The organism is Pseudomonas putida, assembly GCF_028682175.1.
GTDB classification, from domain to species: Bacteria; Pseudomonadota; Gammaproteobacteria; order Pseudomonadales; family Pseudomonadaceae; genus Aquipseudomonas; species Aquipseudomonas putida_AD.
The window spans coordinates 1-57,671 of the sequence record NZ_JANHKS010000001.1 but is presented as its reverse complement, the minus strand read 5'-3'; the positions used below and the strand labels follow the sequence as shown (position 1 = coordinate 57,671).

Here is a 57,671-nt window from a genome sequence, read left to right as displayed (position 1 = left end):
CGTCGCTGCTTGGCCCGCCTCGCGCCGCCGCCTGGAACAGGCGCATGTCGAGCTTGAGGATGTCCGGCTGCAAGGCCAGCACCCGGTCCAGTTGGGAGTAGCCTGCACCGAAATCGTCGATGGCGATGCGCGCCCCGGCTTGTCGATAACGCGCCACCACGTCGGAGAGCCGCTGGCTGTCGCCGCCCAGCTCGGTGATTTCGAAGACGATCCGCTGCGCCGCGATCCCGTGGCGTTGCAGCTGCTTGAGGCTGGGCAGCGGCTGGTCGGGACGCAGGCGGCTGATCCAGCGCGGCGAAATGTTCAGGCTCAGGAACCAGTCGGCGGGGGCCTCGTGCAGGCGTTGCAGGGCGTTGTCGCGGATCAGCCGGTCCAGGCGGCGCAGCTCGGCGGCAGGCCTTCTGGAGTCGGCGAACAGCGGCCCCACCGAGGCAAGGCGACCGTCGTCCTGACGCAGGCGCCCCAGCGCTTCCACGCCTGCGATCCGGCCTGTCGCGGTATCGATGAACGGCTGAAAACAGGCTAGCGGTTGCCCATCGATCACATGGCCTCCTTATGGGTCATTGGCATTATTGTCGACACAAACGGCTACGCCCTGGCCCGACATGCATCGTCGAGCGAGGGCGTAGGCCTGGGTGTGTTGCAAGAATGCAGCCAAAAGGCCATCTCAAGGACGGCGCGAGGTGCCTTGCAGGATGAGTTTGATGATCGGCATCAGGCTGGCGCTCAGCTTGATCAGCCGGGTCACGCTGCCTGTGCGCTGGCTGCGCGTACCCTTGCCGGTGAGAAAGCCGAGCAGGGACACGATGCCGACTCCCCACAGCGGCGCGTGCTTGATGCCCAGCGAGCCGGGCAGGTCGTGGGCCATGCCGCGCATGCGATGCAGGGGCCGCATCAGTTGCGCCGACTCGTGCCGAATCTCCTGACGGTGCATCTCCATGCGCAGGCGGATCAACGCCTTGCGCAACTCGCGGCGGTTATGGGTCTGGGGCAGTTGGGGCAGGCTCATGGCATCAGTCGCTCGCGGTCGTTGGCCAGTTCTTCCAGAGTGGAATGGAAAGGGGAAGACTCATCGAACACTGCTGCCTTGAGGCGCATCGCGCAAAACAGCGCCGCCAGGGAATAGAACACGCAGAGCCCGATGATGCCGGTGAGGCGATAACTGTCCCAGACCAGAATCAGCAGCAGCGCCGACAAGCCGATCAGCAGCAGCAAGGCAAACACCAGCGCCAGCCCTGCGAACAGCAACAGGCTGACGGTGCGGGCTTTCTGTTCCTGCAGCTCGATGCCGAACAACTCGACATGGCTATGCAGCAGACCCAGAAATGCAGCGCCTAACCGGCGTGGCGAGGAGGTGTGGTCGGTCCCGGATGGACCCGTTTCAGACGTCATGCCGATCAGCGCCGAGTGGCCAGAAGGCCCAGCAGGAAGCCGACGCCGGCGGCGATGCCCACTGATTGCCATGGGTTGGTCTGCACGTAATCTTCGGTCGCTGCCAGTGCATCCTTGCCGCGTTCGCGCAGGGTCTGCTCGGCCAGGGCCAGGGTTTCACGGGCGCGCAGCAGGCTGTCGTTGATCTGGTCGCGCAGCTCGTCAGCCTGATCGCCGGCCAGGGAGGCCGTGTGCGCCAGCAGCTTTTCCGTGTCGGCAACCAGTGTCTGGAAATCTGCCATCAATATGTCCTGGGCTTTCTCTGCTGTTGGGCGAGCCATGATGTTCTCCGTTGGGGTGGCAATATTGGGTTTCGAGTATGGCTCATTACTGAAGGTTCATTCCAATTCCCCGCAGATGAGTGCCGGTTGGCTGGTACAGGTTTTGCTTTGCGATGGTGCGCCAGGGAGGCGGCGCGCTCCAATGCAGAGCGCGCATGTCGGTCAAGCCGGCAAAACCTAGAACCTGAATCATAAAACCTGGAAAAACGCCCCAGCGTTCAACATTTCTGTCTTTCTGCGTGCGCCAAAGCGGGTCGCAGAGGTCTCAGGGTGCGCCTATTTGGTGCTTTTCCTGGCGCGGGATAGAAGGGTTGTGCTGCTTTGGTGCTTTTCGTTAATTGCAGGCCTGCCTCTCGATGGAAAACATGCAAAGCGCAGTGGACACCCTGGTCCACAGCTCCAATACCCTGTTCATTCTGATCGGCGCGGTCATGGTTCTGGCCATGCACGCCGGGTTCGCCTTTCTGGAAGTCGGCACTGTGCGCCAGAAGAATCAGGTCAATGCGCTGTCGAAAATCCTCAGTGACTTCGCCGTATCGACCCTGGCCTACTTCTTTATTGGCTACTGGATTTCCTATGGGGTGAGTTTTCTCCAGCCCGCCGCTGTGCTGGCGACGGATCACGGCTACGGCCTGGTGAAATTCTTCTTCCTGCTGACCTTTGCCGCCGCGATCCCGGCGATCATCTCCGGCGGCATCGCCGAGCGGGCGAAATTCGAGCCGCAGCTGTGCGCCACGGTGCTGATCGTCGCGTTTGTGTATCCGTTCTTCGAAGGCATGGTGTGGAACGGCAACTTCGGATTGCAGGCCTGGTTGCTCAAGACCTTCGGCGCAAGCTTCCATGACTTCGCAGGTTCCGTGGTGGTGCACGCCATGGGTGGCTGGCTGGCGCTGGCGGCCGTGACCTTGCTCGGTGCGCGCAACGGCCGCTATCGCGACGGCAAGCTGGTGGCGTATCCGCCTTCGAGCATTCCATTCCTGGCGCTGGGATCGTGGATTCTCATCGTCGGCTGGTTCGGCTTCAACGTCATGAGTGCGCAGACGCTCGACGGCGTCAGTGGGCTGGTGGCGGTCAATTCGCTGATGGCGATGGTCGGCGGCACGGTCGCAGCGCTGATCGTCGGTCGCAACGACCCAGGCTTCCTGCACAACGGTCCGCTTGCCGGGCTGGTGGCAGTCTGTGCCGGTTCCGATCTGATGCACCCGGTGGGCGCACTGCTCACGGGGATGATCGCAGGTGCCGTGTTCGTCTGGTGTTTCACGGCCGCGCAAGTGCGCTGGAAGATCGACGACGTGCTGGGCGTCTGGCCGCTGCACGGTGTGTGCGGCGTCTGGGGCGGGATTGCCTGCGGCATCTTTGGCCAGGTCAGCCTGGGCGGGATGGGCGGCGTCAGCCTGCTGAGCCAGTTGATCGGCACCGCGCTGGGTGTGGTCGTTGCACTGGCCGGGGGCTTTGCGGTGTACGGGCTGATCAGGCGCTGCCTGGGTCTGCGCCTGAATCAGGAGCAGGAGTATTACGGCGCGGATCTGTCGATCCACAAGATCGGGGCGGTCAGCCACGACTGATCGCCTGGGCTGCGGTGCGGCGCCGGTTGAGGCTCGACGTCATTTCGGGGCGGGCCTAAACTGGCGCTCTATGCTGCCGCTCGTGACCAGAGGATCACTCCATGCCGCCGGAATGCCAACTGTTCGGAACCCTGGGCTGTCATTTGTGCGAAGTCGCCGAGGCCGAGCTGATGCCGTTGGTGGAGCATGGCTTGCTGGTGGAGTTGGTGGATATAGCCGAGAGTCAGGCAATGAATGAAGCCTACGGCTTGCGGATTCCGGTGCTGCGGCGCACCGACACCGGTGCCGAACTGGACTGGCCGTTCGACACCGATCAGGTGGTGGTGTTTCTGCGCTAGCTTTGTTGCCAGCGGCACCCACGCTTGCGGGATTACAGGTACTGAGTGTCTACGACCATTGCCTTGGCAACGGCTTCTTTCTGCGCTTCGGTCATGCCGTCCCAGACGTGCACCTTGGCGAAATAGCCAAGACCGGCCACCACGTACAGGCTCAAGGTGAAGATGATGGCGACCGACATGAAGGTCCAGCGGCCCATGTCATGCTCGTCATCCGAGAAGGACTGCGAGTAGTTCTCTTCGTTTTCCACCGAAGTACCGGTGGAAAGGCGTTTGATCCATTGAAACAGTTGGCCGAGCATGGTGTTTCCTCAAAGTTTTAAAATGAAATCTGTAGGGCAGTTGCGCCTGACGGGCGTTTGCAAAAGCTGAAAACGAAAAAAGCCCGTCGAGGACGGGCTTTCTTTTTATGAGGTCAGGTCTGGCAGGCGTTTTCGGTGTCGAGCATCCATGAAGGGATGTGCGTTCGGGTTCGCGCCTGCTTGCCGATTTCGAAACATTTTAGAACAAATCAAATTGAGAGGCTACCGGCGTCATCTAGTTGTCAGACAACTGGTCGTGTTTCGGCGTGCGACATAAGGTCGCGCTCGCCGGCTGGCTCGCACAAGCGCCGAGGGTAGGGGATAATCCAGGCTTTCCCGATCCAGAGTCATTCATGTCGCAGTCCGTTTTCGCCCCCGCCGACACTCAGGCCAGCACCCTCTATCTGCCGCCAGGCCCGTGGCTGACGGTGCTCGACTGTCTTTGCGATCACTTCCGCGCCATCGGCCGCGAGCAATGGCTCGACCGCATCGCCCGTGGTCGGGTGCTTGACGGGGAAGGGCAGCCCATCGCCCTGGATTTGCCCTATCGCGAAGGGCTGCGCATTCACTATTTCCGCGAAGTGCCCAATGAAGTGCCGATTCCGGTGCAGGAAACCATCCTGTATGCGGATGAGCATCTGGTGGTGGCGGACAAGCCGCATTTCCTGCCGGTGACGCCTGCTGGCGAGTATGTCGAGCAGACGTTGCTGCGGCGCCTGATTCGCACGCTGGATAACCCCAATCTGGTGCCGCTGCACCGCATCGACCGGCACACGGCGGGGCTGGTGCTGTTTTCGGCGAACAAGCAGAGCCGCTCGGCGTACCAGGCGTTGTTTCCGACACGGCAGATCGACAAATCCTACGAAGCCATTGCCAAGGCGCTGCCGGAGGTGGAGTTTCCACGGGTGCACAAAAGCCGGCTGGTCGATGGCGAGCCGTTTTTCCGGATGCAGGAAGGCCCGGGGCAGAGCAACACCGAAACCCGCATCGAGGTGCGCGAGCGTCAGGGTGAATTGTGGCGTTACGGCCTGTACCCGGTGACCGGCAAGAAGCACCAGTTGCGGGTGCACATGGCGGCGCTAGGGGCGGCTATCTGCAATGACCCGTTTTACCCGGATGTGCTCAAGGATGTGCTGGACGATTATGACAGACCGTTGAAGTTGCTGGCGCAAGGGCTGCGCTTTGTCGATCCGGTGACAGGGCAGGAGCGAGTCTTCGAGAGCCGCATCAAACTGGCGTGGTGACGCCCGGCGCCCGTTATCCCCATCCTGCCGCCTTCGCGGGCAAGCCCGCTCCCACAAGGGGTAGGGTCGTTTGCAAGTCATTTCACAACGCATGACCTAGGGGAGTGTGCTTGCGCCCGTTATCCCCATCCTGCCGCCTTCGCGGGCAAGCCCGCTCCCACAGGGGGTAGGGTGGTTTGCAAGTCATTTCACAACGCATGACCTGTGGGAGTGGGCTTGCCCACGAAGGCGTCTTTGAGATCGCCGACGCCGGCAAGCCGGACTGCAACAGGTCTTCTGTGGCGAAGCGCAATGTCAACGGGCGAATCGGCGGGCGCCGGCGACGCACAGGATCACGGCAAGCGTCACCCCGAGCATGCCAAGGCTCACCTGTTCGTGCAGCAGCGTCGCCGCCAGCGCCAGGCCGAAGAAGGGTTGCAGCAACTGCAACTGGCCAACCGCAGCGATTCCCCCTTGAGCCAGCCCTCGATACCAGAACACAAAGCCGATCAGCATGCTGAACAGCGACACATACCCCAGGCTCAGCCAGGCGGGCAGGGTGATGTGAACGAAGGATGCAGGTGCGGTGATCCAGGTCAGCGCCAGCATTACCGGCAGCGACAGCACCAGCGCCCAACTGATGACCTGCCAGCCACCCAGTGTTTTCGACAGCTTCGCCCCTTCGGCATACCCCAGCCCGCACACCAGCATCGCCAGCAGCATCAGCAAATCGCCCTTGGGTGAAGCAGTCAGCCCTTGAGCCAGCGCGTAGCCCACCACCAGCCCGCTGCCCAGCAGCGAAAACACCCAGAACACCGGGCGCGGGCGCTCGCCACCGCGCAGCACGGCAAACGCGGCAGTGGCCAGCGGCAACAGGCCAACGAAAACGATCGAGTGCGCAGAGGTCACATATTGCAAGGCCAGTGCGGTGAGCAACGGAAAACCGACCACCACCCCGAGCGCAACGATCAACAGCGGCAACCACTGATCCCGAGCAGGGCGCTTTTCCCTGAGCAGCCACAGCATGCCCAGCGCCAGGGCACCGGCAATCGACGCTCGGGCGACCGTGAGGAAGACCGGCGCGAACTCCTGGACGGCAATCCGCGTGGCCGGCAACGACCCGCTGAAAATGGTCACGCCGATCAGACCGTTGAGCCATCCGCTCGAGGCTTTTTGCGTGGGCAGGGGTTCGAGCTGCGATACATGTTCCATGGTGTCGGGCCTCGGTGACGGCGGGGGAGGTGCAGTCGGCAGGCAGTGCCTGTTGCATGCCGGGAATGCTAAGGCGCAGAATCAATACAATCAAAAAATTGTCATGGATACATCACCCATGCCTCGCGCCCGCTACAAGACCGTGGTTGACACTTTCGCCAACGACATTGCCTCCGGAGCCCTGCCGCCCGGCACCCGTTTGCCGACCCACCGTCAGTTGGCCGAGCAACAGGGGCTGGCGTTGGTGACGGCATCGCGGGTCTATGCCGAGCTTGAGGCGATGGGGCTGGTCAGCGGCGAAACCGGGCGCGGTACTTTCGTGCGCGAGATCGCGCTGCCCCTGACACATGGCGTCGATCAGCAGGCCACTGCGGCGGGGATGCTCGACCTCAATTTCAACTACCCGGCGCTGCCGGGCCAGGCGCAGATGCTGCGCACCGGGCTGCGGCAGTTGGCGCTGTCGGGGGATCTGGAAGCCTTGCTGCGCTATCAGCCCCATGCCGGGCGCCTGCATGAGCGCGCCTGCATGGCACGGCACCTGATCGACCGCGGGCTTGCGGTGAGCGCCGAACAGATCCTCATCGTCAGCGGCGCCCAGCATGGCCTGGCGGCAACGGTCATGGCCTTGCTCAAGCCCGGCGATGTGGTGGCGGTGGATGCGCTGACCTACTCGGGCTTCAAGGTGATCGCCCAGGCCCATCGGCTGGAGCTGGTGCCGATCCCGTTGAGCGAAACCGGGCCCGACCTGCAGGCCCTCGAAACCCTCTGCGCGAAGCGCCGGATCAAGGCGGTGTATGCGATGCCGACGCTGCACAATCCCATGGGCTGGGTCTTGGACGCGGCCTGGCGCAGGCGGCTGGCGGACATCGCCCAGGCCCACGATCTGCTGCTGATCGAGGACGCGGCCTATGCATTTCTCGCGCAGAACCCGCCCGCGCCCTTGCAGACGCTGGCGCCCGACCGCACGGTCTATATTTCAGGTTTCTCCAAGAACGTCGCCACCGGCTTGCGGGTTGGTTATATCGCCGCGCCCCTCAAATGGGTGGCGTCGATCGAGCGGGCGATCCGCGCGACCACCTGGAACACCCCGGGTGTGATGACGGCGTTGGTCTGCGGATGGGTCATGGATGGTACCGTCGAGCGTCTAGAAGCCGAGAAACGCAAGGACGCGATGAGTCGCAACCGGCTCGCCAGAAAGGCCCTGGCCGGGCTTGCGGTGATCGGCCATCCGGCGTCGTACTTTCTATGGCTGCCGCTGCCCGAAGAGGTCCGCGCCGATCAGGTGGCGGTGGCACTGCTGGCGCAGGACATTGCCGTGGCCACCGCCGAGCCGTTTGCCGTCGGCAGCCCCGTTCCCCATGCATTGCGCCTGGCGCTGGGCTCGCTCGAACCTGGGGCATTGACTGCTGCGCTGCATAAAGTCCGCCAGGTGATCCTCAACTTCGCAGTGTGAGTTAGTTCGTTTACGCCTATTGGAAAGTTGTTTTATTCGCGAAACCGTAAAGGACTTTCTCAATCCCTCTACCATTCGTGAAATCGATAGTGAACATCAAGAAACGGGAGTTCTTTTTTTCCAGCAAAGGAGCAGGATAGAGCCATACCGAACTGGCTTTAGAAGGACATGCGCGATGAGAATTTCAACCCTGCTGACGCTCGTCGCCGTACTGACTGGCGGGTTCGCCGCCGCGCCTTCCTACGCCGCCGACAACGCTCAAGCCTATACTGCGGCCGAGCAGTCCTGCCATTTCCTGCCGGTTGCCGACAGCGCGCTGAGCCTGAAGAAGTCCCAGTCGGTGGGCGTGCTCTACAGCGAAAACACCGTTGGCACCCTTGAATATCTGGAGCGTTACCACGCCGTCGCGCTCAAAGGCATCCAGAGCGGCAAACTGGACTCACGCATCAGCAACGCCTTCATCAACAGCTCCGATCCGAAACTGGCCATCGACTGGCTCAAGGGTTCGTTGCAGAAGGAATTCGCCTCGGTGACGGTCTACGAAAATCTCGATGCACTGATGAAGGCGCGCCCTGATGTGGTAGTCATGCTCGACACTTACAGCCAGTTGGTGACCCAGCGCAACAGCAAGTTCGAGGCGCGGTTCGTGGCCAAGTTCTACGACGCCAACCTGCAATACATCGGCCAGGCACAAGGCCTGGGCGAGAAGGAACTGAGTTCTATCTGGGTCCGCGACAAGGCCGCTCCGGAAATCGCCGCGCAGATCGATCAGCAGCGTGAGTTGCAGATCAACGCCCTGAAACAGTTCAACTTGTCGCTCAAGGCGCTGGTGACGTCCGGCGAGGTGGCACAGGTGGCGGGCAACTGATCGCCAACACCTGGCGAACTAGCGAACGGCTCTGCCCTCTGGCAGGGCCGTTTGCGTTTTCCGGGAGGGAAACTAGCGGGCGAGGACCTTGGCAACGGTGCCGTCGTTTTTCAGTTGGGCGAAGGCGTTGGTGATGCGCTTGACGGTTTCTTCCGGCGTCTTGAGGCTGATGGCGACGTACAGGCCCTTGGACAGGTCGTCCAGGGTGTAGACCGCTTCCAGGTCTTCGTAGGCAATGTGCAGGTCATCGCACTGTTCCCGCGCCTCGCGTTCGGGCATCGGCACCAGCAGTACCTGGCCGCTCAGCAGTTTGCGCAGGTTGTCCAGGTTGTTGGCCGACACCACCATCTTGCTGAATCCCTTGCCCTCCAGGTATTCCTGGCGCGAGTCGTCGCGCACCACGCCGACGCTGTAGTTCCTGGCGTCCTGCAGGCTCTTGACCACCACGTCGCGGCGTTCGCGCAGCTTGTAGAACGAGGGGGTGACCTGATCCAGCTCGCCGACCCATTTGAACAGCGGGTCGCGTTCGGCGCTGCGGATGATCGGGTAGATCAGCACATTGGGTTCCAGACGCGCCATGTCATAGGCGCGCGCCCAGGGGTAGAGCGTCATGTGGTAATCGGTGATGCCGGCCCGGGCGAGGGTCTGTTCGACGATCTCGCTGGCGACGCCCACCACCTTGCCGTTCTCGAAGGCGCTGTAGGAGGAATCCTCGGTGACCACTTGCAGCGTGTCGGCCCTTGCATTCAGGCACGCGAGAGCCAGCAAGGTGGCACAGAACGCCAGTGAACGCCGTTTGACCGAACGGGGGGTGGTACTCATGAAAGATGCTCCCTTTTCAGATCACGCAGCGATTGCGGCCCTGGCTCTTGGCCCGGTACAAGGCTTTGTCGGCGCTTTGCAACAACTGGTCGAAACGCTCCATGGTCGCCGGATCCAGCTCGGCGACGCCAATGCTCAGCGTGACATAAGGCGATACGTGCGACGCGCCGTGGGGCAGCTGCTGGTTGGCAAGCAGCTCACGCAGGCGCTCGGCCGACGCTGCGGCCTGTTCGCGGACCTGGCCGGGCAGCAGCACGGCGAATTCCTCCCCGCCCAGCCGCGCGACCAGTTCCCCGGAGCGCGAGAACAGTGCGCTCATGGTCAGGGCCACGTCGCGCAGGCATTGGTCGCCCATGGCATGGCCGTAGGTGTCGTTGTAGAGCTTGAAGAAATCGATGTCGCACATCAGCACCGAGAGTGGCTGGTGGTGGCGCAGGGCACGGTTGAATTCCAGCTCCTTGAGCTCGTCGAAGTGGCGACGGTTGGCCAGGCCCGTCAGCGGGTCGAAACGGGTCAGGGCTTCCAGGCGAATGTTCGCCGCCTGCAATTGTGCGGTGCGCTGCTCGACCACTTCGGCCAGGTGGTCGCGGCTGGCGGCCAGGGCGATTTCGTCACGGGCCTGGCGCTCCAGGTGGGTGGCGAGCTTGTCCTGCAGGTCGTTGACCCCGGCTTCGAGCATGTCCAGTTCATCACCGGCCTTGCCACTGCGTTCGAGCATCAGGTGATGTTTCAGGTTCTGTGGCGTGAGCTGTTCCAGGTGCCGGGCGATGCGCCGCACGTGAAGGGTTACCGAGCGGTTGAACATGCCCATGATGAGCCCGGCCAGCGCCAGGGACTGGATGACCTGGGTCAGCATGATGATCCAGACTTCCTTCCACAGCCGCTTCCAGAGCAGGCTCTCGTCGCCTTCGATGGTCAGCTCGCCCACCACTTCGTTGGCGCCGGGGTAGGGGGTGACCGTCAACTGGCGGTGCAGGGCGGGGGCGAGGATCGAGCCGCTGTGGCCGGGATGCTGACGTTGCAGCAGTTCAGCCGCACGGCCCGGGCGCAGGATTTTCAATTCGACCTTGCCCACCGGCGCGGCCAGCGCGACGCTGTCGATCTGCGCCTGCAACGCGTCGTTGTCCATTTCCCAGACCGCCTTGGACAGCGTGCCCTGGAACACCTGGTCGATCAGGCTCAGCTCGGCATTCATGGTCGCCAGGTTGTTGTTCCAGGCAAACCAGGTGCGAACCGTGACCGTGGCCACGGTAAACAACAGGCAGAACGCCAGGGTGGCCAATACCAGCCTGCGCGCCAGCGAACCGCTGCGTGGGGGCACGGCTTCCTCGGGAAGATTCGAATCGGACTCTGCGAGCATGCTCAATTCCATTTCCGCGCAATGGCATCGTAGGTTCCGTTCTCACGGATGGTCTTCAGCCCTTTCTTGAACAGCGCAACAGTAGCATCCGCAGTCCCGGCACTGAAAGCCATGTTGAAGCCCCCCGAATCCTCAAGTTCGGGCACACGCAAGGAGCGCACCAGCGTGCGCTCGGGATCGTCGCCGGCCTGGCGGGCCAGCCAGGTGGCGTTCAGCTCGTCGGAAATCCACAGGTCGACATGGCCGGTGCGCAATTTCTGGTAATTGAGTTCGTAGCGGTTGCTCGGCTGCAACTGCTGGCCGACTGCAAAGCGCTTGCCGATCAGGTATTGCTCCCCGACGTCTTCGTTGACGGTCGCGGTCTGCCAGTCCCGTGCGTCGTCGAGGTCCATGAGGCTGACGGGGTGGGAGGCAGAGGAATAGATGTACCAGCGGGACGTGGCGATGGTGCCCACCCACTTGAACAGGTGTTCGCGCTCGGGGGTGCGGGTAATGGAGTAGATCAGCACGTTGGGATCATGCAGCGCCAGGTCATAGGCCCGGGCCCAGGGCATGGACTGGATGGTGGCATCGACGTTCACTTCCTTGAGCACCGCCTGCACGACTTCGGTGCTCATGCCGGTCAACTGGCCATTGAGGGTCATGTTGTAGGGCGCCAGCTCCTCGGTGACCACCCGGATCGGCTCAGCCTGGCTCGCACAAACGTTCAGGCACGCGAGCACGACGGCGTAAAGCACGTTGCGGGCCTTGAGTTTGTGGTTGGGGGGCGTCATGGATGGCTACCTCATCGATGGCAGTGGTGGCGCTCATCCGGCTGACGGCCCGGGGCGCCTACGTGACAACTGCCTTCACGTTACTGATATCGGCTGCAGTGGCGGGCTCTTGAGGGGATTGGGTGCCGTTTATCATCTAATTGAAGGTTGGCTTGGGATCTTTACTTTGATGCCCTTCGGGCCTGATCGCGAGCAAGCTCACTCCTACATTTTTTGCAACGTGCCGCATTCTGATGGACCGAGTAGGTAGCCTTCTTGACCTGCCAATGATCCCGCGCCATGCACCAAGGCTATCAACGCGGTCCATCAGGCCATGGCACGTTGCAACAAATGTAGGAGTGAGCTTGCTCGCGATGCGCCCGCAGGGCATCCATGTAGCAATCCCCCGCCAAGCCCCTCAAAAACCCACAATCCAATACCAACCACTACAGTCCCCCTGTGGCACTACGCCACACCCCCCATCCCCCCGCCCTTGATCCAGATCAAAAACCTCAGAAAGGTCTGTAGGAAAAATACCTCGTACCCCGACGAGTCCTCAACATGCCTGGCCCTTTCGATTTCCTCAAACACCCGCTGGCGAAAGAAATCGGGCTGATCCTGTTGCTCAAACTCATCCTGCTGATGGGCATCCGGAGCGTCTGGTTCGACGCGCCGGTCGACGTCAGCGATGACGGGGTGCAAGTCGGCCTGCATGTAATGGGTGCCCCTCCCGAACCTGATGAGAAGAACCCACAATGATTTCGGAATCAGTCGTCGACCTGTCTCGACTGCAATTCGCAATGACCGCGCTGTACCACTTTATCTTCGTCCCTCTGACCCTGGGCATGACCTTCCTGCTGGCCATCATGGAGTCGGTGTACGTCATGACCGGCAAGCAGGTCTACAAGGACATGACCCGGTTCTGGGGCAAGCTGTTCGGCATCAACTTCGCCCTGGGCGTGACCACCGGGCTGACCATGGAATTTCAGTTCGGCACCAACTGGGCCTACTACAGCCATTACGTGGGCGACATCTTCGGCGCGCCGCTGGCCATAGAAGGGATGATGGCGTTCTTCCTCGAATCGACCTTCATCGGGCTGTTCTTCTTCGGCTGGGATCGCTTGAGCCGCGTGCAGCATCTGGCCGTGACCTGGCTGGTAGCGATTGGCTCGAACATGTCGGCGCTGTGGATTCTCATCGCCAATGGCTGGATGCAGAACCCGGTTGGCGCCGAGTTCAACTTCACCACCATGCGCATGGAACTCACCAGTTTCAGCGAGTTGGTGTTCAACCCGGTGGCGCAGGTCAAGTTCGTGCACACCGTGGCCGGCGGTTATGTCACCGGCGCCATTTTCGTCCTCGCGATTTCCAGCTGGTACCTGCTCAAGGGCCGGGATACCGGCTTTGCCCGTCGTTCGTTCGCCATCGCTTCGGCGTTCGGCATGGCGTCGATCCTGTCGGTGATCGTGCTGGGCGATGAGTCCGGCTACGAGATCGGCGATGTGCAGAAAACCAAGCTGGCGGCCATCGAGGCTGAATGGGAAACCGAACCGGCCCCAGCGGCCTTCACCTTGTTCGGTCTGCCGAACCAGGCTGAGCAGCGCACCGACTACGCGGTGAAGATCCCCTACGTGATGGGCATCATCGCCACCCGCTCGGTAGACAAGCAGGTCACCGGGATCAAGGACCTGGTCAGCGAGCATCAGGGCCGCATCCGCAACGGCATGATCGCCTACGAGTTGCTGGGCAAGCTGCGCGCCGGCGACAGGAGCGAGCAGACCCTGAACGCCTTCAACGACGTCAAGAAAGACCTGGGCTACGGCCTGCTGCTCAAGAAATACACCGACAAGGTGGTGGACGCCAATGAACAGCAGATCAAACAGGCGGCGCTGGATTCGATTCCCCACGTGGCGTCGATCTTCTGGACCTTCCGCATCATGGTTCTCAGCGGTGTGCTGATGCTGCTGTTGTTCGCCTGCGCCTTCTGGGCCTCGGCGCGCAAGAACGAGACCGGCAAGCGCTGGTTGCTCAAATGGGCGCTGTTCAGCCTGCCGCTGCCGTGGGTTGCCACCCAGACCGGCTGGTGGGTCGCCGAGCATGGTCGCCAGCCCTGATCGATCGGTGAAGTGCTGCCGGTGCACCTGTCGGCTTCGACGCTCTCGGCTGGGGATGTCCTGGGCTCGATCCTGGCGCTGGTGGCGTTCTACACCGTGCTGCTGATTATCGAGATGTACCTCATGATCAAGTTCGCCCGCTTGGGGCCAAGCAGCCTGCACACCGGGCGTTATCACTTCGAACGCGGTGAAAGCGACGTGACCGCAGCCAAACAACCGGCGCTGGCCTGAGGAACAGACGATGTTCGATTACGAGACACTCAAACTGATCTGGTGGGTGCTGGTCGGCGTGCTGCTGATCGGTTTCGCTCTGACTGACGGCTTTGACCTGGGCGCAGCGATGCTGATGCCTATCGTGGGCCGCACCGACACTGAACGGCGGGTGGTCATCAACACCATCGCTCCGCACTGGGACGGCAACCAGGTGTGGCTGATCACCGCCGGTGGCGCGTTGTTCGCCGCCTGGCCGCTGGTCTACTCGGCGGCGTTTTCCGGGTTGTACTGGGCGCTGCTGCTGGTGCTGTTCGCGCTGTTCGTGCGCCCGGTGGGCTTCGACTATCGCAGCAAGCTGGAGAATACCCGCTGGCGCCAGAGCTGGGACTGGGGCCTGTTCGTCGGTGGCCTTGTACCGTCGCTGGTGTTCGGCGTGGCGTTCGGCAACCTGCTGCTGGGCGTGCCGTTCCAGTTCGATGACACCTTGCGTTCCAGCTACCACGGCAACTTCTGGCAACTGCTCAGCCCCTTCGGCCTGCTGGCTGGGGTGGTGAGCCTGTCCATGCTCGGGCTGCACGGCGGCACCTGGCTGATGATGCGCACCGAAGGCGCGATTGCCCGTCGCTCGCGGCGTGCCGCGCAGTGGCTGTCGCTGGTGTTTCTGCTGGCGTTCGTCGGTGCGGGGGTGTGGCTGTTGCTGGGGGGAATTCAGGGCCTGGCGATCACCTCGGCCTTCGATGCCGGCAGCGCGCTGAACCCGCTGTCCAAGACCGTGGCAGCCACCAACCCTGGCTGGATGGCCAATTACCACGCGCATCCTTTGACTGTCATCGCGCCGCTGCTCGGGGTCTTTGGCGCACTGCTGGCCTTGCTCGGTGCCAGCGCGGGGCAGGGCCGGACGGCGTTCGCGGGCAGCAGCCTGGCCATCGTCGGAGCCTTGTGCACGGCGGGTTTCGCGCTGTTCCCGTTCGTCATGCCATCGAGCCTGGACCCGGCCTCGAGCCTGACGGTGTGGGACGCGGTGTCCAGCCACAGAACCCTGGTCATCATGCTGGTCGCCGCCGCCATCTTCGTGCCGCTGATCCTCTGCTACACGCTGTGGTGCTATGCCCGCATGTGGGGCAAGGTCACCGATGCGCACATCGAACAAAACCCTCACGGCCTGTATTAAGGAGCGCTAGACATGTGGTATTTCGCCTGGATTCTCGGTGTGCTGCTGGCCTGCAGCTTCGGCATCATCAACGCCTTGTGGCTTGAGGCTTCGGATACTGACGCGGTGGAGAACGGCCGTGACCGCTAGGGTTGCCCGTTCACCGTTCGGCCATGCCATCAGCCGGGTGCTGTCCCTGCTGATGGCGGTGCCCATGAGCCTGGTCCTGCTGATTCACCCCGCCTCGATGCTCGATGCCAACGGCCACTATTCCCACAGCCTGCTGATGCTGGTGATGTGGGGCGTGGCCGGCGGGTTCGTGCATGGCGTCGGTTTCGAGCCCAGGGCACGGGCCTGGCGGGTGGTGTTTCACCCGCTATTGGCGTGGGGCCTGATGGGCGCAGGCTACGGGATGTGGCTGACGGCCCGTCAGTTGCTCTGAGGTTGAGCCTGCGCCGCCTTGACCACCGGCACGATGGACAACGCAATCAGCGCCGCGATCACGCACAAAAGGCCCGAGATGAAGAACGCGGGCAGGTAGCTGGCGAAGTGAGTGCGTGTCCATCCGGCGCCGAACGCGGCAAAAGCGGCGCCCAACTGGTGACCGGCGAACACCCAGCCAAACACGATGTTGGCTCGCGCCGGGCCGAACTTCTGCACGGTGAGCTTGACCGTCGGCGGTACGGTGGCGATCCAGTCCAGGCCATAGATCAGCGCGAAGAACGACAGGCCGTACACCGTGAAATCCGAGAACGGCAGGATAATCAGCGACAGCCCGCGAAAGCCGTAGTAGCAGAACAGCAGCCAGCGGTTGTCGTAGCGGTCCGACAGCCAGCCTGAACCGATGGTCCCGAAGAAGTCGAAAATCCCCATCACCGCCAGCATGCTCGCGGCGGTGGTGGCGATCAGGCCGTAATCGCCGCACATGCTGATGAAGTGCGTCTGGATCAGGCCGTTGGTGCTGGCGCCGCAGATGAAAAACGTCATGAACAGCACCCAGAACGTCCAGGTCCCGGAGACTTCACGCAGCACCTTGATCGGCGTGACCAGCAATTGGCCCAGGCTCTGTTTGCTGGCAGCGGTGGGCTGGATTTCGGTGTCGCCGTAGGAGGGCAGTTGCAGGTCGGCGGGGTGATTGCGCATCAGCGCCAGCACTGCGACGCCGGCAATGACGATGGCCACGCAGATGCAGGTCAGGGCGGTGCGCCAGCCAAAATGTTCAGTGAGGTTGGCCAGCATTGGCATGAACACCAGTTGCCCGGTGGCGGAACTGGCCGAGAGCAAGCCCATGGCCATGCCGCGACGCTGGGAGAACCAGCGGGTGGCGACGGTGGCGCCCAGCACCATGGCGGTCAGCCCGGTGCCAAAACCCACCACCAGCCCCCAGAGGATGACCAGTTGCCAGAACTGGGTCATGAACAGTGAAAGAATCATGCCGGTGGCGACCAGGGTCAGCGCGGACAGCACGACCTTGCGCACGCCGAAGTGGTTCATGAACGCCGCAGCGAAGGGGCCGGTCAGGCCGAACAGGGCGAAACGCACGGCCAGCGCCGAGGAGATTTCGGCGGTGTCCCAGCCGAATTCCGCCTCCAGCGGTTTGATGAACACCCCAGGCGCGCCAACGGCACCGGCCATCACCAGCATGGTCAGGAAGGTCACGGCCAGGATGACCCAGCTGTAATGGATGCGACGGCGGGAGAGGGAAGCCGCGAGGACGGACGAAACCATGAGTGTTTCCTGAGGGTGTGTTGAGTAAAGTGGAGTACGGTCGTGCGCTAATATGAACGCTCAGTCGGGTGGTCTTCGTCAAGCGGATATTTCAGGATGTTTCGCCTCGCGCCTCATGTCCCCGTAGGAGCGCGCTTGCCCGCGATGGCGTCCTTGAGACCGCCGACGCCGGCAAGCCGGACTGCTACGGGTATGCTCACCTCAACCCTGTAGGAGTGAGCTCGCTCGCGATGGCGTCCTTGAGATCGCCGACGCCGGCAAGCCGTGCTGCTACGAAGGGATTTCGCCTCGCAACGCCCAGGCAAAGCCCCCGAAACGCTATTACCCTTGCCTCACCGCCCGCTGCACGTGTAAACCATGTCCCCGCCCACCCTCAGATACCGAGCCCCGCCTTGGACAGATTTCAGGAAATGCAGGTTTTCATCGCCGTCTGCGAAGAGCGCAGTTTCGCCACTGCTGCCCGGCGCCTGGAGATGTCGGCGCCCAGTGTCACTCGTGCGGTGGCGGCGCTTGAGAAGCGCATCGGCACGCTGTTGCTGTCACGCACGACCCGCAGCGTACACCTGAGCGAAGCCGGCCAGCGTTACCTGAGCGACTGCCGGCGTATCCTCAGCGAACTCGAAGAAGCCGAAGACTCGGCAGGGGGCAGCATCGCCGAGCCTGTCGGCCAGCTCACCGTCACCGCGTCCATGCTGTTTGGCGAGTTGTTCGTCATGCCGCTGGTGGTCGGCTACCTGCAGCAATACCCGGGCGTGAGCGTCAACGCGCTGTTGCTTGATCGCGTGACGCAGATGGTCGAGGAGGGCATCGATGTTGCCGTGCGCATCGGCCATCTGATGGACAGCAGCCAGCACGGCATAAAGGTCGGCGAAGTGCGCCGCGTGCTCTGTGCATCGCCCGCGTACCTGGATGCCCACGGCCGCCCGCAGCACCCCAATGACCTCAAGCAACACCGGCTGGTGATCTCCGCATCCAGTGTGCTGGTTCGCCGCTGGGACTTCATGGAAGACGGCAAGCCGCTGCAGGTGGATCTGCACTCGCGGCTCACAGTGTCGGCCAACCAGGGGGCGATCTCGGCCGCCGCGATGGGCTGGGGCGTGACGCGGGTGTTGTCCTATCAGGTCGCAAGCCAGGTGGCCAGTGGCGAGCTGGAGCTGATACTGGAGGACTTCGAAGAGCCGCCGGTGCCGGTGCACGTGTGTTATCAGGCCGAGCGCAAGGTGTCGGCCAAGGTGCGGACTTTTGTCGACTATTGCGTCGAACGCATGAACAACGACCCCGCGATCAAGGCCGCCGGGCGCAGCCGCTGATGGATCGTCATCAGCAAATGACCGTGTTCGCCGCCGTGGCCCGCGAGCAGGGGCTGGCGGCGGCCTCGCGCAGGCTCGGGGTTTCCCAGGCGACCATCAGTCGCTCGCTGGCCGCCCTGGAAACCCGCCTCGGCGCGCAGTTGCTGAACCGCAGCACCCGCGGCGTGACCCTGACCGAGGTCGGCCGTGCCTTCGCCAGCGAATGCGAGCGGTTGTTGCGCATGGCCGATGAAGCCGACGCATCGGCCAACGGTCTGCACGTCGAACCCAAGGGCCTGCTGAGCCTGGTAATGCCCTTGCTGTTCGGTGATCGTCTGTTGATGCCGATTGTCCTCGACTACCTCAAGGCCTGGCCGGGCATCGAGATGTCGGTCACCTATCAGGACCGCTTTCCCAACCTGCACGAAGAAGGCATCGATGTGGCGGTGCTCATCGGTCCGTTGCCGGATGCGTTCATGGTCGCCCGTGAAGTAGGCGCCGTGCGTCAGATCGTCTGCGCCAGCCCCGCATACCTCGCGCGCCACACCGAACCTCGAACCCCAGCCGATCTGGCCGCCCACTCGGTCGTGGTGTGCAGCGCCGACAACCGCATGCAGGAGTGGCGCCTGCGCCAGAACGGTGTGATGCGCACGGTGCCCTTGAAGCCGGTGCTGCGCTGCACCACGCCCAGGTCGGCCATCGAGGCATCGGTCAGGGGCGCAGGGCTGGTCTGCTGCCTGCACTATCAGGCTGACGAGCACCTGCGCGCCGGGCAACTTGTCCCCGTGCTCGAAGCCTTCGAGCCCGATCCCGTTCCGGTGCATCTGGTCTATCGTGAAGGGCGGCGGGCATCGGCGCGGGTGCGCAGCTTTGTGGATTTTGCCGTTGAACGCATGCGCCAGCACCCCGTGCTGTCCACCGGAGGATGACCGCGAAACGCCAATAATTTCATGAGATGAAATGCTGGATTGCCTTTCGTGGTGATTCTGTCTTCTGCTGTTGTGGATCAGTATCGCTCCATCAGTACGGATCAGCCCGCACTGACAACCACTCACACAGAACCAGGAGCCAAACCCATGAGCGCAATCAAGCTGTATCACTTCCCGCTGTCCGGCCACGCCCATCGTGCACAGTTGATGCTGTCGCTGCTGGGGCTGGAGCCTGAAATCAGTTTCGTCGACCTCGCCAAGGGCGCGCAGAAAAACGCCGAGTTCCAGGCACTGAACACCTTCGGCCAAGTGCCTGTAATCGACGATAACGGCACGATCATCGCCGACTCCACTGCGATCCTGGTGTATCTGGCGAAGAAATACGACACCACCGGCCAATGGCTGCCCACCGATGCCGAAGGCGCCGCTCAGGTTCAGCGCTGGCTGTCGGTGGCCTCGGGCCAGATCAACAACGGTCCGGCCCGCGCCCGCCTGATTACCGTATTCGGCGCAGGTTTCGACCCGCAAGACACCATCGAACGTGCACACGCGGTGCTGCAGATCATCGAGAAGCACCTCACCGGCCGCCAGTTCCTCGCCGCCGATCACGCCACCATCGCTGACGTCGCCGCCTACACCTACATCGCCCACGCGCCTGAAGGGAACGTGTCGCTGGAACCCTACCCGAACGTGCGCGCCTGGCTGGCCCGTGTCGAAGGGCTCAAGGGCTTCGTGCCGATGCCGAGCACCAAGGCCGGCCTGGTGGTTTGACGTGTTGAGCCAGCCGCACGGTTCGGCTCGGCCACCCATCCTGTAGGAGTGAGCTTGCTCGCGATTGTTTTTCGGTAGCGACATATCCGTGTCTGACATACCGCGATCGCGAGCAAGCTCACTCCTACAACAATCGCTCGGAGGTTTGCGTCATGAACGACATGTCTTCTGAAAAAAACTCACCGTGGCATCCGGGTGAACTGCAGATGCAGGAACACGCCGGTGTCGCCGAGCGGATGAAAGCCCTGGGCAAGCGGGTCGTGCGCGACTTCATGCCCGATCAACATCGAGAATTCTACGAGCATCTGCCGTACCTGTTCATCGGTGCGGTGGATGCACAAGGCAGGCCCTGGGCGAGCCTGATGGACGCCGATGTCGGCTTCATCGCATCGCCCACCGAGCACCGGCTGGACATCGCCCGCTTGCCCGACAGCGATGATCCGATGGGCGAAGCCTTTGCCCCGGGCACCGCAGTGGGCCTGCTGGGGATCGACCTGCACACACGGCGGCGCAACCGCATGAACGGCCATATCCAGGCCATCGACGATCAGGGATTCTCGATCGGCGTCGAGTATTCGTTCGGCAACTGCCCGGCCTATATCCAGTTGCGTGAACTCAAACAGATCCCTCTGGATGTCGCTGATAAAGAGCAGCGTCCGCCGGTGCAGCATATGGACGCGCTGGACGACGCAGCGGTGGCGATGATCAGTGCGGCCGACACGCTGTTCGTCGCCAGCTACGTGGACCTGGACGGTGATGCGCCCCGTCGTTCGGTGGACATGTCCCACCGCGGCGGGCAGGCTGGTTTCGTTCGGGTCGAAGGCAACGTGCTGACGGTGCCGGATTTTGCCGGCAACCTGTTCTTCAACACGCTGGGCAATCTGCTGGTCAACCCGAAAGCCGGCCTGCTGTTCATCGACTTTCCCACCGGTGACGTGCTGCAACTGACCGGGCGCGCCACGGTGATTCTCGAAGGCCCGGAAATCGCGGCATTCCAGGGGGCAGAGCGGCTCTGGCAAGTGGAGGTCGAGGCGGTGGTTCGCCGTCCGCAGGCGCTGCGTTCGCGCTGGGAGTTCGAAGAGTTTTCCCCCATGAGCCTGCTGACCGGCGACTGGGAACAGGCCGCGACCCGGTTGCAGGCCGACGCCCTGCGCGATCAGTGGCGGCCATTGCACGTGACGCGGATCGAAGACGAAAGCGCGGGCATTCGCTCCTTCTACTTCGAGCCCGCCGATGGTGCAGGCATGCCGGCGTTCAAGGCCGGGCAGCACTTGCCGTTGCGCCTGACCCTGCCGGGCCAGGACCGGCCGGTGATCCGCACCTACAGCCTGTCCAGTGCGCCATCGGATGAGTTTTTCCGCATCAGCGTCAAGCGCGACGGGCTGGTCTCGGGGCACCTGCATGACGTGTTCAAGGTCGGTGATGTGATCGAGGCGCGGGCGCCGCAGGGCAGTTTCGTCCTCGACCCGCTTCAGACCCGGCCATTGGTGCTGCTGGGTGCCGGTATCGGCGTTACCCCCATGCTGTCGATGCTGCGGGAGGTGGTTTATCAGGGCAAACGCATGCGCAAGATGCGTCCTACCTGGTACGTCCAGAGTGCACGTCGTCTGGTGGATCTGGCTTTTCGCGAGGAATTGGACACACTGGTTGCCAGCGCCGGAGACAAACTCACGGCCGTCCGCTTGCTGAGCCAGCCCGAAGCCGAGGCTCGCCTGGGCCAGGACTTCCACCTTGCAGGTCGCATTGACCTGAATCTGCTCAAGGCACTGTTGCCGTTCAACGACTTCGATTTCTATGTCTGCGGACCGGCAAGCTTCACACAAGGGCTGTATGACGAGTTGAGGGCGATGCATATCCGTGACGAGCGGATCCACGCCGAAACCTTCGGACCCTCGACCCTCAAGCGTACCGGCGATCAACAGACCGCCGGGATCGAACAGCCGCCTGCGGCCACGACATCGGTGCCGGTGATCTTCGAAAAATCCGCCAAGGAGGCGCGCTGGCAGCCCGATGGCGGAAGCCTGCTGGACCTGGCCGAAAGCCGTGGCCTTACCCCTGAATACAGTTGCCGCGGCGGTTCGTGCGGCACCTGCAAGACCCGGCTCGTCAGCGGCCAGGTGCATTACCCGGTCCCACCCGCCGAAATGCCGGCGGCCGACCACGTGCTGATCTGCTGCGCAGTCCCGGCCCAAGGGCCGTTGGTGCTCGATCTGTAACCATCCATGCGTGTGCAGGAGTGTTGTGATGAGTAACTGGCCCGCTTTCGAGAAAGAAGACGATACCAACCAGTGCCAGACGTCCGAGCAGGAAGTGTCGTGGCTGTTGCCGCAGTCTCTGGCGTCGCTTGCCGGTGAACTGGCCGCCGACCATGAGGAGCAGGACAACCCGGCAACCCTGCGGCTGATTACCTGGGTGCGCTCGGTTTCCACCTTCAGTCGGCATCGGTGATTGCCCGTTGCATCGCTATGTAGTAAATGTCATAGCGATATCACAACGGCAACACTCGAGAGGACGCAATGAACGCAGCAGCGAAGGAAGCGGTTGGGGCGATTTACGACATCCAGGCCATGCGCCATGCCCAGGCCATGACCTGGAAGGCCATCGAGCTGGTGTCCCGACGCATCAAGCCGGGCATGCTGGAGTCCGAGGCGGTGGCCCTGGGCAAGGCGGCGCTGGCCGAGCTCGACACCCAGCGCATCTGGCACCCGATGCTGATCCGTTTCGGCGCCAATACCCTGAAAACCTTCAAGCAGCGCTCCGACGGCGACCCGGTACTGGGCGAGGACGACATCTATTTCATCGACATGGGTGCCGTCTGGCAGGGCCATGAAGGCGACGCCGGGGCAACGTTCACCACCGGCAATGACCCTGAGATGCAGGCCTGCGCCGCTGCCGCCAAAACCCTGTTCGATGTGGTCGAGCAGCGCTGGAAGACTGGCGCCGTGCAAGGCGTCGAGTTGTACCGCTTTGCCGAGGAGCAGGCCACGGCCATGGGCTGGAAGCTGAATCTTGAGATCAAGGGCCATCGCGTCTGCGATTTTCCCCATGCGATCTATCGCGGCGGTAACCTGGGGGATTTTGACGCAGTGCCCAATCCCGGCCTGTGGATTCTGGAAATCCAGATCGCCCACCCGAGCAAGCCGTATGGCGCGTTCTATGAGGATCTGCTTTCCTGACCCTTAAGTCAGAAAAATTGAGCGTTGTAGTTGTAATGACATAACGCTCCCTTCGAAGATGGGCGGCGATTCATTCCCCTCATGACAAGGACACACGACATGAAAGTCAGCGCCCGCAACGTATTCAAAGGCACCGTCAAACAGATTCAGGAAGGCTCGGTGAACGCCGAGGTCGCCCTGACCCTGGCCGGCGGCGAAGAGCTGGTGGCGGTTGTCACCCTGCAAAGCGTCAAGAGCCTGGGGCTGGCGGTGGGCAAGGAAGCGGTCGCGCTGGTCAAGGCGCCGTGGGTCATGGTCATGACCGACGCGAGCGGCTTTCGCCTGTCGGCGCGCAACAGCCTGCAAGGCAAGGTCAGCCGGGTCAGCGATGGTGCGGTAAACGCCGAAGTGATCATTACCCTGGCCGGCGGTACAGAGGTCTACGCTATCGTGACCCGTGAAGCCGTGACCGAGTTGGGCCTCAAGCCTGGCGTCGACGCCACTGCGGTCATCAAGGCATCGCACATCATTCTGGGCGTGCCTGCCTGAGTCGAGCATCAACCTGTAATGGCAGCCTGCGCAGACGGCTGCCTTTGCTGATGGTCGGAGATACTTATCTGCACCAACAAGGACGTGAATCTTGATTTCCCGCAGAAGCCTGATCGGCGGTTCGCTACTGGCGATCCCCGCGTTGTACAGCCTCTCAACGCTTGCGGCCGATGTCGCGAGCCCTGCCAATACTTCCATCGAACAGCAATTGGCCGAGCTTGAGCGTCGCCATGGCGGGCGGCTGGGCGTTGCCATTCTCGACACCGGCAGCCAGCGGCTGATCGCCCAGCGCGGCGATGAGCGGTTCGCCCTGTGCAGCACCTTCAAGGCGTTGCTGGCGGCATTCGTGCTGGTGCGCGTGGACAGAAAGCAGGAAGACCTTTCGCGAATGATCGTCTACGGCAAGGAGCAGTTGGTGCCGTATTCGCCGATCACCGAGAAACATACGGGCGAGGGGGGCTTGAGCGTTGGGTCGATCTGCGAAGCGGCGGTCACGCTGAGCGACAACACCGCTGCGAACCTGCTGCTGGACAGCGTCGGCGGCCCGCAGGCACTGACCGACTGGCTGCGCTCGACGGGGGATGACACCACCCGTCTGGACCGCCACGAACCCGAACTCAACGAAAACCGCCCCGGCGACCTGCAAGACACCACCACGCCGGTGGCGATGCTGAATACCTTGCGCACGCTGGTGTTTGGCAACGTGCTCTCGCCGGCCTCGCGGGATCAGTTGATCGCCTGGCTGGTGAGTAACAAGACCGGCGACCAGAAACTGCGCGCCGGCCTGCCCAAGGGCTGGCGCATCGGCGACAAGACCGGCTCGGGCGCCAACAACGCCAGCAACGACGTCGCCGTGATCTGGCCCGCCAACCGCGCGCCGATGATCGTGACGGTGTACTACACCCACTCCAGGGCCGACGCCGCGCAGGTCAATGCGGTGATGGCCGAGGTAGGGCGGTTGGTTGCGTCGGTTTGATCTGCCGAGTCATCAAATTCCCGTAGCCGCACGGCTTGCCGGCGTCGGCGATCTTGCGGCCGCCATCGCGGGCAAGCGCGCTCCTACAAAATTGGTGTGGATTCGATATCTTTGCCACACCCGAAACCGTAGGAGCGCGCTTGCCCGCGAATGGGCGGAACATTCAACCGAGATGTGTGGGGGCACCACGCCCGTCGCGGGCAACTCTGACCGTAGCAGTCCGGCTTGCCGGCGTCGGCGATCTTGCGGCCGCCATCGCGAGCGAGCTCACTCCTACAGGATTGGGGGGGATTCGATATTCTTTGCCACACCCGAAACCGTAGGAGCGCGCTTGCCCGCGAATGGGCGGAACATTCAATCGAGATGTGTGTGGCACCACGTCCGTCGCGGGCAACTCTGACCGTAGCAGTCCGGCTTGCCGGCGTCGGCGATCTTGAGGACGCCATCGCGGGCAAGCGCGCTCCTACAAGATTGGGGTGGATTCGATATCTTTGCCATACCCACAACCGTAGGAGCGCGCTTGCCCGCGAATGGGCGGAGCATTCAATCGAGATGTGTAAGGGGCACCGCTCCCGCCGGCAAGCCGTGCTGCTAGGCGTATCAACGATCACCCCAGCAGCAACGCCGCCCCATACATCCCGATGGCAAACACCACATGTCCCACCACATTCTGCAACCGCGCCACCGCAGGGTTGGGGGCCTTGTTGCAGGCGATTCCCACGCCCATTCCCGGTTGCAGAATGAACCAGCCTGCGCCCACCGTCACCAGGCCCACCAGCAATGCCGGAAAGAACGTCGGGCTGTGGGCCCATTGCACGCCCCAGATCATCAACAGCACCGCGGCAAAAATCACCCCCACCGTGTAATGCCCGATCCAGCCAATGCGCAATTCATCCGCCACTTCAGGAGAATTCGCGATACCCCGGCGGTGCACGAACTGCCCGTGGCGCATGCCGGCAAACCAGCGGCCCACCAGATGCCAGGGCGGCGTCGGCAAGCCCAGGGTGGCCTTGAGCAACACCGCCCATAGATCAAGCAATGCTGTGCCGCCTATGCCGATCAGCAAGGCCAGAAAAATGAATTCGAACATGGTGCTCCCAGGAGGTAAGACGGAAGGTAGACGGAAGGCAATCGCAAATCCGGCCGCCTCACTCTAGCAGTTTTGCCGATGTTGGCAGCCATTCGCAGAATTAAAAAGAAATTCACTAAACGCACAACGAAAGAGTTGGATCCAATAATCTCAGTGCATCGATAGCAGACAAGCGGTAGCGTGAGGCTATTGATAGGATGATGGCTCAATGACATATTTGCGCCCTCATCAACCAACCTCGTGTGCCAAACATGCGTGCCATCTCGTCATTGGTAGCGGCCTCAGTGCTGCTTGGCGGATGCAATGGAATGCCCACCGCTTTCAATCAGGATCCCGTGTACAACCAGGCTTTCGTCGTCCATTCGGGCGCGCCGCTACCCTACATGCTCATGGGTACGGCCGTGCAATGGAACGAGGACTATGCTGTCACCGTCAAGCACATTCCCTACATCCCGGGGTCGGTCTATCAAGGCCGCAGCGATGTGCAGTTTTTCAAGCACAAGGCCGATGGCGTTCCGCTTTGGCGGGCGTACAAGCCCGGTGAAGCGCTGACGGCGGTGGGGTTCAATTCGCTGTATGTGCCGGTCAAGGGCAGTGGCCATGCGCTTCCCGCGCTGGTGCGCCTGGACACCAACGAAGGCAGCGTCATGTATGGCACCCACGACGGCCCGGTCGCCAAGGGCATGTCTGGCGGCCCGGTGTTCTCGGCCGACGGCAAGGTGGTCGGCATCACCGTGGCGTTCCTGACGTCCAGCGACCTTCAGGCCATCAAGCGGCCGGACCTGGCCAGTCAGCCACGGGTGAGTATCTTCCTGCCGTACGTGGAGATCAGCCGCGAGTGGAGCCGCTATCTGGCCCAGTCGAACCCGGCCGGTCAGACGACCCACGTCGCCAGCCGCTGATCAACGTTCGCGCAAGGCTTCGCGGGCGCGGTTGAGCGGTTTTATCAGGTAATCCAGCACCGTCTTCTCGCCGGTGCGGATATCCACCGTTGCAATCATGCCGGGAACGATGGCAAAGGTCTTCCCGGCCTTGTTGCGCAGCACATCCGAGTCGGTACGGATGAAGACCCGATAGTAGAAGACCTCTGGCTTGACCTCGTCCTGGATGGTGTCCGGGGAGATGGTCACCACCTTGCCGTCCAGACTGCCGTAGATCGAGTAGTCGTAGGCGGTGATCTTCACCTTGGCCTGTTGATCCGGATGGATGAATGCGATGTCCCGAGGCGAGATTCGCGTCTCGATCAGCAGTTGCTCATCCAGTGGCACGATCTGCATCAACTGGCCGTTGGGGGGAACCACGCCGCCAATGGTCGTCACTTCGATGTCCTTGACGATCCCGCGCACCGGCGAGCGCAGGGTCAGGCGCGACAGCGAGTCGTTGCGCCCGCGGATCACCGCCACCAGCATCTGCGCTTCGGCGTTGGCCTTGGCCAGGTCCTCGCGGGCACGCACCATGTAATCGGACTTGGCCTCGGTGGCCTTGAGTTCCAGTTCCGAGCGCTGGCGGTTCAGGCGCAGCACCTCGACCTTGCTGGATGCGCCGATCTTGGCCAGGTTCTCGGTGATTTCCAGCTCGCTGCGCACCAGTTTCAGCGAACTTTGAATGCCGGTCAGGGTGTCTTCCAGACCTTTGCGGCGGGCCTTGTAGAGTTCGCTTTCGGCGCGGATCAGGTTGGGCGAGTCGTTGAGCGAGGCGTCGAATTTCAACGGCTGGTCGCTCACCTCCGCCTGCAGGCGATTGACGCTGGCCAGTGCCGCCTTGTACTTGGCTTCACTCTCGCCGACGTTGGACTCGGTCTTCACCGCATCCAGTTGCGCCAGCACCTGGCCGCGTTCCACCAAGGCGCCTTCGGTGACGTTCATCTGCTTGACGATCCCGCCCTCCATGGACTGGATCACTTGCTCCCGGGAGCTGGGTACCACCTTGCCGGTGCCGGTGGACACCTCGACCACCTCGAACAGTGCCGCCCAGATGAAGAAGCACGCCAGCATCAGCGCGCAGCCCCAGATCACCCTGACGCCGCCGCTGACCTTGCGCTCGTCGCTGCCATCCAGATACGAAACCTGATCGGGCAGGCGTGGGGTGTTGTCAGCCGTCAATGCCTTCATGCCGGTGCTCCTTGCGGTGTACGCAGCCTTGCGAGGGCGGCGTCGCGATGGTCATCGATGACGATGCGTCCGTTGTCCAGCACGATGATGCGTTCCACCAGTTGCAGCACGCTGACCCGGTGGGTGGCGACGATCAGGGTCCGGCCCTGGCACCAGGTGGCGAGTTTTTCCAGCAGGAAACGTTCGGTGATGTCATCCAGCGAGGCGGTGGGTTCGTCCAGCAGCAACACCTGGGGCTGGCGGATCAACAGGCGTGACAGCAACAGGCTCTGCCGCTGCCCGCCGGACAGCCCGAGGCCGCCTTCCAGGACCAGGTGGTCCATGCCCTTGGGCAACTGGCGCACGAAATCCAGCGCGCCGGTCACGGCCAGCGCGGCGATGATTTCCTGATCGCTGGCCTGGCCCGCGCCCAGGGTGATGTTGTCCCGCAGGGTGCCGTGGAACAGCCGGGCCTGCTGCGACATCAGGCCGACGTCGCGGCGCAGGTCGGCGGGGTCCAGGTGGCCGAGTGCGATGCCGTCGAGGGTGGTCTCGCCGCTGCTCAGGTCCATGCCGCCGGCCAGGGCGTGGAGCAGGGTGGATTTGCCCGCGCCGTTGCGCCCGAGAATGGCGATGCGCTCGCCGGGACGGATCTTCAGGTCGATGCCGCTCAGGGCCATGGGCGATTCTTCGCTGTAGCGAAAACCGGCCTGACGCAACTGGTAATCGCCACGAATGGCCGGCAGGTGCACGCGCTGGCTGCCTTCGGGGTGATCCACCGGCATCTGCATGATGCGGTTCAGCCCTTCGAGGGCGACCTTGGCCTGCTGCCAGCGGGTGAGCACGTGGGTGACCTGGGCCATGGGGCCCATCATCCGCGATGACAGGATCGAGGCCGCCACCAGGCTGCCGGTGGTCAGGTCGCCGGAGATCACCATCGGCGCGCCGCAGACGATGACCACGGCGAACACCCCGCCTTGTACGCTCTGGGTCCAGGCCACCAGGCTGTTGGTCAGGTTGCGCAGACGCAGGCTGCTCTCGGCGGAGGCTGCGTTGTAGTGGTTCCATTGTTGCTGGAAGCGCTGCTCGGCCTGCAATGCCTTGATGTCGTCCATGCCTTGCACGCTTTCCACCAGCATCGCGTTGCGCAGCGCGGCTTCACGCATCGATTCGTTGGCAAGCCTGGCGAGCTTTCGCTGGGCCAGAATGCCGGGCAGGATCATCGCCACCAGTGCGATCAAGGGGATCAGCACCAGCGGCCCGCCGATCAGGTAGAACACCAGCAGAAACAGCAGGAAGAACGGCATGTCGGCCAGCGCCGTGGCGGTGCTGGAGGTGATCAGGTCGCGGATCTGTTCAAGCTCGCGCAACTGCGAGATGAAGGAGCCGGTGGACTTGGGCCGCGCCGAATTGCGCAGGCGCAGGGCGTGGCCGAACACCAGGTCCGAGACGCGCAGGTCGGCGCGCTTGCCCAGCACGTCGGTGATGCGCAGGCGCATCAGACGCATCACCAGGTCGAACACCAGCGCCAGCATGACACCGCCGAACAGCACGTACAGGGTCGGCATCGATTCGGCCGGAATCACCCGGTCATAGACCTGCATGGAAAACAGCACCCCGGCCATGCCCAGCAGGTTGGCCACCAGCGAGGCGAGCATGACCTGGGAATAGGGGCGCAGGTCACTGAGCACGATGCGGCGAAACCAGTGTTCGTCGTAGGGCTTGATGTAGTCGTTGGTGCGCACGTCGCTGAGTGGCTGGGTGGGGCGCAGGATCACCGTGCGCAGCGCCTGTTCGGCCAGGGTCGCGGGGTCCATGCGGCTCTGCAGGCCCTGGTCGCCGCTGAAGGCGATACCCAGTTCGCCTTGCTCGCTGACGCTTTCGATCACCCCGACCTGCCCATCGCGCAGTTGCACCACCAGCGGCGTGCGCCAGCGGCTTAAGCTCTTGCGGTCGTAGCTTGCGAATTTGACGCTCAGGCCGGCCTGGCGCGCCATGTGCCGAACCACTTCCTCGACCCGCCCTTCGTTTTGCAGGGAGGCCAGGCGAATGCTTTCCGGGGAGACGTCCAGCCGGTAGTGCCGCGCGACCTTGAGCACGGCGTCCAGCCAGGGCCCGAAGTTCTGCCGGCTGCCGTCTGCGCTGCTGTCGCTTGGAATGACGATGGCATCGGTCATGGCAGGATCTCCACGTGCTGAATGCTGCTGTGATCAATGGCGAATGCCCGGCGCAGGCCGCCGCTGTTGTACAGGCAATCGATTTGCAGGCGGCGCAGGTCGGCCTGGGTGTTGGCCAGGTCGAAGCGCGACTGGTGGATTTCCTGCTCGGCGTTGAGCAGGTCGAGCAGGGGCCGGGTGCCCAGATCCAGGTACTGCTTGCCGTACAGCTCGCGGGCCTCGGTGATGCTGCTCTGGCGCGATTCCAGGGAGTTGAGCCGGCGGGTGAGGCCGGAGGTCTGCGCCTGGGATTCGCTCAAGCCCTGGCGGGCCTGAAGCTTGGCCGCGTCTTCGGCCGAGTCGGCAGCGGTCAGTGCGTAGCCTGCCGCGCGGCTGCGGGCGCTGATGGCGCCGCCTTGGTAGATCGGCACTTCCAGGTTGAGAAAGATTGCCGCCTGGGTGCGGTCCACGGCCGGGTTCTGGTTGTCGTAATTGTTGTCCAGGTACTGATTGAGCGAAGGCTCAAGAGACAGTGTCGGATAGGCCTCGGCCTTGGACTGCGCCAGTTCGGCCTGGGCCTGGGTACGCTGTGCAACTGCCTGCAGCACCGCAGGCAGTGCATCGGTGATGATCGGGGCATTGCAGGACTGGTTCAGCGAAGGGTCGAAGCCGTCGTTGACCTGTGGGGTGGTCTGGCGGCCCAGCAGGTTGGCCAGGGTCATCTCCCAGCGCGCGTATTGCGATTTGTATTCCTGCAGCGTGGCAATCGCGCCATCGACCCGGGATTGCGCCTGCACCACGTCCGAGCGGGTACTGGCGCCCATGTCACTGCGCTGCTTGGCCAGCTCGACGATTTCGCCCACGCCGTGGATCTGCTCGCGGGCGATCTCCAGCAGGTGCTGGTAGCGCTGCACCTCGATGTAGGCGAACGCGGTGTCGCGTCCCACCTGGTCGATGGCCAGCAGGATGCTCGCCTGGCTGCGCGCTGCCTTGGCCCGCGCTGCCTGCACGGCGTTGTCGACCTTGCCGAAGTCGTACAGCATCTGCTTGAGGGAAATGCTCACCGACTGGCTGCCGGCGTCGCTGCCGTAACCACTGCTGTAACCTCCCTTGATCCCGCCGGAAATCTGCGGGTAGTAACCGGCCTCGGCGACGTTGATGCCCTCGGCTTGCTGGTACAGCGTGCCGACGGCTTCGGCGATGCTGGGGTGCCAGTCCACGGCCAGTCGCACGGCCTGCTGCAGGCCCAGGGTTTCCCCTGTTCCGGACCCGGGCACACTGGCGTCGCTGCCCGGAATCTGTGGATAGGCGGGCGTCTTGCCGGGGTTGCCCGGCTGTTTCCTGCGGTCCTTCTCCGGCTGGCTCTGCAGCCGGGAAGGGCTGATGCTGCGCAGAGCCGGATCGATGTAGTCCTCGCCCCACGCCCCGATGATGTTTCCCTGACACAGGCCGATGGTCAGCACGACCATCGACCATTTCCTGCGGCGAACAGACTTCACATGATTCCCTTACTGTCGGTTTGCTGGCTGCCTTGCGTCACACCACGTGTATGCCGTTCTGTACCCACAAATGGTGGTTCGGATCCTCCGTTGGGGTGTATTGGGTATAGCCGATTCCATCGATTTGGTGGGTTCCGGTATCGGCAGTCCAGGTGTCGGTCATGTGCACGCTGTCCTTGCTGTCCCCCTTGATGACCAGCGTGTTGTTGTCCGATGAAGTGATCGCCAGCACGTCGGACAGGTTCAGGGTCAGCGACACCGCGCTTGTGGTGTTCAGGTCCAGGATCTCGATGTTGTGGATGCGGCTTTGCAGATCCCCCAGGTTGATCGCCGCATCGCCGCCGGCCCACAACAGGGTGTCGGTGCCTGTGCCGCCATCGACCGAGGCGAAGTGCTGGTCGGCGATGATCAGCGTGTCGTTGCCCGCGCCACCGTTGAGGGTGACGGCGCCGCCGTGGGAGCCGTCCAGCGTGTCGTTGCCGGCGGTGCCCTGGATCAGCTCGGCGCTGGAGGCAGGTCCGACGGCCACGAGCGCGCTGTGATCTTCCACCGCGCTCAGGCTCGAGAACGTGGTGGCGGTCACGGCACTGGCCTGGTCCAGGGTGACGACCAGGGTGGCGGTGTCGGTGGTGCCGTTGGGGTGCGTCAGTTGATAGGTGAATGTGTCCTGATGCCCGACCACCGCACTGGTCGACCCGGCGTTCAAGGTGTAGATGTAGCTGCCGTCGGCATGCACCAGCAGCGAGCCGTAGGTCCCGGTGAGGGTGGTGCCGTTGTAGCCCGGGGTGACGTAAGTGCCGGCCAGCAACACACTGAGCACGGTGTAGGGCGAGCCCAGTACATCGACGCCGCCGCCTGCGGTGTCGGTCAGCAGGTTGCCCGCAACCGGCGTGTAGCTGCCGACCACGAACTGGTTGCTGTAGGTGGCGGTGTTGGTGACGGTCGTGGTGACGGTGGTCAGGAGGCTGACGCCGCTGACGGCGACTCTGACCTGGTAACTCCCGGCGGCCTGCCCGGTGAAATTGATGCCATAGTCGCCGCCGCCAATGCTGAGCAACGCATTGCCTGCGTAGGATTTGACCAGTTCATACTGGCCGCTGGTGGTGTTGAGCTTGTACAGCCCGACCGTCAGGCCGCCCAGCAGATTGAGCAGGTTGCTCGCATGCAGCACGACGTTCAGGTTGCCGGTGGCGTTGGCGGCGACGGTGGTGTTGTAGGAGCCACTGCCAGCACCCAGAACGATGCCGAAGCTGCCGCCGGTGGTCGAAGTATCCACCTTGTTCGCCAGGGTGATGCTCGAATGGGCGATGTCATCGGTGGCGTCCACCAGCAGTGCCGGGCTTGCCAGGCTGCTGTCGTTCCAGATCTCCGTGGCCTGCGGGCTGTCGATGCGCACGTAGAGGTTGGCGGTGCTGCTCAGGCCGTTAGGGTGCACCAGCTGGTAGCTGAACACATCGACCTTGCCGACACTGCCTACGCTGCCGTTGCTGGTGTAGCTGTAGTGACCGCTGGAGTCGATGGTCAGCGTGCCGTACAGGCCTTGCACCGTGGTGCCTGCGCCTGCCGCGACGTAGCTGCCGCCTTTCATGATCTGCAGCACGGCACCGTTGTCCGGCCCGGTCTGGTCCACCTGGCCATTGGTGCCGACGTCGGTGATGACGTTGCCGGTAGTCGGAGTGCCTGCGGTGCCGTTGAACTGGGTCAGGCTGTGAATATCCAGTTCCAGCTGGGTGTTGACCGTGGTCACCAGGCCCACGCCGGAGCTGGACACCACCAGGCGGTAATCGCCACTGAGCAGGTTGGCCATCTTCACTTGCAGCCCGGTGGTGCCCAGGCCCAGGAGGTCGAGCAGGCCGCCATTGCCGTTGACGTCCAGGGTTACCCAGGTGCCGCTGGCATTCTTCACTTGCAGCGTGTAGTTGATGCCGTTGAGCAGGTTGAGCAGGCTGGACGTGGTCAGTGTCAGCGTCGGGTCGATGGTGGTGCCGCTGGCCACGGTGAAGCTGTAGGTCTTGGTGAAGCCTGCGAGCAGGGTGGAGAACGAGTCGGTGTAGTTCTGCACCACGGTCGCAGGGGTGATGTTGACCGTCGCGACGGCCAGGTTGTCGCTGGCGGTCACCGGCGCATTGGCGTCGATGTCCGGTGCAGTGACGTTGGCGCCCACCGAGACGTTGCCCCGCGGGTCGGTCAGGCTGACCACCAGTTTTTCGCCGTTGATCTGCGCCGCGTTCAAGGTGACGCTGAACACGCCGGTGCCGCCGACAGTGCCGGTGCCCAGCACCACGCCGCTGGCGGATTTGACCGTGACGGTCGCACCGGCTTCACCGTTCCCGCTCAGGCTCAGGCCATCGCCGCTGACCACCAGGGTGGTGGCGGCAACCGGAGGCGTGAGGTCGGGGGCCGTTGCGCTGGCCACCGTCGACACGTTTCCGGCCGCGTCGGCCTGGGTCACGTTCAGCACTTCGTTGTTGATCTGCGGCGTGTTCAATGCCACGGAGAAGGTGCCGTTGGCGGCCACCGTTGCCGTGCCAAGTACCAGCCCTGCGGCGGTGCGCACGCTGACGGTGGAGCCCGCAACGCCGGTACCGGTCAGCAGTGTGCCGGTGGCATTCACTGCCACGCCGGTCGGGGCGCCCGGTGCCGTGGTGTCCGGCGCGGTCAGGGTGCCTGCCGCCGAGACGTTGTTGGCCGCATCCACCAGTCGCACGGTCAGGGCCTGGCCGTCGAGCTGCGCGGTATTGAGTGTCACGTTGAAGGTGCCGGTCACGCCGACCTGGCCAGTCCCCAGCAGCACTCCGGTTGCGCTGTATACGTTCACCGTGGCACCGGCTTCGCCGGCACCGGTGAGGGTCAGGCCGTTGGCAGCGAGCGCCAGAGACGTCGGCACCAGCGGCGCCTGGATATCCGCAGCGGTGAGATGGCCGACAGGGGACAGGTTGCCCGCAGGATCGCTCTGCTGGATGTTCAGCACCTGGCCGTTGAGCTGGGCGCTGTTCAGGGTAATCGCGAAGGTGCCTGATGCGTTGACTACCCCTGTGCCGAGCACCGTGCCTGCCGCGTTGGTGACCCTGACCGTGGCACCGGCCTCGCCCGTACCTGCCACCAGAAGCCCGGCGGCGTTGAGCGAAAGGTTGCTCAGCGCTGCCGGCGGGGTGGTGTCGGGGGCGGTGAAGGCCGTACCGGTGGAGACGTTTCCGGCGACGTCCGCCTGGGTCACGGTCAGGGCCTGGCCATTGAGTTGCGCGGCACTGAGGGTGACCGAGAACGTACCGTTGGCGGCCACCAGGGCAGTGCCGAGCACGCCGCTGGCGCCGCGGACGGTCACGGTGGCACCGGCTTCGCCCAGGCCGCTGAGCACCAGCCCTGCGGCATTGATGCCAAGCGAAGTCGGCGCAACCGGAGCGGTGATGTCCGGAGCCGTGATGTTGAGAGACGTCGATGCGTTGCCCGCGACGTCCGACTGATGGGCGCTGAGAATCTGCCCGTTGGCCTGCGGCGTTGTCAGCAGTGCGCTGAACGTGCCGTTGGCGCCCACCACGGCGGTGCCCAGTACGGCCCCGCCCGGTGCATTGATGGTCACGGTCGCGCCGACTTCACCACGGCCGGTCACCAGGGTGCCGGTGGCGTTGATGGCAAGCTCGGTGAGCGGTGCCGGTGGCGTGGTGTCCGGTGCGATCAACCCGGCCGGCAGGGAGATTTCACCCGTGGTCGCGGTGGCGGTCACCTGCAGGCTCTGGCCGTTGGCCTGCGCCGAAGAGAGCGTCACTGTGAAAGTGCCGCCGGCTCCGGTGGTGCCAGTGCCAAGCACGGCGCCCCCCGCGCCATAGACCGTGATGGTGGTCCCGGCTGCGGCTGCGCCGGTGAGTGTCAGGCCACCGCCCGAGAGCGCCAGTTGCGCCGGCGCATCCGGTGGCAGCAGTGAAGGCACGGTGAAGTTCACGCCCAGCGAGTGGTTGTCGCTGGCGTCCGTCTGCACCACGTTAAGCACTTGGGTGGATGGGATGGTGCTGGTCAGGTTGATGGTAAAGGTGCCGTCGGCTGCGACAACGCCGGTACCGACCGTCAGACCCGCCTGGGTCACGACCACGGTGGCGCCTGCTTCACCCCGGCCGACCAGTTGGGTATGGGCGGCGTTGATGGTCAGGTTCGTCACCAGCGCCGGAGCGGTGGTGTCGGGCGCCGTGACCACCAGGACCGGCGAGTGGTTGTTCGCACCGTCGGTGGCGACCACAGAGAGCAACTGGCCGTTGGTCTGCGCAGAGCTCAGGGTGATCTGGAACTGGCCGCTGGCGTTGGCCTGCCCGGTACCCAACACCACGCCGGCGGCGGAAGTGACGGTAACGGTGCTGTTGGCTTCGGCGGTCCCGGAAAGGATGGTGCCTCCGGCGCTCAGCACGGCACCGGCTGGAATGAGCGGCGGCGTGGTGTCCGGTGCAGTGACCGGGACGGGCGTCGAGTCGTTGTTCGCCGCGTCCACCTGCACCACCGTCAGCACCTGCCCGTTGAGCTGGGCGCTGCTGAGCGAGACGCTGAAGGTGCCGTTGGCGTTAACTGTGCCGGAACCCAGCAGCGTGCCGGTGCTGCTGGTCACGGTGATGTGTGCACCGGCCTCGCCGTTACCGGTGAGCACCAGACCGTTCTGGCTGACAGCCAGGCCGGTCACGGGCAGTGGATCGGTGACATCGGCCACCGTGTAGGTGGCGACGTCCGAGCGGTTGGTCGCGACGTCGGTCTGGGTCAGGCTGAGCACCTGGCCATTGAGTTGCGCGCTCGACAGCGACACGCTGAAGGTGCCGTCCGCGCCCACCGTGGCGGTGCCCAGTACGGCGCCGCTGGCGCTGGTTACCCGCACCAGCGCACCGATTTCGCCGGTGCCGGTCAGGGTCAGGCCGTCCGAGGTCAAGGCAGTGACCGCAGGTGGCGCCGGTGGCGTGTGGTCGATGGCGGTGACCGTCGCGGGCACGGAAGGGTTGCCCGCCCCATCGCGCTGCACCACGCTGAGCACTTCGCCGTTCAGTTGTGCCTGGGTCAGGGTGACGGTAAAGCGCCCGTCGGCGCCGACAGTGCCGGTGCCCAGGGTGGTGCCGGCGGCATTGGTCACCAGCAGTTGCGCACCGGCTTCACCGGTACCGGTGAGGATCAGCCCGGTGTTGTCCACGGCCAGTTGCGCGACTGCGGCAGGCGGCGTGGTATCAGGCGCGATCAGGCTCCCTGCGACCGACGCATTGCCTGCGGCATCGGTCAGCACCACGAACACTTGCTCGCCGTTGTGCTGGGCCTGGGTCAGGTTGATCAGGAAGCTGCCGTTGGCGCCGACGCTGCCGGTGCCGATCACGGTGCCGTTGGCCAGGGTCACGCGGATAATCGCGTCGGGCTCGCCGTTACCGGTCAGGGTGCTGCCGGTGGCGTTGAGCAGCAGGTTGGTGGCCGTTTGTGGCGGGGTCAGGTCAGGCGCGGTGACAGTCACCGGCGCGCTGATGTTGCCCGGTGGGTCGGCCTGCTGAACGCTCAGGACCTGATGATTGAGCTGAGGCGCGTTGAGGGTGACGCTGAACGAGCCGTTGGCCAGAACCACGCTGGTGCCCAGCACATTGCCCGCCGCATCCTTGACGGTGACCGTCGCGCCGGCCTCACCGGTCCCGGTGACCAGCAGCCCCGAAGCGTTGATGGCGACGTTGTTCAGTTGATCGGGTGCGGTGGTGTCAGGTGCCACCAGGCTCGCAACAGGCGACACGTTGCCCGCCGCATCGGTCTGGACCAGGGTCAGGACCTGAGCGTTGGTCAGCGGGTTGGTCAACACCAGCGTGAAGGTGCCGGTGCTGCCCACCAGGACGTTGCCCAGCGCGTTGCCGCTGCTGTCGGTCACGGTCACCCGCGCACCAGCCTCACCGTGGCCGGTCAGGGTCTGGCCGTCGCTGGAGATTGCCAGTTGGGTCAGGGCCAGTGGTGCGGTGGTGTCCACCGTGGTCAGACTGCCGGGCAGAGAGGTGTTGCCCGAGGGGTCGGTCAGGGTGACCGACAGCAGTTGGCCGTTGTTCTGCGGCGTGGTCAGGGTGATCGAGAAGCTGCCGTCGATGCGCACGCTGCCGGTGCCCACCAGGGCACCGGACGGGTTGTAGACATTGACTGTGGCACCCGCTTCGCCGGTCCCGGACAGCACCGTGCCGTCGCTGGTGATCGCAAGGGCCGCGGGTGCGAGAGGCGCCACGAGGTCCGGTGCGATGAGGTTGACGCTGGGTGATTCATTGCCGCTGGGGTCAGTCTGGCTCAGGTGCAGTTGTTGTCCTGCCGTCTGGGCGGCGGTGAGGCTGAGGCTGAAGGTGCCGTTGGCGGCAACCACCGCCGTGCCCAGGGTCACGCCTCCGACGCCGGTCACCGTCACGGTGGCTCCGGCCTCGCCACGCCCGGTCAGTGCCAGGCCATCGGCGGCCAGCACCAGGTTGCTCAGGGCCGAAGGTGCGGTGACGTCCGCCGCGGTGTAGGCGGTGGACAGCGAGTTGATGCCGTCGCTGGAGGTGGCGCTGGCCGAGAGGTGTTCACCATTGAGCTGCGCGGCGCCGAGGGTGACGCTAAAGGTGCCGTCGCTGCCCACCAGTGCCGTGCCCAGGACCGTCCCTGAAGCGCTGCGCACGGTGACCGTGCTGCCGACGTGGGCGGTGCCGGTGAGGGTCAGGCCGTCGGCACTGAGTGACAGTTGCGTCGGTGCCGGTTCGGCCAGCGAGCCTGGCGCGGTGACCGTGGCGCTGGGCGAAGCGTTGCCGGCGGCGTCGGTCTGAATGACGGTGACACTGGTGCCCGCACCGGCTGCCGGGGTCAGGGTCAGGCTGAAGTTGCCGTTGCTGCCGACCGTGCCCGTACCCAGCTGATTGCCGCTGGCATCGCGCACCACGACCGTGGCGCCGACTTCGCCGCTGCCTGCCAGGGTCACGCCGTCGGCGCTGATCGCAAGGTTGGCCACGGCGGCAGGCGGGGTGCTGTCACCGGCCTGGAACGCGGCGGCAGGCGAGACGTTGCCCGCGGCATCGGTGGCAGTGACGCTGAGGTTTTGTCCGTTGAGCTGAGGACTGTTCAGCACCAGCTGGAATGTGCCGTCCGCTGCCGTCGTACCGGTGCCCAGCACATTGCCCGCCGCATCGCGCACGGTCACTGTACTGCCCGCTTCGGCGGTACCGCTCAGTTGCAGGCCGGCCGGGTTCAGGGTCAGCCCCAATGGGCTGTCGGGGGCGGTGTGGTCAACCGAGATCACAGTCACGGCGGTGGAGACGTTGCCGGGTGGATCTTCCTGGGTAACGGTCAGCACCTGGGCGTTGAGCTGCGGTGGGTTGAGCGTCAGGCTGAACGAGCCGTTGCTCGCCACCAGGCCCGTGCCGAGCAGGGTGCCATCGGCGCTGCGCACGGTGACGGTCGCACCGGGTTCACCATGGCCGATCACCGTGGCGCCGTCGGCATTGACCGACACCTGGGTGAGCGCGGCAGGCGGGGTGATGTCCGGGGCATCGACGGTGACCGATGGCGAGACGTTGCCGCTCGGGTCGGTCTGGCTGATGTCCAGGGTCTGGCCATTGTTGGGGGCCGGGTTGAGGGTGACGATGAAGTTGCCGTCACTGCCGACCACCGCGCTGCCCAGCAGAGTGCCGTTGGCGTCGGTCACCTTGACCGTGGCGCCTGCCTCGCCGGTGCCGCTGACGGTGCTGCCGTCGGGGCTGATCACACCCACCTGCACAGCGGCGGGCGGGGTCTTGTCGACGGTATTGAGCGGGGTGTCCGCAGAGGTGTTGCCCGCTGCGTCGGTGAGGGTGACGTGCAGCGGCGCGCCGGTGTTCTGGGCGCTGGGCAGGGTCACCTGGAAATTGCCGCTCTGATCGACTGTGCCGGTCGCCAGCACGTTGCCGGCCGCATCACGCACGGTCACGGTCGCGCCCGCTTCGCCCTGGCCGCTGACCACGGTGCCGACGTTGTTGATGGTCACCCCGGTGGCGGCGGCCGGTGCGGTGAGGTCCGGCGCGTTCACGGTGGCCGGTTGCGAAGGGTTGCCTGCCGGATCGCGCTGGGTGGCGGTCAGCGCCTGGGCATCGATCTGCGCTGCGTTCAAGGTCACGTTGAAGCTGCCGTCGCTGGCCACCACGCCGGTGCCGAGGACGGTGCCCGCGGCATTGGTAATGCTCACCGTTGCGCCAGCCTCACCCCTGCCGGAGACCACGGTGCCGTTGCCATTGATGGTCAGTTGGGTCAGGGCATCGGGCGGCGTGTTGTCGGCGGCGACGATGGTGCCTGGCACCGAGGTGTGGCCATCGGCATCGCTGGCAGTGACGTGCAGGGTCTGCGCGTTGATCTGCGCGAAGGCCATGCGGATGTTGAAGCGGCCCGCGCTGTTGACCACACCGGTCCCCAGCGGGCTGCCGTCGTTGCCGGTGATAGTGATGGTGCTGCCCGGCGTGCCGGCGCCGGTCAGGGTGAAGCCATCGGAGCTCAGGACCAGGCTGCTCGGGGTCGCCACTTGGGTGCCATCGGGGCCTGTGAGTGGCGAAGGTGTCGAGTCATTGCCGGCGGCGTCGGTGCTGATGACTTGCAGGCTGCTGCCATTGGCGGCAGGCGTGGTCAGGGTCACCACAAACACGCCGTTGCTGCCCACGGTGCCGGTGCCCAGGATGGTGCCGGTGCTGGTCTGGACCGTGATGGTGGTGCCAGCCTCGCCGGTGCCGGACACGCTGGTGCCGGTCGGGTTGATCGCCAGGTTGCCGACGGGTGGTGGAGGTGTGGTGTCCGGTGCGTTGACCGGCGCAGGCACCGATGTGTTGGTGCCGTCGGTGGCGACCACCTGCAGCGCTTCACCGTTGGTCAGCGGTGTAGGCAGCGTCAGGGTGAATGTGCCGCTTTGACCTACGACAACGGTGCCCAGTGACTGACCGTTGGCGTCGAACACCTGCACGGTGCTGCCGATTTGAGCCGTACCCGACACGATGGTCCCGGTGTCATCGACGCTCAGGCCGCTCGGCACTGCCGGGGCGGTGACATCGGGAGCTGTGACGTTGGTCACCGGCGAGGGCAGGGTGCTGGCGTCGGTCTGGGTCACGCTCAGGACCTGGCCGTCGAGTTGGGCTGGGGTCAGGGTCACGCTGAAGGTGCCGTTGGCAGCCACCACGGCGGTGCCCAGAACGGTGCCGCTGGCGTCCTTGACGGTCACGGTATCGCCCGCCTGGCCGTTGCCGGTGACGGTCGCGCCGTTGCTGCTGATGCCCACGCCAGTCAGGCCTGGCGGCGGGGTGGTGTCGGGAGCGGTGAGGGAGGCATTGGGCGAGACATGCTGCGCGGCGTCGGTCTGGTTGACCACCAGCACCTGGCCGTCATTGAACACGCCCGAAAGTGAAACCGTGAAGGCGCCTGTGCCATCGACCACGGCAGTGCCAAGCAGTGCACCGTTCGGCCCATACACATGGACCGTGGCGCCCGGTTCGCCAACGCCGGAAAGCTCGTTGCCGGCTGCGTTGAGGGTCAACTGGGTCGGCGCGACCGGCGCCTGCAGATCTGGCGCAATCACCGGCACCGGTGTCGAGGTGCCTGGCGAGCCGTCGGCCTGGGTGACGCTGAGGTTCTGGCCATTGATCTGGGCCGAGGACAGGTTGACCTCGAAACGCCCGTTGGCGCCGACCACCGCCGTGCCCAGGCTGTTGCCCGATGCATCGTTCACCGTGACGGTCGCACCGATCTGGCCATTACCGGTCACCACCTGGCCATTGGCGGAGATCGTCACATTGGTGACGCTGTCAGGCACTGTCAGATCGGGTGCGGTCACAGGCGAAGGCTGCGAAACGTTGCCCGCAGGGTCGGCCTGGGTCACTTGCAGGACTTGCGAATCCACCTGTGCGGTGGTCAGCGTCAGGGTGAAGTGGCCATCGCTGCCCACCGTGCCTGTGCCGATGATCGCCCCGGACGGGCTGCGAACAGTGATGCTCGCGCCTGCTTCACCGTTACCGGTCAATACCCGGCCCTGGCTGTCCAGCGCGAGCCCGGTCAGCGGCGCTGGCGCCTGGGTGTCGGGGGTGATGTAGGGCAGGACTGGCGCTGCGTTGCCTGCGCCGTCGACAGCGCTGATGGACAGGGTCTGGCCGTTGTTCTGCGGGCTGCTCAAGGTCACGTTGAAGTGCCCGTCGGCGGCGACGATCGCAGTGCCGAGCACATTGCCGTTGCTGTCGCGCACCGTGATGCGCGAGCCTGCTTCACCCAGGCCGCTGAGCACGGTGCCGTTACTGCCGATGCTGAGATTGGTCGGTTGCAGCGGACCGTCCAGATCGGCGGCATTGACCGTCGTGGTGGGTGACGCGTTGCCAGCGGCGTCGGTCTGCAGCACGCTCAAGGTCTGGCCGTTGGTCTGGGCGCTCGACAGGGTGGCGCTGAAACTGCCCGTCTGGCCAACCACTGCGGTGCCGAGCACGTTGCCCTGGGCATCTTTGACGGTGACGGTGGCGCCTGGCTCTCCGCGTCCTGTCAGGGTCAGGCCGTTGTTGCTGACCGCAAGGTCGCTGACGATGGCGGGCGGGGTGGCGTCCGGCGTGACCACGGGAACGCTCACGGAGTCCTCGCCGCCGCTGACGGCCACCACGTCCAGCGTGGCGCCGGTGATCTGTGGCGGATTGAAGGTCACGTCGAAGGTGCCGTTGGCCGCCACGGTCGCGCTGGCGATGACCGTACCGTTGGCGTCGCGCACTTCGATCAGGCTGCCAGGGGTGCCGGTACCGGTCAGGTGCGTGCCATCGGGGCTGAGCACCAGATCGCCGGGAGTAGCGGGGCCGACCGCGTCAGGGGCGATGACCGAAACAGGCGGCAGGTGGTTGCCCTGGGCGTCGCTCTGGGTGATCTGCACCACATCGCCCGGATGCACGGCTGGCGAGAGGGTGGTCTGGAACGTGCCGTTGGCCGCCACCACGGTGGTCACCGTGACGCCGCCGCTGGTAATGGTGATCGTCGCCAGCGGTTCGCCTTTGCCGGAGATCTGCGTGCCGTCGGCACTGATCACCACATCGGTGACCTGTCCTGGTGGCACGGTATCGGGTGCGGTGACCTCGACCGGCGCAGAGCTGTTGCCAGCAGCGTCGGTGGTCACGACGTCCAGATGCTCGCCGTTGATCTGCGGCGAACTGAGGGTCACGCTGAAGTGGCCGTTGACGTCGGCCCGGCCGACGCCGATGACGGTACCCGAAGCATTGCGAATCAGGATCCGCACGCCGGGGTGGGCGAGGCCGGTCAGGGTCAGGCCGTCTGCGGAAATAGACAGGTCGCTGGGCGCCACGGGTGGCGTGGTGTCATGGGCCTGGACCGCGACATTGGGCGAGGTGTTGTTGGCGGCGTCAGTGAGGCTGACCTGCAGCACCTCACCGTTGACCTGGGCAGGGGACAGGGTCACCTGGAACGAGCCGTCGGCGCCGACGACAGCGGTGCCCAGCACGTTGCCATTGGCATCGATCACCGTCACCCGGGCGCCCACTTCGCCGTGGCCGGTGAGCAGCGTGCCGCTGTTGCTGATGGCCAGGTCAGTCGGGGCATCGGGTGGCGTCTGGTCAGGGGTGCCGGGATTGTCGAGGTCCGGTGCAAGGGCCTGTGCCGCGCCCGAGACATTGCCTGTCGCATCGGTGGCCGTCACGCTCAGGGTCTGCCCGTCGACTTGCGCGGGGTCGAGCGTGAGGTTGAACGTACCATCGGCCGCAACCACGCCGCTGCCGAGCAGGGTGCCGTCAGCAGCGCGCACCTGGATGGTCGCGCCGGGTTCGCCGGTGCCGGTCAGGTGTGTGCCGGTCGCGTCCACCAGCAAGTTGGCCGGTGCATCCGGTGCGGTGGTATCGCCTGCGGTGGCCGTGCCGGGCGTCGAGGTATTGCCCGCTGCGTCGGTGGCCGTCACGGTCAGGGTCTGGCCGTTGGCTTGCGCGGGGCTCAGGGTGAGGTTGAACGTGCCATCGGCTGCTACTACGCCGCTGCCGAGCAGAGTGCCGTCTGCACTGCGCACCTGGATGGTCGCGCCGGGTTCGCCGGTACCGGTCAGGTGTGTGCCGGTCCCGTCCACCAGCAGGTTGGCCGGTGCATCCGGTGCGGTGGTGTCGCCTGCGGTGGTGGTGCCGGACGCCGAGGTATTGCCAGCAGGGTCGGTGGCGGTGACGCTCAGGGTCTGGCCGTTGGCTTGCGGCGGGTTGAGGGTGAGGTTGAACGTGCCATCTCCTGCCACCACGCCGCTGGCGATCAGGGTGCCGTCTGGTGCGCGCACCTGGATGGTCGCGCCCGGTTCACCGGTACCGGAGAGATGCGTGCCGGTCCCGTCCACCTGCAGGTTGGACGGTGCATCCGGTGCGGTGGTGTCGCCTGCAGTGGCCGTACCCGGCGCCGAAGTATTGCCAGCGGCGTCGGTGAGGGTGACGTTGAGGTTCTGGCCGTTGGTTTGTGGCGCATTCAGGGGGATTTCGAAACGCCCGTCGCTGCCCACGGTGCCGCTGCCCAGAATGTTGCCGGAGGCATCACGTACCGTGACCCGCGCACCGGCCTCGCCGAGCCCGCTCAACATCAGGCCGTTGGCGGAAACCAGCAGGCTGGTCGGGGCATCGGGCGCCGTGGTGTCGCCTGGTGTGCCGCTTCCGCCACCGCCACCACCGCCGCCGCCACCCGACACGGCCGCCGCGCCGCCGGCGCCCAGCAGACCCAGGCCGGCAATGGCCCAGGCCGAGGTGGCACCACTGACCACGCCGGTGCCGGCGATCAGTTCGTCAATCGAGGAAATCTCTTCGAAGGTGAATCCTTCGAACGCTTGCGCGTTGTACTGCGCTTGCCAGAGGGCGCCGTCCTCGCCCTGGAAAACCATGTCGCTGGCGACCCCGTCAGGGCCGGGGGTGAAAAAGTTGGCAACCTTGATGTGCTCGCCATTCTTCAGATTGACGACCAGATCCTGACCGCTGCGGCTCACGGAAGCCACCTTGTCGGGGGATACGGGCATTTGGACTACAGCGGGGTTTTTGAGCTGCAGATCGCCCCAGGCATGGGCATCAATCTGAGAGGTTGCTTTGTCAGCGACAACGACGTTTTCCATTTCCAAAATCCTTTTGCTTCGCTTTCACAAAAAACAACTACGCGACAATTCCTTGGGCGTGGGTGTGCCGTTCATGCCGTCCAGGATCCATACGGAGCGCGAGTCAGACCTGTTCTACTTGTTGGCTGGTTGGCGAGGCGGGACGCATCCGTGACCTCGATATGTGCATGGATCACCAAACGTTAGATTGGATCCACGTGAGTTCAATGCACAGGTTTTGACGTACGGGTGTATCCATTCGGATTGGGGCCGCTAACCCCCTGAATGGAAAAGAAAGCGCGCCGATGTTCGCGTAATCACCAGCGGTCTGATATTTCAGAAATAATTTCGTACCCCTTCAAACGAGGGTGCGTGTGAAGCGGCGTGATGGTCGGACAGCGGCTGGAAAAAACAGAGGCGGGCGGGAATTCGATCAGTTTCGAGTCTGGCAAAAGTCGACCGCCTCCAGGTGGAGGCGATCATGGGGTCAGGATCAGTGCGTTGCAGTGGGTTGAAGCGGCGGGGTAGATACAGGCTTGCGCCGCGCCGGGTCACCCAGCCACAGCATCAGGCAGGTGCCGATCATCAGGATCGACGCCACGGCATAGAAGGGGCCTGAATAGGACTGGGTGGCGTCCTTGATCAGCCCGATCATGAACGGCCCGACAAAGCCGCCCAGATTGCCGATGGACACGATCAGCGCCAGCCCGCCCGCTGCCGCGCGGCCCGTGAGGAAGGTCGAGGGGATGGCCCAGAACGTTGCCTGGAAACACAGGATGCCGGCCACCGCGCAGGCCAGGCTTGCGATCTTCAGCACCGGCGCGTCGATCAGCGCCGCACTCACCAGCGCCAGCGCGGCGAAAGCCAGGGCGCTGACCACGTACGGCAGGCGCTGCTTGCTGCGGTTGGCCAGGCGTGCCCAGAGCGTCATGCTGATGGCGCCCAACACATAGGGCAGCGCGGCGACCAGGCCAACGGTGCTGTTCTGCATTCCCAGGCTCTTGATGATCTGCGGCATCCACAGTCCGATGCCGATGGAGCCGACGATGCAGCAGAAGTTGATCGCCGCCAGCACGAAGACCTTCGGGTTGGTCAGCGCGCCGCGCAAGGTGTTGCCATGGGAGGCACCGATGGCGGCCTGCTCGCTGCTCAGCCGCTCGGACAGCCAGGTTTTTTCCCGCTCACTCATCCAGCGCGCCTTGGCCGGGGAGTCCACCAGCACGAACAGGCAGGCAATCCCCAACAGCACTGCGGGCAGGGCTTCGGCCACCAGCAGGAACTGCCAGTTCTTCAGGCCCAGGATGCCATGCATGTCCAGCAGCCAGCCGGACAGGGGCGATCCGAAGATATTGGCCACGGGAATGCCCAAGAGGAATGTGGCGGTGGCTTTTGCCCGCCACTTGCCGGGAAACCAGTAGGTGAAATACAGGTACACGCCGGGCGTGAAACCGGCCTCGGCCAGACCCAGCAGGAAGCGCATGATGCTGAAGCTCACGGGGCCTGTGGCGAAGGCGGTGCCGATGGAAATCAGGCCCCAGGTGATCATGATCCGGGCAATCCAGATACGTGCGCCGAAACGCTGCATCAACAGGTTGCTGGGGATTTCGAAGATGAAATAGCCGAAGAAGAACAGGCCGGCCGCCCAGCCGAACCTCGTGGCGGTCAGGCCCAGGTCCTTGTTCATGCTGATGGCGGCGAAGCCGACGTTGGTGCGGTCCAGGTAGCTGATGACATAGCAGGCAAAGATGAAAGGCAGGATGCGCAGCATCACGCGGCGCAGCAGCTTTTCACCCTCGGCATCGGACAGACCGGGGAGGGCCGGGTTTTCTCGGGTCATGGCGTCACTTCTTCTTGTCGTTGTTATGGGGGACTGCGGTGCCGGTGGTCAGCTATGGGAATACATGGCCAGGCCCGGCACGGGCGTACGGACTTGCAGGATGGAGCCGGTGTGCGATTCGGTAATGAACAGCGTTTTGCCGTCTGCACCGCCGAAGGCCAGGTTGGTATTGCTGATGCCTTCGCACGACACGATGCGCTGCAGTGGCTCGCCAACCCTGGACAGCCGCCAGACCGAGCCGAAGCCGGTGTGGGCGATGTACAGGTTGCTGTCGGCGTCCAGCGCCAGGCCGTCCGGACCGCCCAGGCCGCCATGCAGTTGGGCGAACACCCCGACTTTGCTGATGATCGAGCCGTTGCCCAGCGGAATGCGCCAGATCTGCTGGGCGCGGGTCACGGCGATCAGCAGGTGATTGAGCTTGGGGTCGTAGACGATGCCGTTGGGGCTGGGCACGGTATTGAGCAGGCACGTCAGGTTGCCCGCAGCGTCGAGTTTGTAGACGCGCCCGGTGGGATCCTGCAGCCCGGTCTGGCCCTGGTCGGTGAAATACATGTCGCCGTTTGGCGCGAACACCAGGTCGTTGACGCCCTTGAAACCTTCGGAGCCGGCCGATTCGAGAAACGGCTGAATGTGGCCGGTGGCGGCGTCCAGCACCATGATTCCGCGTTTGTAATCGGTGATGAAAATGCGGCCGTCGCGGTGGATCTTCAGGCCGTTGGGCCAGCCATCGTACTCACAGACCAGCGTCCACTCGCCTGCGGGAGAAATGCGGAAAATCCGCCCGTAGGGAATGTCGGTGACGTACAGGTTGCCGTCGCGGTCGAACGACGGCCCTTCCAGGAACGAATCGATCAACTGGCCCTGGCGGTTGCCGTCTGCCCAGGCCGTGCGGCGCGGATTGCGAAAGTGCTCGGGCAAGCGGGTGAATACGGTGGTTTCGACGATCTGTGGAGCGGGAAAGAAGCTCATGGCGGCTCCTGCTGCAATCAAGGGGCGTGGCGGGAAGGTGGCGATGCATCACGGGGTGCCAGGCAGGCACCCCGTGGCGGCCGTCATTGCGGCAGGGCGCAACCTTTCTGCTGGAGGGATTTGAGGACCCAGCGGCGGTCGTTTTCGCCGCGGGCGATCTGCTCCAGCTGCTTGACCTCGGCCGCGTGCTTGGCGTGGGCGCGGTCGTACACAGCCGCCACCTCGTCATAGGGCACGCAGAGCAGGCCGTCGTCGTCACCGATCACCAGATCCCCTGGCTCGATGACCATTCCGGCGATCGCAATCGGTACGTTGACCTCGCCCGGACCGTCCTTGTACGGGCCGCGATGGGACACGCCAGCGGCGAACAGCGGGAAGTCGCCAGCGCCAATGTTGGCGGCATCGCGGATCGCGCCGTTGATGACGATGCCGGCCACGCCGCGCTTGACCGCGTAGGCCACCATCATCTCGCCGATCAGGGCGTTGCTCAGGTCGCCGCCGGCATCGACGACGATCACGTCGCCCGGCTCTGCGATGTCGATTGCGTAATGCAGCATCAGGTTGTCGCCCGGGCGCGCCTTGACCGTCAAGGCAGGGCCTGCCAGCACGCCGGCGCGGTGCATCGGACGCAGGTTGGCGCCACCTGCGGTCATGCGGTTCATCGAGTCGCTGACATTGGCCACGGGCACTTCACGAAACCGTGCGACCCACTCCGGGCTCACTTTGCGCTGGGCTTGCAACACTCGAAATCCGATTGTCATGGGCATTCTCTCTTGAAATTGTGCTATGCCGCCGGCTGTGATCGCCGGGTCTGAAAATAGAATTACATTTCATAAATCGAATATCAACGGTCTTTGTTAGGGGATTTGATAGGTGGTAAGCAGCCTTAATTTTTAATATTGCAACGGCGTTTCATTGTGATAGGGTGTTTTTAGGCTCGCTGAGGGCCAGCCATAAAAACAAGGTGACACCATGACTCGCAAAATCCTCCTGACCGGCCTCGTGCTGGCTCCCGATGCAATGGCGCTGGCTGCCTCCAGAGGCGTCACCGTGATTCCCACCACGCCCTACATGCCCGCCGAGCAGATGGTCGAAACCCTCAAGGCCGAGCAGCCAGACGCCATCGTGGTGCGCACCGGCAAGCTGACGCGGGAGATGATCGACGCCAGCGCGAACCTCAAGATCATTGCCAAGCACGGCGTGGGCTACGACACCATCGACATCAAGGCTGCGGCCGAGCGCAAGGTGCCGGTCACCATTGCAGTGGGCGCCAATGCACAATCGGTGGCCGAGCACGCTTTCGCCCTGATGTTCAGCGTCGCCCGGCGCACCGCCTGGCTCGACGCACGGGTGCGAGCCGGGCACTGGGACAAGGCCACTGCCAATGGCACCGAACTGTTCGGCAAGACCCTGGGTCTGGTGGGGCTAGGCGCCATCGGCAGTGTGCTGATGGACCTGGTCGCGCCGCTGCGCATGCAGGTCAAGGTGTATGACCCCTATCTCAAGCAACTGCCGGCGCGCGATCATGTGAGCCGTGAGGAGAACTTCGAGCGTCTGCTGCAAGAGTGCGATGTGATCAGCCTGCATTGCCCGCTGACCGACGCCAACCGCAACCTGTTCAGCAGCGAACAATTCGCGCTGATGCGTCCCGGCAGCCTGCTCATCAATACCGCCCGTGGCGAGCTGATCGACACCGCAGCGCTGGTTCAGGCCCTGTCCAGCGGGCAGATCGGCGGCGCCGGGCTCGACACCTTCAACCCCGAGCCGCCACCGGCCGACAGCCCGCTGTGGGGCCTGGTGAACCTGGTGGCCACTCCCCACGTGGGCGCCAACACCCTGGAGGCCCGTGAACGTGTGGGCCTGGTGGCCGTGCAGCAGATTCTCGATGCCCTGGATGGCCACGCGCTGGATCCGCGCTGTGTGGTCAATCGCCAGTTGATCGACGAATGAACGCAGCTCGCCGTCCCGGGACGGCGAGCTGGCAAGCCGGCGTCATCTCCACAACAATAAGCACAGGAGAACCCCATGAATGTGAAAGCAGAGGTCAGTGAACTGGAGCAGGCAACGATGCGCCGCGTGGCGTGGCGCCTGCTGCCGTTCCTGATCGTGTGTTACCTGATCGCGATCATCGATCGCGGCAACATCGGCATGGCTTCGCTGCAGATGAACCATGACCTGGGCCTGACCCCGGCGGTGTTCGGTCTGGCCAGCAGCCTGTTTTTCGTGTCGTACTTCCTGGTCGAGGTGCCGAGCAACCTGGCGCTGCAGCGTTTCGGCGCGCGGGTCTGGATTGCGCGGATCATGATTACCTGGGGGCTGGTGTCGGCCGGCACCGCGTTTGTCGAAGGCGCGAACTCGCTGTACATCATGCGGTTTCTGCTGGGTGCGGCCGAGGCGGGGTTCTTCCCGGGCGTGCTGCTGTACCTGACCTACTGGTTGCCATCGGCCTACCGTGCGCGGATGGTCGCGATCTTCATGGTGGCGATTCCGGGGGCGAACTTCCTCGGCTCGCCACTCTCGGGTTATCTGCTGACGCTGGACGGCATGTTAGGCATGCGCGGCTGGCACTGGCTGTTCATTCTGGAAGGCATTCCGGCGGTGCTCCTGGGGATCGCCTGCCTGTTCGTGCTGACCGATCGCCCCGACCAGGCCAAATGGCTGGCGGACGATCAGCGCGAGTGGCTGGTGAACCGGCTGGCCCAGGAGCGCGCGCAGAAAACCCAGATCGGCCATATCTCGCTGTGGCAACTGCTCAAGCACAAGGACATCTGGGCGATGGTGCTCATCTATACCGGCGCGTCGGCGGCCGGCAGCACCATGAGCGTGTGGGCGCCGCAACTGCTCAAGACCTTCCATCTGGACAGCCTGCAGATCGGCCTGATCAACGCGATTCCTTATGGTCTGGCGTCGTTGTTCATGATCCTGTGGGGGCGCAGTTCCGACCGTCGCAACGAGCGGCGCTGGCACACTGCAGCCACGCTGTTCCTGATCGCGGCAGGTCTGCTGCTGGCGCTGGTGACCTCATCGCTGGTCGCCACCGTGGTGCTGCTGTCGATGGTGTTGATCGGTGCGTATTCGATGAAGGGGCCGTTCTGGGCGCTGGCGTCGAGCTGGATGTCCAGCAGCACGGCGGCGGCGGGGCTGGCGGTGATCGGCGCCTGGGCCAACCTGTTTGGCGGCGGCCTGATGGTCAACGTCTACGGCGCGATTCATGGCGCCACCGGCAGCTACGCCCTGGCGCTGATTCCGCTGGCCTTGCTGAACCTGGCCGCCGGCACCATGGTGCTGGTGCTGGGCCGCAAGCATCAGCGCAATCAGGCTCAGGGCGCCAACCCGGCCAGCGTCGGCTGACCGTTTCTTCTCGCCACTGGCCAGGCTGGGCGGGGGATCCTTACTGGATCCGCCCACCCAGGCTGCGCGTCAGATCTTCTGCCACTTCCATGAACACCGCCCGCAGCGAGTCGGCTCGCTCGGCGTTCAGACGGCCGGCAGGTCCGGACACCACGATCGCACCCATCAACTCCTGCTGCGCACCGAAGATCGGCATGGCCATGGACGCCGAGTGAGGGTCTGTGATGCCTGCCGAATAGAAGGGTTCGGGATGCTCGGCGGCCCGTGCGAAGCTGCAACGCAGCGCCTCGGCACTGGCGGCGCCGTCCATGGGGCGGATGTCGCCGGGCTGCAGGTGCAGGCGCAGACGGTGCGGGGAGTTCACCCGGTACTGGCACATGCGGTAGGCGCCGTGGCGCACGTAGAACGAGGCGGTTTCTCCGGTTTCGTCGCACAGCCGGTGCAGGCGTGGCAGGACGTGTTTTTCGAGGTCCAGCGACTCCTGATACACCGCGTTCAGGCGCATCACTTCACTGGCCAGGGTGTAGCGACCGTCCGCCAGGCGATTGACGAATCCGAACGTCTCCAGCGAAACCATCAGCCGCATGATCGTGCTCTTGATCAGGTCGGTGCGCTCGGCCAGTTCCACCAGGGTCAGTGCGGTATCGCCGGTGCGGAAAGCCGTCAGCACGGTCAGCACTCTGTCGGCGGATGCCACCCCGTTCACGGCGGGACGCGGTTTGGTCTTGACCATCAATTGCTCCTCGGTAACGCCGCGCGTCGACTGGCGGCGTTCAATTTCAAGCGGGTTTTTCGTAGGTGATGCTCAGCACGTACCAGAGTGCCTCTCCGGTCGGCGTCTGCACCGAGAATTCCTCGTCCACCTGCTTTTTCAGCAGGGCGCGGGCCATGGGCGAGTCGATGGAGATGTAGTCCATGCGGCCATAGATTTCGTCGTAGCCGACGATGCGAAAGCGCTTGGTTTGGCCGTCTTCATTTTCGATCTCGACCCACGCACCGAAGAACACCCGGCCTTCCTGTTCCGGGGCGTAATCGACCACGCGCATGTCTTCCAGACGCTTGCGCAGGTAGCGCACGCGGCGGTCGATTTCGCGCAAGAGCTTCTTGTTGTACTGGTAGTCCGCGTTCTCGCTGCGATCGCCCAGGGAAGCCGCCCATGCGACCTTCTGGGTGATTTCCGGACGGTAGACGCGCCACAGGTGATCGAGTTCTTGCTTGAGGGCGGTGTGGCCTTCACGGGTACAGATGTTGGTGCTCAAAGGACTTCTCGGTGGTGAAGGGAGTGCTCCATGCACGATGCCGACATCTTTGCTGTCGGCATCGTCAGGGTCAAGCCTCCTCAGCCTTCGCGCAGCACCGTCAAGGGGCTGGCGTTGAGCGCGCGGCGAGTGCCGAACACGCCTGCGGCGCCCACCAGCAACGCGCCGATCAGCGGCAACAGTAACAGCCAGGGGTGCGGATGCCACTGCAGGGAAAAGGCGTAGCGGTACAGCACGAAACTCACCAGCTCGCAGCCCAGTGCCGCCAGCACGCCGCTGACTGCACCCAGCAGGCCGAACTCGATGCGCCGGGCTCGGGTCAGCAGGGCGCGGTTGGCACCCAGGGCCCGCAGCAATGCACCCTGGCGGATGCGTTCGTCCAGCGTGGCCTGCAAGCCGGAGAACAACACCGCAAGGCCCGCGGCGAGCACGAACAACAGCACGTACTGCACCGCCAGGGTCACCTGATCGAGGATGCTGCGCAGTTGCTCCAGCAGCGCCTCCACTTGCAGGATGGTCACGGCAGGGAAGGCGCGGGACAGCTCGACGATCTGCTGGTCGTTGCCGGGAGCCAGATAGAAGCTGGTGAGGTAGGTGGTCGGCACGTCCTTGAGGGTGCCGGGCTGGAAGATCATGAAGAAGTTGGGCTGGAAGGTGTCCCAGTTGATGTCTCGCAGGCTCGTGACCTTGACCTCGTGGGTCGCGCCGCCGATCACGAAACTCAGGGTGTCCCCCAGCTTGATCTCCAGGCTTTTCGCCAGCTTGGTTTCCACCGAGACGCCCGGTATGCCTTCAGCCGGCGCCTGTTGGTCGTTCCACCATTGGCCCTCGGTGATGGTGTTGCCTTCCGGCAGGTTGGCCGCCCAGGTCAGGTTGAGGTCGCGCTGGGTGGCGTTTTCACCACGGGAGTCCTTGGTGACGAACTTGGTCACCGGCTCGCCATTGATGCTCATCAGCCTTCCCGGAATCATCGGGTACAGCGGCGCGGCGTGGGTCGAAAGACGGCTCATGCGCTCGCCGAAGTTGTCGCGCTCGGCGGGCAGGATATTCAGCGCGAAGTAGTTGGGGGCGTCCTTCGGCAACTGGTTTTGCCAGGTATCGAGCAACTCGCCGCGCAGCAGGGCGATCAGCCCCATCGACAGCAGGATCAGGCCAAAGGCCAGGGATTGCCCGGCAGCTGCCATGGGGTGACGCAGCAACTGGCCCAGACCCAGCCGCCACGGCAGTGACGCGCCTGCCAGCAGGCGGCGCAGGCTTTGCAACGCCAGCAGCAGAATGCCCCCCAGGATCAGCGCTGCGACCAGGCCACCGCCGAGCAGGGCGAAGGTCAGGATCAGGTCCAAGCTCAGGCGCCACATGATCAGGCCCAGCGCCAGCAGCGCCGCGCCGTACACCAGCCAGCTGCTGGCCGGGATCGGCAGCATGTCGCGGCGCAATACCCGCAGTGGCGGCACACGCCCAAGCGCTGCCAGTGGCGGCAGGGCAAACCCGGCCAGCGCCACAAGGCCCGTACCGATGCCTGCCACTGCCGGCAGCCAGCCTCCAGGTGGTACGGCGGCGGGAAGCAGGTTTTCCAGCAAGTAGAACAGCCCCAGTTGCGCAAACCAGCCGAGCAGGGCGCCGGTGACGCTTGCGGCGATGCCGAGCATGGCCAGTTGCAGGCTGAATAGCACCAGTGCCTCGTTGCGTGACAGCCCCAGGCAGCGCAGCAGCGCACTGGCGTCGAAACGGCGGACCGCAAAGCGCGCCGCCGACAGGGCCACGGCCACACCGGCCAGCAACACTGCCACCAGGCTCGCCATGTTCAGGTACCGCTCGGCCTTGCCCAGCGCGCCGCCGATCTGCTGGTTGCCGTCACGGGCGTCGTCGATCTTCTGGTTGGCGGCAAGTGCAGGCTCGATGGCCTTGCGATACGCCGCCAGGTCCTGCGGCGTGCCGCGCCACAGGTCGCGGAAACTGACGCGGCTGCCCGGCTGCACGACCTTGGTGGCTTCAAGGTCGGCCATGTTGATCATCACCCGGGGCGTCAGGCTGTAGAAGTTGCCGGCGCGGTCGGGCTCGTAGGTGAGCACGCGGGTGAGTTTCAGGCTGGTGGAGCCGACGTCGATGCTGTCGCCGACCTTGAGGTTCAAGGCGACCAGCACTCGCGCTTCGGCCCAGGCCTCTCCGGGGCCGGGCTCGCCGCCGCTGGTTTCGGGCTGGTAAGGCGCATCGGCGCTTTTCAATTCGCCTCTGAGCGGGTAGGCGGCATCCACCGCCTTGACGCTGGCCAGCTGGATGCCGTTGTCGGTGGCGACCACGCTGGAAAAGATCACGATCTGCGAGTGGTCCAGCCTGAGCGCCTTGCCGGCCTCGATCTGCTCGGGCTTGGCCGGCGTGGAGCCACTGAGGATCAGGTCCGCCCCCAGAAATTCCGTGGCCCGCAGCAGCATGGCGCTGTTCAGGCGCGAGCCGAAATAACCAATGGCGGTACTGGCGGCCACGGCGACCACGAGTGCGAAAAACAGCACGCGCAGCTCGCCGGCGCGGGCATCACGCATCAGTTGGCGGGCGGCGAGGCTGAGCAGGCGGGCGAACGGCAGGCGTGCCATCAAGGCTCCATGGGGGTGACCAGACGGCCACCTTCAAGACGGATCAAGCGCCGGCAGCGATGCGCCAGGCGTTCATCATGGGTGACCAGCACCAGCGTGGTGTTGCGCTCCTGGTTCAGTTCGAACAGCAGGTCACTGATGCGCTCGCCGGTGTGGCTGTCGAGGTTGCCGGTGGGTTCGTCGGCGAACAGTACGTCGGGGTCGGCGGCGAAGGCGCGGGCAATCGCCACTCGTTGCTGCTCGCCGCCAGAGAGCTGGCGTGGGGTGTGGGTCAGGCGCTGGCCCAGTCCGACCCGCTCCAGCAGGTGCCGGGCCTGTTCGCGGGCGTCTTTGCGGCCTTCCAGCTCCATGGGCAGCATGACGTTTTCCAGGGCATTGAGGCTGTCGAGCAACTGGAACGACTGGAACACGAAGCCTACGTGTTCGGCGCGCACGCGGGCGCGCTGGTCTTCGTCGAGCTCGCTGAGGTTGCGCCCTGAAAGGGTGACCGAACCTGTGCTCGGCAGATCCAGCCCTGCCAGCAGCCCCAGCAGGGTCGACTTGCCCGAGCCCGAGGCGCCGACGATGGCCAGGGTGTCGCCCTTGTTCAGTTCCAGCGAGAGTTCGTGCAGGATGGTCAGGTCACCTTCGGTGCTGGGGACCACTTTGTTCAGGTTCCGGGCACTGAGAATACTTTCGCTCATGGAGAATCCGATGCGTGCGTGGTTATTGAGTGCTGGCCTGGGTTTGCTGCTTGTGTGTCAGGCAGCGACAGCAGGTACGGTGCTGATCGTTGGGGATAGTATCAGCGCGGCTTTCGGCCTGGATACCCGCGTCGGTTGGGTCAGCCTGCTGGAAAAGCGCCTGGCAGAGCAGGGCTACAAGGATAAAGTGGTCAATGCGTCGGTCAGCGGCGATACCAGTGGTGGCGGCCAGGCGCGGCTGCCGGCGCTGCTTTCCGAGCACAAGCCGGACCTGGTGATCCTCGAACTGGGTGGTAATGACGGCCTGCGTGGGCAGCCACCTGAACAATTGAAACAAAATCTTGCGTCGATGATCGACAGCGCTCGCGCCGCCGGTGCCAAGGTGCTCTTGCTAGGCATGCAGATCCCGCCCAACTACGGCGCGCGGTACACCCAGGCGTTCAAGCAGGTGTATGTGGACCTGGCCGAGCAGAAGAAGGTGGCGCTGGTGCCGTTCATGCTCGAAGGGGTGGGCGGGGTGCCTGAGTTGACCCAGGCGGATGGGTTACACCCGGCGGCGAATGCGCAGCCCAGGTTGCTGGATAACGTCTGGCCGCAGTTGAAGGCGTTGCTTTAGGGTTGGCTCTGGATTCTTACGTTGTTGCCCGCGACCAGGCCCGAAGGGCACCACAGTCGCAATCCCAAGCCAACCCAGAAAACACCCCAACCCCGAAAAATAAAGGCCTCCAGCCCTTTTCTGGACCGGGGCTTTCGGCTAAGGTTGCGCCCCCGATCTGGAGCCCCCGATGCGCCGTCCTGCCTGGTCCCTGTTTGCCTACCAATTGATCGAGCCCGATGAGCAGCTCGACCTGTTCGCGTGCCAGGAAGTTCGTGTGCATCTGGCCGCCCGGCAACTGGAACTGGCCGGTTCGGCCGACCGCACCCTGTGCGGCTCGCTCCTGCCTGCCCAGCCGCGCTGGTCGGCGGTCGAGCAGGCGATCTACAGCGACGAGCGACTGTGCCCGCTGTGCCGCGCGATCATCGACGCCCAGCGCCGGGGCTGGCAGCCCATCTGGCCGGAACTGGACCAGACGGTCTGAAATATTCCTCCTGGCCGAGCCCCTGATTCGACGTCACCTGAACCGCAGGTGAACGTGCAGCCTTGCAAGCCGTCGTGCCTACTCCCGAAGGGGCGGGCGGGCGTGTACAATCTCGGCCATTCAAGCCTTCCGTTACCCAAGGATTCCCCGGATGTTGTCGCGCATTCCAGCTTTCGCCCGCTGTCTGTCGCTTGCTGCACTGTGTGCGGCCGGCCCTATCTCCGCCCTGGAGTTCCCGTTGCCTCCTCCCGGCGAGGACATCATCGGCCAGGTGCAGACCGTCACCGCCAAATACGAAGACACCTTCGCGGACCTGGGCACCAAGTACGACCTGGGCTATCTGGAAATGATCGCCGCCAACCCGGGCGTCGACGCCTGGCTGCCGGGTGCGGGCACCCAGGTGATCCTGCCAACCCGTTTCATCCTGCCGCCAGGCCCGCGTGAAGGCATCGTCATCAACCTGGCCGAGTACCGTCTGTACTACTACCCGAAGGGCAAGAACGTGGTGTACACCTTCCCGCTGGGTATCGGCCGCGAGGGCTGGGGGTCGCCGATCTCCACCACCAAGGTGACCGCCAAGACCCCTAACCCGACCTGGACGCCACCGGCATCGGTCAAGGCCGAGCACGCGGCCGACGGCGATATCCTGCCTAACGTGGTGCCGGCCGGCCCGGATAACCCGCTGGGGCCGTTCAAGTTCGGCCTGGGTATCCCGGGTTACCTGATCCACGGTTCGAACAAGAAGTTCGGTATTGGCATGCGTACCAGCCACGGGTGCTTCCGCATGTACAACAACAACGTGCTTGAGATGGCGGGGATGGTGCCGGTCGGCACGCCTGTGCGGATCATTTCCGAGCCGTACAAGTTTGGTGTGAGCGGTGGCAAGGTCTATCTCGAGGCGCATACGCCGCTGGACGAGAGTGGCAATCCTTCGGTGGTGGACAAGCATACGGCGGTGATCAATGCGCTGCTCAAGCGTGAGGATCTGGCCAATAGTCTGCGGATCAATTGGGATGAGGTGCGGGATGTGGTGGCTGCCGAGGACGGCATGCCGGTCGAGATCGCGGTGCCGGGGAATGCGGCTCCTGTTGTCGGCGGGGCGCCTGTTACCCTGCAGTAGTCTCGCTCTCTGGAGTTTCTCTGATCTGATCGTTCCCACGCTCTGCGTGGGAATGCCTTGGGTGACGCTCTGCGTCTTTTGTGTGACTTGGGGATCGGGTGTATATCCGGTATCTCGGGTGGTGCGGGATGCTCCTTCCGCCCTTACGGCGGGTCACTTTTTCCAAGAGCTGAAAAAGTAACCAAAAAAGCCCTGCGACAGGCTGGGGTCCTTCGGACTTCCCTCGACACCGGCGTCGTTCCGGGGGCACGCCATGATGGGCCATCCATGGCCCGCACGGCTTTCGCGGCATCCCTGCCGCTCATCCCCCTCCACGACGCCTGCGCTCGGCCTGGCGCCTTGACGTCGCATTCTGCGGCGCCTGTGTCATCGCGCATGAAGATCAAAAGCCAGATCAAAATCTAAAGCACGCCACCGTCCCGTA

45 protein-coding genes and 1 pseudogene (1 of these 46 running past the window's edge) are annotated in these 57,671 nt (G+C 64.2%); 24 read left to right on the top strand and 22 right to left on the bottom strand.

Annotated features, from left to right (window positions below):
• The 4 genes from NPS29_RS00230 to NPS29_RS00215 all read right to left on the bottom strand — a co-directional run.
• Window positions 1-544, bottom strand: partial view of an EAL domain-containing protein gene (locus NPS29_RS00230; RefSeq protein WP_274129989.1) — the beginning only. Its footprint begins 620 nt before the window's first position; 544 of the gene's 1,164 nt are visible here — the first part of the coding sequence; it begins with the start codon at window positions 542-544; its stop codon lies off the left edge, out of view.
• A gap of 123 nt (window positions 545-667) precedes the next feature.
• On the bottom strand, window positions 668-1,009 hold the full coding sequence (locus NPS29_RS00225) for a hypothetical protein (protein WP_274129988.1): 342 nt from the start codon (window positions 1,007-1,009) through the stop codon (window positions 668-670).
• Entirely contained in the window at window positions 1,006-1,392 is a 387-nt protein-coding gene (locus tag NPS29_RS00220) for a phage holin family protein (RefSeq protein WP_274129987.1), read from the bottom strand. Before NPS29_RS00220 ends, NPS29_RS00225 begins: the two co-directional genes overlap by 4 nt.
• A 5-nt stretch (window positions 1,393-1,397) precedes the next feature.
• On the bottom strand, window positions 1,398-1,712 hold the full coding sequence (locus NPS29_RS00215; protein ID WP_274129986.1) for a DUF883 family protein: 315 nt from the start codon (window positions 1,710-1,712) through the stop codon (window positions 1,398-1,400).
• Window positions 1,713-2,068: 356 nt separating this feature from the next.
• On the opposite strand from NPS29_RS00215, the gene NPS29_RS00210 reads away from it, so the two are divergent.
• Together NPS29_RS00210 and NPS29_RS00205 are read left to right on the top strand one after the other, a co-directional pair.
• Window positions 2,069-3,277 (top strand): ammonium transporter, encoded by a 1,209-nt coding sequence (locus NPS29_RS00210; protein WP_274129985.1) that lies wholly within the window; start codon window positions 2,069-2,071, stop codon window positions 3,275-3,277.
• 101 nt (window positions 3,278-3,378) lie between these two features.
• On the top strand, window positions 3,379-3,615 hold the full coding sequence (locus NPS29_RS00205; protein ID WP_274129984.1) for a glutaredoxin family protein: 237 nt from the start codon (window positions 3,379-3,381) through the stop codon (window positions 3,613-3,615).
• 32 nt (window positions 3,616-3,647) lie between these two features.
• Here NPS29_RS00205 and NPS29_RS00200 read toward each other — a convergent pair whose 3' ends face one another.
• Window positions 3,648-3,914 carry a hypothetical protein gene (locus tag NPS29_RS00200; RefSeq protein ID WP_274129983.1) on the bottom strand — a complete coding sequence of 89 codons (267 nt, stop codon included), beginning with the start codon at window positions 3,912-3,914 and terminating at the stop codon, window positions 3,648-3,650.
• Between the two features lie 353 nt (window positions 3,915-4,267).
• Between NPS29_RS00200 and NPS29_RS00195 the strand changes: the two genes are divergently transcribed.
• Window positions 4,268-5,158 (top strand): pseudouridine synthase, encoded by an 891-nt coding sequence (locus tag NPS29_RS00195; protein ID WP_274129982.1) that lies wholly within the window; start codon window positions 4,268-4,270, stop codon window positions 5,156-5,158.
• 294 nt (window positions 5,159-5,452) lie between these two features.
• On the opposite strand, the gene NPS29_RS00190 is transcribed toward NPS29_RS00195, so the two are convergent.
• Complete coding sequence (locus NPS29_RS00190; protein ID WP_274129981.1) at window positions 5,453-6,349, bottom strand: DMT family transporter; 897 nt, start codon at window positions 6,347-6,349, stop codon at window positions 5,453-5,455.
• A 118-nt stretch (window positions 6,350-6,467) separates the two neighbouring features.
• On the opposite strand from NPS29_RS00190, the gene NPS29_RS00185 reads away from it, so the two are divergent.
• Together NPS29_RS00185 and NPS29_RS00180 are read left to right on the top strand one after the other, a co-directional pair.
• Window positions 6,468-7,802 carry a PLP-dependent aminotransferase family protein gene (locus NPS29_RS00185; protein ID WP_274129980.1) on the top strand — a complete coding sequence of 445 codons (1,335 nt, stop codon included), beginning with the start codon at window positions 6,468-6,470 and terminating at the stop codon, window positions 7,800-7,802.
• 175 nt (window positions 7,803-7,977) lie between these two features.
• The gene (locus NPS29_RS00180) at window positions 7,978-8,670 is read left to right on the top strand and encodes an ATPase (protein ID WP_274129978.1); all 693 of its coding nucleotides are present in this window, start codon (window positions 7,978-7,980) and stop codon (window positions 8,668-8,670) included.
• Window positions 8,671-8,742: 72 nt separating this feature from the next.
• On the opposite strand, the gene NPS29_RS00175 is transcribed toward NPS29_RS00180, so the two are convergent.
• The 3 genes from NPS29_RS00175 to NPS29_RS00165 are packed head-to-tail and all read right to left on the bottom strand — an operon-like array spanning window position 8,743 to window position 11,625.
• Window positions 8,743-9,492 carry a substrate-binding periplasmic protein gene (locus NPS29_RS00175; protein ID WP_274129976.1) on the bottom strand — a complete coding sequence of 250 codons (750 nt, stop codon included), beginning with the start codon at window positions 9,490-9,492 and terminating at the stop codon, window positions 8,743-8,745.
• Window positions 9,493-9,508: 16 nt separating this feature from the next.
• Window positions 9,509-10,852: a GGDEF domain-containing protein gene (locus NPS29_RS00170; RefSeq protein WP_274129974.1), complete on the bottom strand. Its 1,344-nt coding sequence runs from the start codon at window positions 10,850-10,852 to the stop codon at window positions 9,509-9,511.
• A gap of 2 nt (window positions 10,853-10,854) precedes the next feature.
• Window positions 10,855-11,625 (bottom strand): substrate-binding periplasmic protein, encoded by a 771-nt coding sequence (locus NPS29_RS00165; protein WP_274129973.1) that lies wholly within the window; start codon window positions 11,623-11,625, stop codon window positions 10,855-10,857.
• A gap of 540 nt (window positions 11,626-12,165) precedes the next feature.
• Here NPS29_RS00165 and cydP point away from each other — a divergent pair.
• From cydP to NPS29_RS00140, 5 genes and pseudogenes are all read left to right on the top strand, one after another.
• The gene (gene cydP / locus NPS29_RS00160) at window positions 12,166-12,363 is read left to right on the top strand and encodes a cytochrome oxidase putative small subunit CydP (protein ID WP_274129972.1); all 198 of its coding nucleotides are present in this window, start codon (window positions 12,166-12,168) and stop codon (window positions 12,361-12,363) included.
• Window positions 12,360-13,949, top strand: a pseudogene (locus NPS29_RS00155) (cytochrome ubiquinol oxidase subunit I). Before cydP ends, NPS29_RS00155 begins: the two are co-directional and overlap by 4 nt.
• A 10-nt stretch (window positions 13,950-13,959) precedes the next feature.
• Complete coding sequence (gene cydB / locus NPS29_RS00150; RefSeq protein ID WP_274129971.1) at window positions 13,960-15,102, top strand: cytochrome d ubiquinol oxidase subunit II; 1,143 nt, start codon at window positions 13,960-13,962, stop codon at window positions 15,100-15,102.
• A 12-nt stretch (window positions 15,103-15,114) separates the two neighbouring features.
• On the top strand, window positions 15,115-15,231 hold the full coding sequence (gene cydX, locus NPS29_RS00145; RefSeq protein WP_274129970.1) for a cytochrome bd-I oxidase subunit CydX: 117 nt from the start codon (window positions 15,115-15,117) through the stop codon (window positions 15,229-15,231).
• On the top strand, window positions 15,221-15,523 hold the full coding sequence (locus tag NPS29_RS00140; RefSeq protein ID WP_274129969.1) for a cyd operon YbgE family protein: 303 nt from the start codon (window positions 15,221-15,223) through the stop codon (window positions 15,521-15,523). The genes cydX and NPS29_RS00140 overlap by 11 nt, the downstream gene beginning before the upstream one ends.
• Here the strand turns inward: NPS29_RS00140 and NPS29_RS00135 are convergent.
• The gene (locus tag NPS29_RS00135; RefSeq protein ID WP_274129968.1) at window positions 15,511-16,809 is read right to left on the bottom strand and encodes an MFS transporter; all 1,299 of its coding nucleotides are present in this window, start codon (window positions 16,807-16,809) and stop codon (window positions 15,511-15,513) included. The genes NPS29_RS00140 and NPS29_RS00135 overlap by 13 nt on opposite strands.
• Window positions 16,810-17,201: 392 nt before the next feature.
• On the opposite strand from NPS29_RS00135, the gene NPS29_RS00130 reads away from it, so the two are divergent.
• The 8 genes from NPS29_RS00130 (at window position 17,202) to bla (ending at window position 24,478) form a co-directional block, all read left to right on the top strand.
• On the top strand, window positions 17,202-18,119 hold the full coding sequence (locus NPS29_RS00130; protein WP_274129967.1) for a LysR family transcriptional regulator: 918 nt from the start codon (window positions 17,202-17,204) through the stop codon (window positions 18,117-18,119).
• A complete protein-coding gene (locus NPS29_RS00125) occupies window positions 18,119-19,027 on the top strand; it encodes a LysR family transcriptional regulator (protein WP_274129966.1) in 909 nt (302 codons plus the stop codon). Before NPS29_RS00130 ends, NPS29_RS00125 begins: the two co-directional genes overlap by 1 nt.
• Before the next feature lie 147 nt (window positions 19,028-19,174).
• Complete coding sequence (locus NPS29_RS00120) at window positions 19,175-19,798, top strand: glutathione S-transferase (RefSeq protein WP_274129965.1); 624 nt, start codon at window positions 19,175-19,177, stop codon at window positions 19,796-19,798.
• A 161-nt stretch (window positions 19,799-19,959) separates the two neighbouring features.
• Window positions 19,960-22,014, top strand: coding sequence for a pyridoxamine 5'-phosphate oxidase family protein (locus tag NPS29_RS00115; RefSeq protein ID WP_274129964.1), 2,055 nt, complete (start codon window positions 19,960-19,962; stop codon window positions 22,012-22,014).
• 28 nt (window positions 22,015-22,042) lie between these two features.
• The gene (locus tag NPS29_RS00110) at window positions 22,043-22,246 is read left to right on the top strand and encodes a hypothetical protein (RefSeq protein ID WP_274129963.1); all 204 of its coding nucleotides are present in this window, start codon (window positions 22,043-22,045) and stop codon (window positions 22,244-22,246) included.
• A 68-nt stretch (window positions 22,247-22,314) separates the two neighbouring features.
• Complete coding sequence (locus NPS29_RS00105) at window positions 22,315-22,974, top strand: M24 family metallopeptidase (protein WP_274129962.1); 660 nt, start codon at window positions 22,315-22,317, stop codon at window positions 22,972-22,974.
• A gap of 99 nt (window positions 22,975-23,073) precedes the next feature.
• Window positions 23,074-23,502, top strand: coding sequence for a TOBE domain-containing protein (locus NPS29_RS00100; RefSeq protein WP_274129961.1), 429 nt, complete (start codon window positions 23,074-23,076; stop codon window positions 23,500-23,502).
• A gap of 91 nt (window positions 23,503-23,593) precedes the next feature.
• On the top strand, window positions 23,594-24,478 hold the full coding sequence (bla, locus tag NPS29_RS00095; protein WP_274129960.1) for a class A beta-lactamase: 885 nt from the start codon (window positions 23,594-23,596) through the stop codon (window positions 24,476-24,478).
• Between the two features lie 607 nt (window positions 24,479-25,085).
• Here bla and NPS29_RS00090 read toward each other — a convergent pair.
• Window positions 25,086-25,568 (bottom strand): DUF2938 domain-containing protein, encoded by a 483-nt coding sequence (locus tag NPS29_RS00090; protein WP_274129959.1) that lies wholly within the window; start codon window positions 25,566-25,568, stop codon window positions 25,086-25,088.
• Window positions 25,569-25,876: 308 nt separating this feature from the next.
• On the opposite strand from NPS29_RS00090, the gene NPS29_RS00085 reads away from it, so the two are divergent.
• Entirely contained in the window at window positions 25,877-26,470 is a 594-nt protein-coding gene (locus NPS29_RS00085; protein ID WP_274129958.1) for a trypsin-like peptidase domain-containing protein, read from the top strand.
• Here NPS29_RS00085 and NPS29_RS00080 read toward each other — a convergent pair whose 3' ends face one another.
• From NPS29_RS00080 to NPS29_RS00050, 7 genes are all read right to left on the bottom strand, one after another.
• Window positions 26,471-27,679, bottom strand: coding sequence for an HlyD family efflux transporter periplasmic adaptor subunit (locus NPS29_RS00080; protein ID WP_274129957.1), 1,209 nt, complete (start codon window positions 27,677-27,679; stop codon window positions 26,471-26,473). It abuts the gene before it with no gap.
• Window positions 27,676-29,835 carry a type I secretion system permease/ATPase gene (locus NPS29_RS00075; protein WP_274129956.1) on the bottom strand — a complete coding sequence of 720 codons (2,160 nt, stop codon included), beginning with the start codon at window positions 29,833-29,835 and terminating at the stop codon, window positions 27,676-27,678. The genes NPS29_RS00080 and NPS29_RS00075 overlap by 4 nt, the downstream gene beginning before the upstream one ends.
• Complete coding sequence (locus NPS29_RS00070) at window positions 29,832-31,283, bottom strand: TolC family outer membrane protein (RefSeq protein WP_274129955.1); 1,452 nt, start codon at window positions 31,281-31,283, stop codon at window positions 29,832-29,834. The genes NPS29_RS00075 and NPS29_RS00070 overlap by 4 nt, the downstream gene beginning before the upstream one ends.
• A 67-nt stretch (window positions 31,284-31,350) precedes the next feature.
• Complete coding sequence (locus NPS29_RS00065; RefSeq protein WP_274129954.1) at window positions 31,351-44,379, bottom strand: BapA/Bap/LapF family large adhesin; 13,029 nt, start codon at window positions 44,377-44,379, stop codon at window positions 31,351-31,353.
• A 472-nt stretch (window positions 44,380-44,851) separates the two neighbouring features.
• On the bottom strand, window positions 44,852-46,195 hold the full coding sequence (locus NPS29_RS00060; protein WP_274129953.1) for an MFS transporter: 1,344 nt from the start codon (window positions 46,193-46,195) through the stop codon (window positions 44,852-44,854).
• A 48-nt stretch (window positions 46,196-46,243) separates the two neighbouring features.
• Entirely contained in the window at window positions 46,244-47,164 is a 921-nt protein-coding gene (locus NPS29_RS00055; protein WP_274129952.1) for an SMP-30/gluconolactonase/LRE family protein, read from the bottom strand.
• A gap of 83 nt (window positions 47,165-47,247) precedes the next feature.
• On the bottom strand, window positions 47,248-47,925 hold the full coding sequence (locus NPS29_RS00050; RefSeq protein WP_274129951.1) for an RraA family protein: 678 nt from the start codon (window positions 47,923-47,925) through the stop codon (window positions 47,248-47,250).
• Window positions 47,926-48,136: 211 nt separating this feature from the next.
• Here NPS29_RS00050 and NPS29_RS00045 point away from each other — a divergent pair, with 211 nt between their 5' ends.
• Window positions 48,137-49,114: a hydroxyacid dehydrogenase gene (locus NPS29_RS00045; RefSeq protein WP_274129950.1), complete on the top strand. Its 978-nt coding sequence runs from the start codon at window positions 48,137-48,139 to the stop codon at window positions 49,112-49,114.
• Between the two features lie 75 nt (window positions 49,115-49,189).
• Window positions 49,190-50,515 carry an MFS transporter gene (locus NPS29_RS00040; protein ID WP_274129949.1) on the top strand — a complete coding sequence of 442 codons (1,326 nt, stop codon included), beginning with the start codon at window positions 49,190-49,192 and terminating at the stop codon, window positions 50,513-50,515.
• Between the two features lie 40 nt (window positions 50,516-50,555).
• Here the strand turns inward: NPS29_RS00040 and NPS29_RS00035 are convergent, their stop codons facing one another.
• From NPS29_RS00035 to NPS29_RS00020, 4 genes are all read right to left on the bottom strand, one after another.
• Window positions 50,556-51,248 carry an IclR family transcriptional regulator gene (locus tag NPS29_RS00035; protein ID WP_274129948.1) on the bottom strand — a complete coding sequence of 231 codons (693 nt, stop codon included), beginning with the start codon at window positions 51,246-51,248 and terminating at the stop codon, window positions 50,556-50,558.
• A gap of 46 nt (window positions 51,249-51,294) precedes the next feature.
• Window positions 51,295-51,774, bottom strand: a complete 480-nt coding sequence (greB, locus tag NPS29_RS00030) for a transcription elongation factor GreB (protein ID WP_274129947.1) — start codon at window positions 51,772-51,774, stop codon at window positions 51,295-51,297.
• Window positions 51,775-51,854: 80 nt separating this feature from the next.
• Window positions 51,855-54,365, bottom strand: a complete 2,511-nt coding sequence (locus tag NPS29_RS00025) for an ABC transporter permease (protein ID WP_274129946.1) — start codon at window positions 54,363-54,365, stop codon at window positions 51,855-51,857.
• Entirely contained in the window at window positions 54,365-55,048 is a 684-nt protein-coding gene (locus NPS29_RS00020) for an ABC transporter ATP-binding protein (RefSeq protein ID WP_274129945.1), read from the bottom strand. Before NPS29_RS00020 ends, NPS29_RS00025 begins: the two co-directional genes overlap by 1 nt.
• Before the next feature lie 10 nt (window positions 55,049-55,058).
• On the opposite strand from NPS29_RS00020, the gene NPS29_RS00015 reads away from it, so the two are divergent.
• From NPS29_RS00015 to NPS29_RS00005, 3 genes are all read left to right on the top strand, one after another.
• Window positions 55,059-55,664, top strand: a complete 606-nt coding sequence (locus tag NPS29_RS00015) for an arylesterase (protein ID WP_274129944.1) — start codon at window positions 55,059-55,061, stop codon at window positions 55,662-55,664.
• 169 nt (window positions 55,665-55,833) lie between these two features.
• Window positions 55,834-56,127: a hypothetical protein gene (locus NPS29_RS00010; RefSeq protein WP_274129943.1), complete on the top strand. Its 294-nt coding sequence runs from the start codon at window positions 55,834-55,836 to the stop codon at window positions 56,125-56,127.
• Window positions 56,128-56,278: 151 nt separating this feature from the next.
• The gene (locus NPS29_RS00005; protein WP_274129942.1) at window positions 56,279-57,247 is read left to right on the top strand and encodes a L,D-transpeptidase family protein; all 969 of its coding nucleotides are present in this window, start codon (window positions 56,279-56,281) and stop codon (window positions 57,245-57,247) included.
• Window positions 57,248-57,671: the final 424 nt, after the last annotated feature.

Excerpts from the sequence above, each read along its gene's own strand:
- NPS29_RS00225 (WP_274129988.1), bottom strand. The coding sequence starts at position 1,009 with ATGAGCCTGCCCCAACTGCCCCAGACCCATAACCGCCGCGAGTTGCGC.
- NPS29_RS00220 (WP_274129987.1), bottom strand. The coding sequence starts at position 1,392 with ATGACGTCTGAAACGGGTCCATCCGGGACCGACCACACCTCCTCGCCA.
- NPS29_RS00215 (WP_274129986.1), bottom strand. The coding sequence starts at position 1,712 with ATGGCTCGCCCAACAGCAGAGAAAGCCCAGGACATATTGATGGCAGAT.
- NPS29_RS00210 (WP_274129985.1), top strand. The coding sequence starts at position 2,069 with ATGGAAAACATGCAAAGCGCAGTGGACACCCTGGTCCACAGCTCCAAT.
- NPS29_RS00205 (WP_274129984.1), top strand. The coding sequence starts at position 3,379 with ATGCCGCCGGAATGCCAACTGTTCGGAACCCTGGGCTGTCATTTGTGC.
- NPS29_RS00200 (WP_274129983.1), bottom strand. The coding sequence starts at position 3,914 with ATGCTCGGCCAACTGTTTCAATGGATCAAACGCCTTTCCACCGGTACT.
- NPS29_RS00195 (WP_274129982.1), top strand. The coding sequence starts at position 4,268 with ATGTCGCAGTCCGTTTTCGCCCCCGCCGACACTCAGGCCAGCACCCTC.
- NPS29_RS00190 (WP_274129981.1), bottom strand. The coding sequence starts at position 6,349 with ATGGAACATGTATCGCAGCTCGAACCCCTGCCCACGCAAAAAGCCTCG.
- NPS29_RS00185 (WP_274129980.1), top strand. The coding sequence starts at position 6,468 with ATGCCTCGCGCCCGCTACAAGACCGTGGTTGACACTTTCGCCAACGAC.
- NPS29_RS00180 (WP_274129978.1), top strand. The coding sequence starts at position 7,978 with ATGAGAATTTCAACCCTGCTGACGCTCGTCGCCGTACTGACTGGCGGG.
- NPS29_RS00175 (WP_274129976.1), bottom strand. The coding sequence starts at position 9,492 with ATGAGTACCACCCCCCGTTCGGTCAAACGGCGTTCACTGGCGTTCTGT.
- NPS29_RS00170 (WP_274129974.1), bottom strand. The coding sequence starts at position 10,852 with ATGCTCGCAGAGTCCGATTCGAATCTTCCCGAGGAAGCCGTGCCCCCA.
- NPS29_RS00165 (WP_274129973.1), bottom strand. The coding sequence starts at position 11,625 with ATGACGCCCCCCAACCACAAACTCAAGGCCCGCAACGTGCTTTACGCC.
- cydP (WP_274129972.1), top strand. The coding sequence starts at position 12,166 with ATGCCTGGCCCTTTCGATTTCCTCAAACACCCGCTGGCGAAAGAAATC.
- cydB (WP_274129971.1), top strand. The coding sequence starts at position 13,960 with ATGTTCGATTACGAGACACTCAAACTGATCTGGTGGGTGCTGGTCGGC.
- cydX (WP_274129970.1), top strand. The coding sequence starts at position 15,115 with ATGTGGTATTTCGCCTGGATTCTCGGTGTGCTGCTGGCCTGCAGCTTC.
- NPS29_RS00135 (WP_274129968.1), bottom strand. The coding sequence starts at position 16,809 with ATGGTTTCGTCCGTCCTCGCGGCTTCCCTCTCCCGCCGTCGCATCCAT.
- NPS29_RS00125 (WP_274129966.1), top strand. The coding sequence starts at position 18,119 with ATGGATCGTCATCAGCAAATGACCGTGTTCGCCGCCGTGGCCCGCGAG.
- NPS29_RS00120 (WP_274129965.1), top strand. The coding sequence starts at position 19,175 with ATGAGCGCAATCAAGCTGTATCACTTCCCGCTGTCCGGCCACGCCCAT.
- NPS29_RS00115 (WP_274129964.1), top strand. The coding sequence starts at position 19,960 with ATGTCTTCTGAAAAAAACTCACCGTGGCATCCGGGTGAACTGCAGATG.
- NPS29_RS00110 (WP_274129963.1), top strand. The coding sequence starts at position 22,043 with ATGAGTAACTGGCCCGCTTTCGAGAAAGAAGACGATACCAACCAGTGC.
- NPS29_RS00105 (WP_274129962.1), top strand. The coding sequence starts at position 22,315 with ATGAACGCAGCAGCGAAGGAAGCGGTTGGGGCGATTTACGACATCCAG.
- NPS29_RS00100 (WP_274129961.1), top strand. The coding sequence starts at position 23,074 with ATGAAAGTCAGCGCCCGCAACGTATTCAAAGGCACCGTCAAACAGATT.
- NPS29_RS00090 (WP_274129959.1), bottom strand. The coding sequence starts at position 25,568 with ATGTTCGAATTCATTTTTCTGGCCTTGCTGATCGGCATAGGCGGCACA.
- NPS29_RS00085 (WP_274129958.1), top strand. The coding sequence starts at position 25,877 with ATGCCCACCGCTTTCAATCAGGATCCCGTGTACAACCAGGCTTTCGTC.
- NPS29_RS00080 (WP_274129957.1), bottom strand. The coding sequence starts at position 27,679 with ATGAAGGCATTGACGGCTGACAACACCCCACGCCTGCCCGATCAGGTT.
- NPS29_RS00075 (WP_274129956.1), bottom strand. The coding sequence starts at position 29,835 with ATGACCGATGCCATCGTCATTCCAAGCGACAGCAGCGCAGACGGCAGC.
- NPS29_RS00070 (WP_274129955.1), bottom strand. The coding sequence starts at position 31,283 with ATGGTCGTGCTGACCATCGGCCTGTGTCAGGGAAACATCATCGGGGCG.
- NPS29_RS00065 (WP_274129954.1), bottom strand. The coding sequence starts at position 44,379 with ATGGAAAACGTCGTTGTCGCTGACAAAGCAACCTCTCAGATTGATGCC.
- NPS29_RS00060 (WP_274129953.1), bottom strand. The coding sequence starts at position 46,195 with ATGACCCGAGAAAACCCGGCCCTCCCCGGTCTGTCCGATGCCGAGGGT.
- NPS29_RS00055 (WP_274129952.1), bottom strand. The coding sequence starts at position 47,164 with ATGAGCTTCTTTCCCGCTCCACAGATCGTCGAAACCACCGTATTCACC.
- NPS29_RS00050 (WP_274129951.1), bottom strand. The coding sequence starts at position 47,925 with ATGACAATCGGATTTCGAGTGTTGCAAGCCCAGCGCAAAGTGAGCCCG.
- NPS29_RS00045 (WP_274129950.1), top strand. The coding sequence starts at position 48,137 with ATGACTCGCAAAATCCTCCTGACCGGCCTCGTGCTGGCTCCCGATGCA.
- NPS29_RS00040 (WP_274129949.1), top strand. The coding sequence starts at position 49,190 with ATGAATGTGAAAGCAGAGGTCAGTGAACTGGAGCAGGCAACGATGCGC.
- NPS29_RS00035 (WP_274129948.1), bottom strand. The coding sequence starts at position 51,248 with ATGGTCAAGACCAAACCGCGTCCCGCCGTGAACGGGGTGGCATCCGCC.
- NPS29_RS00025 (WP_274129946.1), bottom strand. The coding sequence starts at position 54,365 with ATGGCACGCCTGCCGTTCGCCCGCCTGCTCAGCCTCGCCGCCCGCCAA.
- NPS29_RS00020 (WP_274129945.1), bottom strand. The coding sequence starts at position 55,048 with ATGAGCGAAAGTATTCTCAGTGCCCGGAACCTGAACAAAGTGGTCCCC.
- NPS29_RS00015 (WP_274129944.1), top strand. The coding sequence starts at position 55,059 with ATGCGTGCGTGGTTATTGAGTGCTGGCCTGGGTTTGCTGCTTGTGTGT.
- NPS29_RS00010 (WP_274129943.1), top strand. The coding sequence starts at position 55,834 with ATGCGCCGTCCTGCCTGGTCCCTGTTTGCCTACCAATTGATCGAGCCC.
- NPS29_RS00005 (WP_274129942.1), top strand. The coding sequence starts at position 56,279 with ATGTTGTCGCGCATTCCAGCTTTCGCCCGCTGTCTGTCGCTTGCTGCA.